Origin of the sequence: Citrobacter sp. Cpo015 (genome assembly GCF_030333035.1) — a bacterium.
Taxonomy (GTDB): Bacteria; Pseudomonadota; Gammaproteobacteria; order Enterobacterales; family Enterobacteriaceae; genus Citrobacter; species Citrobacter portucalensis.
In genome coordinates this window covers 1-57,671 of the sequence record NZ_JAOWGS010000024.1, presented here as the reverse complement: position 1 = coordinate 57,671, position 57,671 = coordinate 1, and the positions used below count along the sequence as shown (strand labels likewise).

Annotated in this window: 49 protein-coding genes and 1 pseudogene (1 of these 50 running past the window's edge); 35 read left to right on the top strand and 15 right to left on the bottom strand. The window is 52.7% G+C overall.

Annotation, left to right across the window (positions count from 1 at the left end):
- The 4 genes from OGY67_RS07875 to queF form a co-directional block, all read right to left on the bottom strand.
- Positions 1 to 1,362, bottom strand: partial view of an L-serine ammonia-lyase gene (locus OGY67_RS07875; RefSeq protein WP_003034070.1) — the 5' portion only. The gene continues 6 nt to the left of window position 1, outside the view; only the first 1,362 of its 1,368 coding nucleotides appear in the window; its start codon is at positions 1,360 to 1,362; its stop codon lies beyond the left edge, outside the window.
- A gap of 53 nt (positions 1,363 to 1,415) precedes the next feature.
- Positions 1,416 to 2,705, bottom strand: coding sequence for an HAAAP family serine/threonine permease (locus OGY67_RS07870; protein ID WP_003034073.1), 1,290 nt, complete (start codon positions 2,703 to 2,705; stop codon positions 1,416 to 1,418).
- 560 nt (positions 2,706 to 3,265) lie between these two features.
- On the bottom strand, positions 3,266 to 4,630 hold the full coding sequence (gene ppnN / locus OGY67_RS07865; protein WP_003840366.1) for a nucleotide 5'-monophosphate nucleosidase PpnN: 1,365 nt from the start codon (positions 4,628 to 4,630) through the stop codon (positions 3,266 to 3,268).
- A gap of 113 nt (positions 4,631 to 4,743) precedes the next feature.
- Positions 4,744 to 5,592, bottom strand: coding sequence for an NADPH-dependent 7-cyano-7-deazaguanine reductase QueF (gene queF, locus OGY67_RS07860; protein ID WP_286573840.1), 849 nt, complete (start codon positions 5,590 to 5,592; stop codon positions 4,744 to 4,746).
- Positions 5,593 to 5,660: 68 nt separating this feature from the next.
- Here queF and syd point away from each other — a divergent pair, with 68 nt between their 5' ends.
- The 8 genes from syd (at position 5,661) to OGY67_RS07820 (ending at position 14,044) form a co-directional block, all read left to right on the top strand.
- On the top strand, positions 5,661 to 6,206 hold the full coding sequence (gene syd, locus OGY67_RS07855) for a SecY-interacting protein (protein ID WP_286573839.1): 546 nt from the start codon (positions 5,661 to 5,663) through the stop codon (positions 6,204 to 6,206).
- Positions 6,207 to 6,838: 632 nt separating this feature from the next.
- On the top strand, positions 6,839 to 7,168 hold the full coding sequence (locus OGY67_RS07850) for a YqcC family protein (RefSeq protein ID WP_003825670.1): 330 nt from the start codon (positions 6,839 to 6,841) through the stop codon (positions 7,166 to 7,168).
- Positions 7,168 to 7,950 (top strand): tRNA pseudouridine(65) synthase TruC, encoded by a 783-nt coding sequence (gene truC, locus OGY67_RS07845; RefSeq protein WP_003825671.1) that lies wholly within the window; start codon positions 7,168 to 7,170, stop codon positions 7,948 to 7,950. The genes OGY67_RS07850 and truC overlap by 1 nt, the downstream gene beginning before the upstream one ends.
- A gap of 19 nt (positions 7,951 to 7,969) precedes the next feature.
- Positions 7,970 to 8,419, top strand: coding sequence for a flavodoxin (locus OGY67_RS07840; RefSeq protein WP_003825676.1), 450 nt, complete (start codon positions 7,970 to 7,972; stop codon positions 8,417 to 8,419).
- A 343-nt stretch (positions 8,420 to 8,762) separates the two neighbouring features.
- Complete coding sequence (gudP, locus tag OGY67_RS07835; protein ID WP_048225345.1) at positions 8,763 to 10,115, top strand: galactarate/glucarate/glycerate transporter GudP; 1,353 nt, start codon at positions 8,763 to 8,765, stop codon at positions 10,113 to 10,115.
- 2 nt (positions 10,116 to 10,117) lie between these two features.
- Positions 10,118 to 11,458: an enolase C-terminal domain-like protein gene (locus OGY67_RS07830; protein ID WP_286573838.1), complete on the top strand. Its 1,341-nt coding sequence runs from the start codon at positions 10,118 to 10,120 to the stop codon at positions 11,456 to 11,458.
- 20 nt (positions 11,459 to 11,478) lie between these two features.
- Complete coding sequence (gudD, locus tag OGY67_RS07825) at positions 11,479 to 12,819, top strand: glucarate dehydratase (protein ID WP_286573837.1); 1,341 nt, start codon at positions 11,479 to 11,481, stop codon at positions 12,817 to 12,819.
- Between the two features lie 82 nt (positions 12,820 to 12,901).
- Entirely contained in the window at positions 12,902 to 14,044 is a 1,143-nt protein-coding gene (locus OGY67_RS07820; protein ID WP_286573836.1) for a glycerate kinase, read from the top strand.
- Positions 14,045 to 14,086: 42 nt separating this feature from the next.
- Here OGY67_RS07820 and barA read toward each other — a convergent pair whose 3' ends face one another.
- The gene (gene barA / locus OGY67_RS07815) at positions 14,087 to 16,843 is read right to left on the bottom strand and encodes a two-component sensor histidine kinase BarA (protein ID WP_008785685.1); all 2,757 of its coding nucleotides are present in this window, start codon (positions 16,841 to 16,843) and stop codon (positions 14,087 to 14,089) included.
- A gap of 57 nt (positions 16,844 to 16,900) precedes the next feature.
- Between barA and rlmD the strand changes: the two genes are divergently transcribed.
- The 5 genes from rlmD to eno all read left to right on the top strand — a co-directional run bounded on the left by rlmD (position 16,901) and on the right by eno (position 24,829).
- Positions 16,901 to 18,199 (top strand): 23S rRNA (uracil(1939)-C(5))-methyltransferase RlmD, encoded by a 1,299-nt coding sequence (gene rlmD / locus OGY67_RS07810; RefSeq protein WP_286573835.1) that lies wholly within the window; start codon positions 16,901 to 16,903, stop codon positions 18,197 to 18,199.
- A gap of 100 nt (positions 18,200 to 18,299) precedes the next feature.
- The gene (gene relA / locus OGY67_RS07805) at positions 18,300 to 20,534 is read left to right on the top strand and encodes a GTP diphosphokinase (protein ID WP_003825690.1); all 2,235 of its coding nucleotides are present in this window, start codon (positions 18,300 to 18,302) and stop codon (positions 20,532 to 20,534) included.
- Positions 20,535 to 20,664: 130 nt separating this feature from the next.
- Entirely contained in the window at positions 20,665 to 21,456 is a 792-nt protein-coding gene (gene mazG / locus OGY67_RS07800; RefSeq protein WP_003825693.1) for a nucleoside triphosphate pyrophosphohydrolase, read from the top strand.
- A 349-nt stretch (positions 21,457 to 21,805) separates the two neighbouring features.
- Positions 21,806 to 23,443 (top strand): glutamine hydrolyzing CTP synthase, encoded by a 1,638-nt coding sequence (gene pyrG / locus OGY67_RS07795; RefSeq protein WP_003034127.1) that lies wholly within the window; start codon positions 21,806 to 21,808, stop codon positions 23,441 to 23,443.
- 87 nt (positions 23,444 to 23,530) lie between these two features.
- Positions 23,531 to 24,829, top strand: a complete 1,299-nt coding sequence (gene eno / locus OGY67_RS07790; protein ID WP_003034129.1) for a phosphopyruvate hydratase — start codon at positions 23,531 to 23,533, stop codon at positions 24,827 to 24,829.
- A 55-nt stretch (positions 24,830 to 24,884) separates the two neighbouring features.
- Here eno and OGY67_RS07785 read toward each other — a convergent pair whose 3' ends face one another.
- The gene (locus OGY67_RS07785) at positions 24,885 to 25,709 is read right to left on the bottom strand and encodes a MurR/RpiR family transcriptional regulator (protein WP_048236682.1); all 825 of its coding nucleotides are present in this window, start codon (positions 25,707 to 25,709) and stop codon (positions 24,885 to 24,887) included.
- A 165-nt stretch (positions 25,710 to 25,874) separates the two neighbouring features.
- Here OGY67_RS07785 and OGY67_RS07780 point away from each other — a divergent pair, with 165 nt between their 5' ends.
- The 3 genes from OGY67_RS07780 (at position 25,875) to queE (ending at position 28,863) form a co-directional block, all read left to right on the top strand.
- Positions 25,875 to 27,431, top strand: coding sequence for a maltose/glucose-specific PTS transporter subunit IIC (locus tag OGY67_RS07780; protein WP_286573834.1), 1,557 nt, complete (start codon positions 25,875 to 25,877; stop codon positions 27,429 to 27,431).
- Positions 27,431 to 28,120 (top strand): N-acetylmannosamine-6-phosphate 2-epimerase, encoded by a 690-nt coding sequence (locus OGY67_RS07775; protein WP_286573833.1) that lies wholly within the window; start codon positions 27,431 to 27,433, stop codon positions 28,118 to 28,120. Before OGY67_RS07780 ends, OGY67_RS07775 begins: the two co-directional genes overlap by 1 nt.
- Positions 28,121 to 28,191: 71 nt before the next feature.
- Positions 28,192 to 28,863, top strand: coding sequence for a 7-carboxy-7-deazaguanine synthase QueE (queE, locus tag OGY67_RS07770; protein ID WP_003034139.1), 672 nt, complete (start codon positions 28,192 to 28,194; stop codon positions 28,861 to 28,863).
- Between the two features lie 91 nt (positions 28,864 to 28,954).
- On the opposite strand, the gene queD is transcribed toward queE, so the two are convergent.
- Positions 28,955 to 29,317: a 6-carboxytetrahydropterin synthase QueD gene (queD, locus tag OGY67_RS07765; RefSeq protein ID WP_003825707.1), complete on the bottom strand. Its 363-nt coding sequence runs from the start codon at positions 29,315 to 29,317 to the stop codon at positions 28,955 to 28,957.
- A gap of 429 nt (positions 29,318 to 29,746) precedes the next feature.
- On the opposite strand from queD, the gene cysJ reads away from it, so the two are divergent.
- The 3 genes from cysJ (at position 29,747) to cysH (ending at position 34,076) form a co-directional block, all read left to right on the top strand.
- A complete protein-coding gene (cysJ, locus tag OGY67_RS07760) occupies positions 29,747 to 31,546 on the top strand; it encodes an NADPH-dependent assimilatory sulfite reductase flavoprotein subunit (protein WP_286573832.1) in 1,800 nt (599 codons plus the stop codon).
- Entirely contained in the window at positions 31,546 to 33,258 is a 1,713-nt protein-coding gene (gene cysI, locus OGY67_RS07755; RefSeq protein ID WP_003034148.1) for an assimilatory sulfite reductase (NADPH) hemoprotein subunit, read from the top strand. Before cysJ ends, cysI begins: the two co-directional genes overlap by 1 nt.
- An 83-nt stretch (positions 33,259 to 33,341) precedes the next feature.
- The gene (cysH, locus tag OGY67_RS07750; RefSeq protein WP_060683316.1) at positions 33,342 to 34,076 is read left to right on the top strand and encodes a phosphoadenosine phosphosulfate reductase; all 735 of its coding nucleotides are present in this window, start codon (positions 33,342 to 33,344) and stop codon (positions 34,074 to 34,076) included.
- Between the two features lie 45 nt (positions 34,077 to 34,121).
- On the opposite strand, the gene OGY67_RS07745 is transcribed toward cysH, so the two are convergent.
- Entirely contained in the window at positions 34,122 to 35,165 is a 1,044-nt protein-coding gene (locus OGY67_RS07745) for an aminopeptidase (protein ID WP_008785678.1), read from the bottom strand.
- A 254-nt stretch (positions 35,166 to 35,419) separates the two neighbouring features.
- Here OGY67_RS07745 and cysD point away from each other — a divergent pair, with 254 nt between their 5' ends.
- The 12 genes from cysD (at position 35,420) to rpoS (ending at position 45,246) form a co-directional block, all read left to right on the top strand.
- The gene (gene cysD / locus OGY67_RS07740) at positions 35,420 to 36,328 is read left to right on the top strand and encodes a sulfate adenylyltransferase subunit CysD (protein WP_003034152.1); all 909 of its coding nucleotides are present in this window, start codon (positions 35,420 to 35,422) and stop codon (positions 36,326 to 36,328) included.
- A 9-nt stretch (positions 36,329 to 36,337) separates the two neighbouring features.
- Complete coding sequence (cysN, locus tag OGY67_RS07735; protein WP_286573831.1) at positions 36,338 to 37,765, top strand: sulfate adenylyltransferase subunit CysN; 1,428 nt, start codon at positions 36,338 to 36,340, stop codon at positions 37,763 to 37,765.
- The gene (gene cysC, locus OGY67_RS07730) at positions 37,765 to 38,370 is read left to right on the top strand and encodes an adenylyl-sulfate kinase (protein WP_060683317.1); all 606 of its coding nucleotides are present in this window, start codon (positions 37,765 to 37,767) and stop codon (positions 38,368 to 38,370) included. The genes cysN and cysC overlap by 1 nt, the downstream gene beginning before the upstream one ends.
- Positions 38,371 to 38,417: 47 nt before the next feature.
- On the top strand, positions 38,418 to 38,741 hold the full coding sequence (locus OGY67_RS07725) for a DUF3561 family protein (RefSeq protein ID WP_020996298.1): 324 nt from the start codon (positions 38,418 to 38,420) through the stop codon (positions 38,739 to 38,741).
- Positions 38,742 to 38,955: 214 nt separating this feature from the next.
- Positions 38,956 to 39,267, top strand: coding sequence for a cell division protein FtsB (ftsB, locus tag OGY67_RS07720; RefSeq protein ID WP_003034163.1), 312 nt, complete (start codon positions 38,956 to 38,958; stop codon positions 39,265 to 39,267).
- An 18-nt stretch (positions 39,268 to 39,285) separates the two neighbouring features.
- On the top strand, positions 39,286 to 39,981 hold the full coding sequence (gene ispD / locus OGY67_RS07715; protein ID WP_003825722.1) for a 2-C-methyl-D-erythritol 4-phosphate cytidylyltransferase: 696 nt from the start codon (positions 39,286 to 39,288) through the stop codon (positions 39,979 to 39,981).
- 55 nt (positions 39,982 to 40,036) lie between these two features.
- Positions 40,037 to 40,516 (top strand): 2-C-methyl-D-erythritol 2,4-cyclodiphosphate synthase, encoded by a 480-nt coding sequence (ispF, locus tag OGY67_RS07710; protein WP_003034167.1) that lies wholly within the window; start codon positions 40,037 to 40,039, stop codon positions 40,514 to 40,516.
- Entirely contained in the window at positions 40,513 to 41,562 is a 1,050-nt protein-coding gene (gene truD / locus OGY67_RS07705) for a tRNA pseudouridine(13) synthase TruD (protein WP_286573830.1), read from the top strand. The genes ispF and truD overlap by 4 nt, the downstream gene beginning before the upstream one ends.
- Positions 41,543 to 42,304 carry a 5'/3'-nucleotidase SurE gene (surE, locus tag OGY67_RS07700; RefSeq protein WP_032944818.1) on the top strand — a complete coding sequence of 254 codons (762 nt, stop codon included), beginning with the start codon at positions 41,543 to 41,545 and terminating at the stop codon, positions 42,302 to 42,304. The genes truD and surE overlap by 20 nt, the downstream gene beginning before the upstream one ends.
- Positions 42,298 to 42,924, top strand: coding sequence for a protein-L-isoaspartate(D-aspartate) O-methyltransferase (locus tag OGY67_RS07695; RefSeq protein ID WP_003034172.1), 627 nt, complete (start codon positions 42,298 to 42,300; stop codon positions 42,922 to 42,924). The genes surE and OGY67_RS07695 overlap by 7 nt, the downstream gene beginning before the upstream one ends.
- A 184-nt stretch (positions 42,925 to 43,108) precedes the next feature.
- Complete coding sequence (gene nlpD, locus OGY67_RS07690; protein WP_286573829.1) at positions 43,109 to 44,191, top strand: murein hydrolase activator NlpD; 1,083 nt, start codon at positions 43,109 to 43,111, stop codon at positions 44,189 to 44,191.
- A gap of 62 nt (positions 44,192 to 44,253) precedes the next feature.
- A complete protein-coding gene (rpoS, locus tag OGY67_RS07685; RefSeq protein ID WP_000081498.1) occupies positions 44,254 to 45,246 on the top strand; it encodes an RNA polymerase sigma factor RpoS in 993 nt (330 codons plus the stop codon).
- A 142-nt stretch (positions 45,247 to 45,388) separates the two neighbouring features.
- On the opposite strand, the gene OGY67_RS07680 is transcribed toward rpoS, so the two are convergent.
- Entirely contained in the window at positions 45,389 to 45,793 is a 405-nt protein-coding gene (locus OGY67_RS07680) for a MarR family winged helix-turn-helix transcriptional regulator (RefSeq protein ID WP_100271962.1), read from the bottom strand.
- Positions 45,794 to 45,953: 160 nt separating this feature from the next.
- Between OGY67_RS07680 and OGY67_RS07675 the strand changes: the two genes are divergently transcribed.
- From OGY67_RS07675 to OGY67_RS07665, 3 genes are read left to right on the top strand one after another with little or no spacing between them, the layout of a single operon-like run.
- A complete protein-coding gene (locus tag OGY67_RS07675; protein ID WP_057068062.1) occupies positions 45,954 to 46,547 on the top strand; it encodes a non-oxidative hydroxyarylic acid decarboxylases subunit B in 594 nt (197 codons plus the stop codon).
- On the top strand, positions 46,547 to 47,974 hold the full coding sequence (locus OGY67_RS07670) for a non-oxidative hydroxyarylic acid decarboxylases subunit C (protein ID WP_003825816.1): 1,428 nt from the start codon (positions 46,547 to 46,549) through the stop codon (positions 47,972 to 47,974). Before OGY67_RS07675 ends, OGY67_RS07670 begins: the two co-directional genes overlap by 1 nt.
- Before the next feature lie 10 nt (positions 47,975 to 47,984).
- Positions 47,985 to 48,221 carry a non-oxidative hydroxyarylic acid decarboxylases subunit D gene (locus OGY67_RS07665; RefSeq protein WP_008785668.1) on the top strand — a complete coding sequence of 79 codons (237 nt, stop codon included), beginning with the start codon at positions 47,985 to 47,987 and terminating at the stop codon, positions 48,219 to 48,221.
- Positions 48,222 to 48,313: 92 nt separating this feature from the next.
- Here OGY67_RS07665 and mutS read toward each other — a convergent pair whose 3' ends face one another.
- The 3 genes from mutS to OGY67_RS07650 form a co-directional block, all read right to left on the bottom strand.
- The gene (gene mutS / locus OGY67_RS07660; RefSeq protein ID WP_048236664.1) at positions 48,314 to 50,881 is read right to left on the bottom strand and encodes a DNA mismatch repair protein MutS; all 2,568 of its coding nucleotides are present in this window, start codon (positions 50,879 to 50,881) and stop codon (positions 48,314 to 48,316) included.
- Between the two features lie 206 nt (positions 50,882 to 51,087).
- Positions 51,088 to 51,600, bottom strand: a complete 513-nt coding sequence (locus OGY67_RS07655; RefSeq protein ID WP_003825820.1) for a YqeJ family protein — start codon at positions 51,598 to 51,600, stop codon at positions 51,088 to 51,090.
- Positions 51,600 to 52,385 carry a winged helix-turn-helix domain-containing protein gene (locus tag OGY67_RS07650; protein ID WP_212024978.1) on the bottom strand — a complete coding sequence of 262 codons (786 nt, stop codon included), beginning with the start codon at positions 52,383 to 52,385 and terminating at the stop codon, positions 51,600 to 51,602. Before OGY67_RS07650 ends, OGY67_RS07655 begins: the two co-directional genes overlap by 1 nt.
- Positions 52,386 to 52,840: 455 nt before the next feature.
- Here OGY67_RS07650 and OGY67_RS07645 point away from each other — a divergent pair, with 455 nt between their 5' ends.
- Complete coding sequence (locus OGY67_RS07645) at positions 52,841 to 53,446, top strand: helix-turn-helix domain-containing protein (RefSeq protein ID WP_008785664.1); 606 nt, start codon at positions 52,841 to 52,843, stop codon at positions 53,444 to 53,446.
- Between the two features lie 41 nt (positions 53,447 to 53,487).
- On the opposite strand, the gene OGY67_RS07640 is transcribed toward OGY67_RS07645, so the two are convergent.
- From OGY67_RS07640 to OGY67_RS07630, 3 genes and pseudogenes are all read right to left on the bottom strand, one after another.
- Positions 53,488 to 54,861: an HlyD family type I secretion periplasmic adaptor subunit gene (locus tag OGY67_RS07640; RefSeq protein WP_008785663.1), complete on the bottom strand. Its 1,374-nt coding sequence runs from the start codon at positions 54,859 to 54,861 to the stop codon at positions 53,488 to 53,490.
- Positions 54,848 to 56,896 (bottom strand): annotated as a pseudogene (locus tag OGY67_RS07635) (type I secretion system permease/ATPase); the annotation flags it as partial. The gene OGY67_RS07640 and the pseudogene OGY67_RS07635, both read right to left, overlap by 14 nt.
- Before the next feature lie 22 nt (positions 56,897 to 56,918).
- A protein-coding gene (locus OGY67_RS07630) for an IS1-like element IS1B family transposase (protein WP_095033700.1) occupies positions 56,919 to 57,616 on the bottom strand; the annotation gives its coding sequence in 2 pieces (ribosomal slippage) (positions 56,919 to 57,367 and positions 57,367 to 57,616; 699 coding nt in all).
- Positions 57,617 to 57,671 lie beyond the last annotated feature (55 nt).

Here is a 57,671-nt window from a genome sequence, read left to right as displayed (position 1 = left end):
GCAGGTGACAATCTTCATCGCCAGACCACCACGAGAGGTTTCGCGGTATTTGGCGTTCATGTCTTTACCGGTTTCGTACATGGTCTCGATAACTTTATCGAGGCACACGCGTGGTTCACTGGTACGGCGCAGCGCCATACGTGCAGCGTTCACCGCTTTAACCGAAGCAATGGCATTACGCTCAATGCACGGTACCTGAACCTGGCCGGCAACCGGGTCGCAGGTCAGACCCAGGTTGTGTTCCATACCGATTTCTGCCGCGATGCACACCTGCATTGGGCTACCACCCAGCAGTTCAGCCAGACCAGCCGCTGCCATGGAGCAGGCGACGCCAACTTCACCCTGACAGCCGACTTCGGCACCAGAGATAGAGGCGTTCATCTTGTACAGTGAACCAATGGCGCTCGCGACCAGCATGTAGCGTGCCAGCGAGTTAGCGTTCACTTCACGGATAAACTTGTCGTAATACGCCAGTACGGCAGGAACAATCCCGCATGCACCGTTGGTTGGTGCAGTCACCACGCGTCCACCGGCTGCGTTTTCTTCGTTCACGGCCAGCGCGAACATGTTGATCCAGTCAACAACCGCCATCGGGTCAGTGGTGGTTTTGTCACTGCTGACCAACATACGACGTAGCGCAGCAGCACGACGCGGAACGCGCAGTTTGCCCGGCAATACACCTTCGGTGGTGATGCCGCGTTCAATCCCGCTACGCATCACTTCCCAGACGTTAGCAAAGTGCTGTTCCAGCTCTTCTTTGCTGTGCAGCGCCAGTTCGTTTTGCATCATCAGACCGGAAAGCGACAGGCCGGTTTCCTGGCAATGACGTTGCAAATCAGCTGCGGATTTATACGGATATGGCACGTTTACCGGAGAGTTGTTCGGTAAACCAAAATGTTCTTCATCAACGATGAACCCACCGCCAATGGAATAGTAAGTCTGGCTGTAAATGGCCTTTTCGCCCGCCAGTGCGGTAATGCGCATCCCGTTTTCGTGCAGGGACAGATTGTCCGCATGGAAATTCATGCACTTGTCGACCGGGAACTCGACCTCATGTTGACCGTCTGCCAGCAGCAAACGCCCATGAGTATTCACATCCTGGATAAAGGACGGAATGGCATCAATGTCTACGGTATCCGGCAGATTACCCGCCAGGCCCATAATAATTGCGATGTCGGTATGGTGACCTTTCCCCGTCAGAGATAAAGAGCCATAGACATCAACCACTACACGGGTTACGTCAGTGAGAATTCCGCGTGCAATCAGGTCATCCGTGAATTGTTTGCCTGCTTTCATCGGGCCAACAGTGTGGGAGCTGGAAGGGCCAATGCCGATTTTGAAAATATCGAATACGCTAATCATGAGGCGTCCATTGTGTATCGAGGTGCGCCGCCCCGAGGAGCGGCGCAGGGGAATTAACTGAACAGAGAGTAGAAAATAGCGGAGATAGCGATCAGGCCCATAATCACAACGAAGACGTTGCTGATATGGCCGCTGTACTTACGCATTGCCGGTACTTTCTGAATGGCATACATCGGCATCAGGAACAGAATCATCGCGATGATTGGGCCACCCAGGGTCTCAATCATGCCGAGGATGCTTGGGTTCAGCGTAGCCACAATCCAGGTGGTTACCAGCATGAACAGCGCAGTGATTTTGTTCAGTTTGTTGATTTCGATGGATTTGCCTTTGCCACGCAGAGACTTAATCACCATACCATTGAAGCCTTCACGTGCGCCCAGGTAGTGGCCCAGGAAGGATTTGGTGATAGCGATAATCGCGATGATCGGTGCCATCCAGGCAATAATCGGCGCGTTAAAGTGGTTCGCCAGGTAAGACAGAATCGAGATGTTCTGCTCTTTCGCTGCTGCCAGGTCTGCCGGAGTCAGGCTGAATACGCAGCTGAATACGAAGAACATAACAGTCAGAACCATCATGATGTGAGCGAATGCCAGAATCTTGGAGCATTTTTTCTCTGCTTCATCACCGTACTCTTCACGCTTCGCCACGGCGAAGGAGGAGATGATCGGGGAGTGGTTGAAGGAGAACACCATTACCGGAATTGCCAGCCACAGGGTCAACAGCAGGCCGTTGCCGGTGGTTGCCGCAGAGTCAAAAGACATGGTTTCCAGAATCGCACCGCTCCACTGAGGGATCAGGTACAGCGCCAGCAGCATCAGAGCCGCAACGAACGGGAATACCAGGATGCTCATCGCCTTAACGATCATCTGCTCACCGAAGCGCACGATGGTCATCATGCCGACAATCAGGATCAGTGACAGGATTGCGCGCGGCGGCGGCGTAATCGCCAGCTGGTGGGTCAGGAAGCTTTCAACCGTGTTGGTGATTGCTACGCTGTAAACCAACAGAATCGGGTAGATAGCGAAGAAGTAGAGCAGGGTAATCAGTTTACCTGCACCAACACCAAAGTGTTCTTCTACTACTTCGGTGATGTCTTCACCCGGATTTTTACCGGACAGCACAAAGCGAGTCAGGCCGCGGTGTGCAAAGAAGGTCATTGGGAAGGCAAGGATCGCCATGATGATCAGCGGGATCATACCGCCTACGCCTGCGTTAATCGGCAGGAACAATACACCCGCCCCAATCGCCGTGCCGTAAAGGCCCAGCATCCACATGGTGTCTGTTTTGCGCCATGCGCTGCGGGTCTGGCCCGTAACGATAGTGCTGGTTTGAGTGTTTTCCATCTATTTCTCCTGGAGGAAGCTTAAAAAGTCGGGTTTGGGGTCAATCCAATGAGAAAGTACCCGACTGTAAATCGAAATTCGTTGAGCGATTTTTATATAATTTTTCGCCGTAATAATTTTCGGGCGGAAAGATACATTTTAGTAATGAATGTATCAGTGATCGGGATCCCAAATGCAATAATCCACCTTTTATGTGGATAAATTTGGGCCATTAATCTGTTAAAAAATAGTCAAAGCGAATTTACGGGCGCGAAGGCTAACATTAACGACATATCTCATGAAAGCGAAGGCGCGAAGATAGGCGTGTTCAGCTGTAAAAACTGTTGTTTTTAGATGATTTCGGCGACTAATAATAATTTTCTAAGATAAATCACGGTTGGTTTTTCAAGGTAATCGTTTGCGTAGTGCGCTTTTTTTTATGAATCATCACTGGTATTTATATGATTGTCGGAGCTATGTGACTGGTATCACTAAAAAAAGCCGGGAGGCAAGTGCGCCAAACCCGGCTTTGATATGGACAAAACTGTCACCGCTATAGCGCTGCTAGCGGGTGTTGAAGGTCAGGCGCAGATCTCGTAGCAAGGGATGTACGCGGAGCCTGGCAACTTCATGCGATGTTGTGCAACAAAGCCCTGCAGGAGATCGTCCATGCGGCGCATCATTTCGCGGTCACCGTGGATTTTGTACGGGCCAAACTCTTCGATGGCGCGAATGCCGACCTCCTTCACGTTACCGGCCACAATACCCGAGAATGCACGCCGTAAATCGGCGGCCAATACTTCAACGGGTTGATCCGGGTACAGCTTCAGGTTGGCCATGTTTTCATGGGACGGCTCGAACGGCATCTGCAGATCGGGCGCGATACGAATCGACCAGTTAAAGCTGTAAGCATCTCCTGTGTCGCGACGGTTTTCTTTCACCAGCGGCATCGCTTTTTTCATCAGACGTGCCACTTCTGCCGCATCGTCAATGATAATGCGATAGTGGCGACGCGCATCTTCCCCCAGCGTGTGCACGATAAATTCGTCCAACACGCGGAAGTAATCCGCACTCTCTTTTGGTCCGGTCAGGATCAGCGGCAGCACTTGATCTTTGTTGGCCGGATTCATCAGGATCCCCAGCAGATACAGCAGCTCTTCTGCTGTCCCTACGCCACCCGGGAAGATGATAATACCGTGGGCGATACGCACGAACGCTTCCAGACGTTTTTCAATGTCCGGCATGATGATCAGTTCGTTTACCAGCGGGTTAGGCGGTTCAGCGGCGATGATTGACGGTTCGGTCATGCCAATAAAGCGGCTGTCTTTGTATCGCTGCTGGGCGTGGCCGACCGCAGCGCCTTTCATTGGCGCTTCCATCGCCCCCGGACCGCAGCCGGTACAGATGTTCAGTTCGCGCAGACCCAGTTGGGTGCCGACGCGACGGGCATACAGGTACTCATTTTCGTTGATTGAGTGACCGCCCCAGCAGACGACCATGTTCGGCGCTTCACCGACGTGCAGCGCCCGGGCATTACGCAGGATCGAGAATACGAGGTTGGTAATATGCACCGAGCTTTCGAGATCCAGATGCTGAAAACGACCGGCGTTATGGATCTGTCCATTGACGAACAGAATGTCGCGCAGCACGGCAAACAGGTTAGCCTGTAGCGCACGAATAATGCGTCCATCAACAAACGCATCTTCAGGTGGGTTGATCAGTTCCAGCTTCACGCCCCGTTCGCGGCGCAGTACGTTAATATCGAAACTTTCAAAGCGGGACAGCAGTTCTTTACTGTTGTCGGTCAAACTGCCGGAGTTCAGAACGGCAAGCGAACAGTTACGAAACAGTTGATACAGGTCGCTGCTGGCCGTGCGTTTAAGCATATCGACTTCCAGCTGCGACAACATGTCCATTGAGCCAAGCGGGCTAATATGTGTAATCAAGTAAACTCCTTATGGGACGCAACACGTCATTCCCTATTGATTACAATAGCCCTGGCTTATGACCTTTCACAACCTTGTGCGCGGAATCCGACACGCAAAATTGAGAAAAAAGATTACTGACGTACCAGACGACCGGTTGCCGGAGTGAAATCGGTGTTGGTGCGCCATGGGTTAATGTCCAGACCGCCACGTCGCGTGTAGCGTGCGTAGACGCTCAGTTTTTCTGGCTGGCAGAAGCGCAGAATGTCATTGAAAATACGTTCCACGCACTGCTCATGAAATTCATTATGGTGGCGGAAGGAGACCAGATAACGCAGCAGCTTCTCTCTGTCGATTTTCCGTCCACGATACTGAATTTGTATGGAGCCCCAGTCGGGCTGGTGGGTGATCAGACAGTTGGATTTCAGCAGGTGGCTGACCAGCGTCTCTTCGACTGCCTTTTCACCGCTCACGGCATTTTCCAGATACGCAGTGCTGAACTGATAGTTGTCGATGACGATATTCTGATTGTCGATACAGGTCCCATTAAAGTGGGCTATCGGCTGCCCTTCCAGTTCGTCAAGGCGGTACAGCGCCACGCTGACATCGCCCTGAGCGCAGGCGCGCAGATCGTTTTCCAGCGTCTGGCGTACCGCGTCCCAGGAATCAAAACGCGTCTGGTTAAAACTGTTCAGGTAAAGCTTAAAGCTTTTCGACTCAATCAGATTTACGCTGGTGTAATCCAGTTCCACGTGACCGACCGCGACCTGCGGTAAGCCGTTGGCATTCAGCCACGACAGTTCATATAGCGTCCAGATATCCGCACCGTGAAAAGGCAAGTTATCGGCCTTTAAATCCAGCGGGTCGCGATTCAGGCTGCGCGGAACGCCCTGCAACAGACTTGCATCGTAATTGTCTCGGTAATCCGTTGATTTACCGAGTGTCAGGCCGTTAAGCGCCTGATGATTTTCATAAGAGGACATGTTTCACCGTCATAAACCAGATACACTATGCGACAAGTGTATCCTGGCTTTTGTGAAGAGAGAAATCAGTGGACGAATTGACAGCGCAGGCGTTGATAACCTTTACGACGCGTTATTGCGACGCATGGCATGAAAAAAACAACAGTTGGCCGCTCAGCGAAGAGCTGTATGGCGTACCTTCTCCGTGTATCATTTCTTCCACAGACGATGCGGTATTTTGGCAGCCTCAACCTTTTGTCGGCGAAAATAACCTCAATGCGGTTGAACGGGCCTTTGATATTGTGGTACAACCTGCCGTTCACGCTTTTTACACCACCCAGTTTGCTGGTGATATGCACGCGCAGTTTGCGGATGAAAAGCTCACGCTGCTGCAAACCTGGAGTGAAGATGACTTCAGGCGCGTTCAGGAAAACCTGATTGGTCATCTGGTAACGCAAAAGCGCCTCAAGCTATCACCTACGCTTTTTATTGCCACACAAGATAATGAGCTTGACGTCATTTCGGTGTGCAATCTGTCCGGTGAAGTGTGCAAAGAAACGCTGGGAACCCGTAAACGAACGGTGCTGGCGGCCTCACTTGCGGAATTCCTCACTCAACTTAAGCCAGTTCTGTAATCCAGTTTGCCCTGAATCTTGTGAGAGATCTCTTACAAACCCTGTAGGACATTGCCAGGTGATAAGTAAAGACTTAATGAATTGATAAAATAATAATTTATTATTATTCAATTGGTTAGTGTTTTATTGTCAACTTTCATACGAAAATAATCGTAAGGGTAAGCCTGTAAGCATCTTGTAAGACAAAGCGAAACAGGCGATTCTATACCTGTCGACAAGGAGTCGCACAACGAAGAGAACATCAGGATGATGGCTCTTCGCCAGGACACACCAGGACGGTGTTGCAAGGACAGGCTTCAGGACGAAGCAAAGAGGAAGACGCTGGATGCGTTAAAGGACACCTCCAGGATGGAGAATGAGAGCCGGTCAGGATGTTCGGCGGGTCTGGATGGCCAGGATACTTCAGGATGAAGTTTTCACATCGGGGTGATGTGAGCAGGATGCAAAAGTTCAGGATGAACACGGTCGCAAGACCACAGGAAAAGTTGTCAAGGATGAGCAGGGAGCACTAAAAGTAGCTGGAATGCTGCGAAACGAACCGGGAGCACTGTTTTTACAGTGCTCCCTTTTTTTATTTCCCTTCACTAGTGCTATTCTTCGCGCCAGATTTTTTCATCATTGAGGTTAATTTCATGACGACTCATGACCGTGTGCGTCAGCAGTTACACGCACTTGAAGCGCTACTGCGTGAACATCATCACTGGCGGATGGATGAGCCAGCAGAGCATCTGTTTACCAGTACGCAGCCTTTTTGTATGGATACCATGGAACCGGTCGAGTGGCTGCAGTGGGTGTTGATTCCCCGCATGCATACGTTGATTGATAACGCGCAGCCGCTTCCGCAGGCTTTTGCCGTCGCACCGTATTACGAAATGGCGCTGGCAGCCGATCACCCGCAACGCGACATTCTTCTGGCGGCATTGCAGGAGCTGGATGCGCTGTTTACAAGTGATAACGCCTGATGCTGGAAATTCTTTATCAGGACGAATGGCTGGTCGCCGTCAATAAACCTTCGGGCTGGTTGGTTCACCGCAGTTGGCTCGACCGGGATGAGAAAGTGGTGGTGATGCAAACGGTGCGCGACCAAATTGGTCAGCACGTATTTACCGCCCATCGACTCGACAGACCAACCTCCGGCGTGCTGCTGATGGGACTGTCCAGCGAAGCCGGGCGTTTGCTGTCCCAGCAGTTTGAACATCATCAAATTCAGAAACGCTATCATGCGATTGTGCGTGGCTGGCTGATGGATGATGCCGTGCTGGATTACCCGCTGGTCGAAGAGCTGGATAAGATTGCCGATAAGTTTGCCCGCGATGATAAAGGCCCGCAGCCTGCTGTCACCCATTATCGTGGCCTGGCAACGGTAGAAATGCCGGTAGCGACCGGGCGTTATCCGACTACCCGTTACGGGCTGGTGGAGCTGGACCCTAAAACCGGTCGCAAGCACCAGCTCAGACGCCATCTGGCGCACTTGCGCCATCCGATTATCGGTGACAGCAAGCACGGTGATTTGCGGCAAAACCGCAGCGCCGCAGAGCATTTCGGTTGCCAGAGATTGATGCTGCATGCCAGCCAGCTTGCGCTGACCCATCCTTTCACCGGCGAACCGCTGGTTATTCGCGCCGGACTGGATGACGTCTGGATGCAGGCGTTATCACAGTTTGGCTGGCGTGGACTTCTCCCTGAGAATGAAAGGGTTGAGTTCAGCGGGCTGTCAGGTCAGGATGAGCAGATAGATTCTTAAGTCCCAGGAGATTACGGTTATGGCGGAAATTGGAATTTTTGTCGGCACGATGTACGGAAACGCGCTGCTGGTTGCCGAAGAGGCCGAAGCTATTTTGACGGCGCAGGGTCATAAAGCTACGGTGTTCGAAGATCCGGAGCTTAGCGACTGGCAGGCATATCAGGATAAATATGTACTGGTGGTGACTTCCACGACCGGGCAGGGCGATCTGCCGGATAGCATCGTGCCGCTGTTTCAAGGGATCAAAGATAATCTCGGTTTCCAGCCAAATCTGCATTACGGGGTAATTGGGCTGGGCGACAGTAGCTACGTTAATTTCTGCAATGGCGGCAAACAGTTCGATGCCTTGTTGCAGGAACAAAGCGCCCACCGTGTAGGAGAAATGCTGCTGATTGATGCCAGCGAGCATCCTGAACCGGAAAGCGAATCCAATCCCTGGGTAGAAAACTGGGGAACCTTGCTTAAATAACTCCCTCGCTCGTACGGGCATGCAACCCCCATTTGAACCGCAAGCCGGGCCAGGCGAAGCCGCCACCCGGCAATAAAACCCCAATTACGTGAACTAACTTCCACTACTTTGGGCTTATGCCCCAAACAACTTCTCACTGCCTCCCTAATGTTGTGTTCATGCACGGTGAGGGTCAGTGGCACTCCTTCATATACTTTTCCCGTCAGTTCCCGGAATGGCAGCGAGTCAGAATAAAACGGCCCTGAGCTGTACCAACACTGCCACACACTAACCTCTCATTCTGATCACCCTACAGGTGCTGTACAGAATGAACTGGCGAAAGCCAGGATTCAGGAGTGCAACAATGAGTTCATTAAGTCAGGCGGCGAGCAGCGCGGAAAAACGCACTAACGCTCGCTACTGGATAGTGGTGATGCTGTTTATCGTCACATCCTTCAACTACGGCGATCGCGCCACCTTATCCATTGCCGGTTCTGAGATGGCCAAAGACATTGGTCTGGATGCGGTAGGGATGGGGTATGTATTCTCCGCTTTCTCATGGGCCTATGTTATCGGCCAGATCCCCGGCGGCTGGTTGCTCGACCGCTTTGGTTCAAAACGCGTTTATTTCTGGTCCATCTTTATTTGGTCCATGTTTACCCTGCTGCAGGGTTTTGTCGATATCTTCAGTGGTTTCGGCATTATCGTTGCGCTGTTTACTTTGCGCTTCCTCGTTGGTTTAGCTGAAGCGCCCTCTTTCCCCGGCAACAGTCGTATTGTGGCGGCGTGGTTCCCGGCACAGGAAAGGGGCACGGCGGTCGCTATCTTTAACTCTGCGCAATACTTTGCCACCGTTATCTTCGCGCCAATCATGGGTTGGCTGACCCACGAAGTGGGTTGGTCGCACGTGTTCTTCTTTATGGGCGGTCTTGGGATTGTTATCAGCTTCGTCTGGCTGAAGGTGATTCATGAACCGAACCAGCACCCGGGCGTAAACCAAAAAGAGCTGGATTACATTGCCGAAGGTGGGGCGCTGATCAACATGGATCAGGCGGCAGCCAAAACCAAAGTGCCGTTTAGCGTGAAGTGGGGGCAAATCAAACAGCTGCTGGGTTCACGGATGATGATCGGGATTTACATCGGCCAATACTGCATTAACGCGCTGACCTACTTCTTTATCACCTGGTTCCCGGTTTATCTGGTGCAGGCTCGCGGTATGTCGATTTTGAAAGCTGGCTTTGTTGCTTCGGTTCCGGCCATTTGCGGATTCGCCGGCGGCGTGCTCGGCGGCATTATTTCCGACTGGCTGATGCGCCGTACCGGTTCGCTGAATATCGCCCGTAAAACGCCAATCGTACTCGGTATGCTGCTGTCGATGGTGATGGTGTTCTGTAACTACGTCAATGTGGAGTGGATGATCATCGGCTTTATGGCGCTGGCCTTCTTCGGCAAAGGTATCGGTGCGCTGGGATGGGCAGTGATGGCTGATACCGCACCTAAAGAGATCAGCGGTCTGAGCGGCGGTTTGTTCAACATGTTTGGCAACATCTCCGGCATCGTCACGCCAATTGCTATCGGCTACATCGTCGGGACTACCGGCTCGTTTAACGGCGCGTTGATTTACGTCGGGGTACATGCGCTGATTGCGGTGGTGAGCTATCTGGTGCTGGTGGGCGATATTAAACGTATCGAACTGAAACCTGTCGCAGGACAATGATGATGACAACACAATCGAGTCCCGTTATTACCGATATGAAGGTCATCCCGGTGGCCGGTCATGACAGCATGCTGCTCAATATTGGCGGCGCGCATAACGCATACTTTACTCGTAATATCGTGGTGCTCACCGATAATGCCGGAAACACCGGTGTCGGTGAAGCGCCTGGTGGCGAAGTGATTTATCAGACGCTGGTGGATGCGATTCCGCAGGTGTTGGGCCAGGAAGTGGCGCGCCTGAATAAGGTGGTGCAGCAGGTGTATAAAGGCAACCAGGCCGCTGATTTTGACACCTTTGGCAAAGGCGCCTGGACCTTTGAACTACGGGTCAATGCGGTAGCGGCGCTGGAAGCCGCATTGCTCGACCTGCTGGGTAAGGCGCTGAACGTGCCGGTTTGTGAACTGTTAGGGCCGGGCAAGCAGCGCGATGCGGTCACCGTACTCGGCTATCTGTTCTACGTGGGCGATCGCACAAAGACCGATTTACCGTATCTGGAAAGTACGCCGGGAAACCATGAGTGGTATCACCTGCGTCATCAGCAAGCGATGAACAGTGAGGCTGTGGTACGTCTGGCTCAGGCTTCGCAGGATCGCTACGGCTTTAAAGATTTCAAACTCAAGGGCGGTGTACTGCCTGGCGAGCAGGAAATCGACACCGCTCGTGCGCTGAAAAAATGCTTCCCGGATGCGCGTATTACGGTTGATCCCAACGGTGCCTGGCTGCTGGATGAAGCCATCTCCCTGTGTAAAGGGCTGAACGATGTTCTGACCTACGCCGAAGATCCATGCGGCGCTGAACAGGGTTTTTCTGGCCGTGAAGTGATGGCCGAGTTCCGCCGTGCAACCGGTCTGCCGGTAGCAACGAACATGATAGCTACCAACTGGCGTGAAATGGGCCATGCGGTGATGCTGAATTCAGTAGATATTCCGCTGGCCGATCCGCACTTCTGGACCCTTTCTGGCGCGGTACGCGTGGCACAGTTATGCGATGACTGGGGCCTGACCTGGGGCTGCCATTCTAACAATCATTTTGATATTTCCCTGGCGATGTTCACCCACGTTGGTGCGGCTGCGCCGGGTAATCCAACGGCTATTGATACCCACTGGATCTGGCAGGAGGGCGATTGCCGCCTGACCAAAAATCCGGTGGAGATTAAAAACGGAAAAATTGCGGTACCCGATGCGCCCGGTCTGGGCGTGGAACTGGACTGGGATCAGGTACAGAAAGCGCATGAAGCCTATAAGGCGCTGCCCGGCGGCGCGCGTAATGACGCAGGCCCAATGCAGTATCTGATCCCCGGATGGACTTTTGACCGTAAACGTCCCGTTTTCGGCCGCCACTAATTTTGAATAAGGACTTAATTATGAGCGCACAATTTTCTACCCCATTGGTTACCTCTATGCAGGTTATTCCGGTTGCGGGTCATGACAGCATGTTGATGAACCTGAGCGGCGCACATGCTCCGTTCTTCACGCGCAATATTGTGATTATTAAAGATAACTCCGGTCATACCGGCGTGGGTGAAATTCCCGGCGGCGAAAAAATCCGCAAAACGCTGGAAGATGCGATCCCGTTGGTGGTAGGCAAAACGTTAGGCGAATATAAAAATGTGCTGAATGCAGTACGCAATACTTTTGCCGATCGTGATGCGGGCGGTCGCGGTTTGCAGACCTTCGATTTACGTACCACTATTCATGTGGTTACTGGGATCGAAGCGGCCATGTTGGATCTGTTAGGTCAGCATTTGGGCGTAAACGTCGCCTCTTTGCTGGGGGATGGCCAGCAGCGTAGTGAAGTTGAAATGTTGGGTTACCTGTTCTTCGTGGGTAACCGTAAGGCAACGCCGCTGCCGTACCAGAGTCAGCCGGATGATAAATGCGACTGGTATCGTCTGCGTCATGAAGAAGCGATGATCCCGGATGCGGTAGTGCGCCTGGCGGAAGCCGCGTATGAGAAGTATGGTTTCAACGACTTTAAACTGAAAGGCGGCGTACTGGCAGGGGAAGAAGAAGCGGAATCTATTGTCGCGCTAGCGAAACGCTTTCCGCAGGCCCGCGTCACGCTGGATCCGAACGGCGCGTGGTCGCTAAATGAAGCGATTAAGATCGGCAAATATCTGAAGGGTTCTCTGGCCTATGCGGAAGATCCGTGCGGTGCCGAGCAGGGCTTCTCTGGTCGTGAAGTGATGGCGGAGTTCCGCCGCGCCACCGGTCTGCCGACCGCCACCAACATGATCGCCACCGACTGGCGTCAGATGGGGCATACGCTGTCGTTGCAGTCTGTGGATATCCCACTGGCGGACCCGCACTTCTGGACCATGCAGGGTTCTGTCCGTGTGGCGCAGATGTGCCATGAGTTCGGGCTGACCTGGGGATCGCACTCTAACAATCACTTTGATATTTCGCTGGCGATGTTTACGCATGTCGCGGCGGCGGCTCCGGGTAAAATAACCGCTATCGACACCCACTGGATCTGGCAGGAAGGCAACCAGCGCTTGACCAAAGAGCCGTTTGAAATCAAAGGCGGCATGGTGCAGGTTCCGGCAAAACCGGGTCTGGGTGTGGAGCTGGATATGGATCAGGTCATGAAAGCGCATGAGCTGTACCAGCAACATGGACTGGGTGCGCGTGATGATGCGATGGGTATGCAGTATCTTATCCCGAACTGGACGTTTGATAATAAGCGTCCGTGCATGGTTCGCTAAGTGATCCAGGACCGCTCCTATAGAGTGAGCGGTTTTGCTCCTGGTGTATGCTTAACATAATCAACATGCGTAAGGATGCTTTATGAAAATAGTAATCGCACCCGATTCCTATAAGGAAAGTTTGAGTGCGCTTGAGGTGGCAACGGCTATAGAGCTGGGGTTTCGTGAGATCTGGCCCGATGCGGATTACATGAAGATCCCGGTTGCAGATGGCGGTGAAGGAACGGTCGAAGCGATGGTTGCCGCAACGCAAGGTCACCTTGTGCATGTTGATGTTACCGGCCCTTTGGGCAACACAATTCAGGCATTTTATGGTTTATCTGGTGATGAGCGCTCGGCGTTTATCGAAATGGCGGCCGCCAGCGGACTGGAACAGGTTCCTGCGAGGCTACGCGATCCGCTGAAAACGACGTCCTGGGGAACCGGGGAGTTAATCCGTCATGCGCTGGACGCTGGCGTTGAGCATATCATCATTGGGATTGGCGGTAGCGCCACCAATGATGGCGGTTCCGGGATGGTGCAAGCGCTGGGAGCAAAATTGCTGGATGCGCAAAATAACGAAATTGCGCAAGGCGGGATCGGTCTGGAATCTCTGTCCCGGATTGATATTTCTCAGTTAGACAGCCGTCTTGCCGGGTGCCGTATTGAAGTGGCTTGCGATGTGACCAACCCGTTGACTGGAAAAGAGGGCGCATCTGCGGTTTTTGGTCCGCAAAAAGGGGCGACGCCGGAGATGATTATTCGCCTGGATCGGGCGCTCACGCACTATGCGCAACTCATTGCCCGCGATCTGGACGTCAACGTGCTGGATCTGGCCGGTGGTGGTGCGGCGGGTGGTATGGGGGCGGCGCTGTATGCGTTTTGCGGCGCACAGTTACGCTGCGGTATTGAGATAGTGACCGATGCGTTACACCTTGATGCCTGCGTTGCGGATGCGGATTTAGTGGTCACAGGTGAAGGGCGCATTGATAGTCAGACCATTCACGGTAAGGTTCCTGTTGGCGTAGCGAAGGTCGCAAAGCGTTACAACAAGCCGGTTATCGGTATCGCAGGTAGCCTGACGGCGGATGTCGGTGTGGTCCACGAGCATGGGCTGGATGCGGTTTTCAGCGTCATCTATACCATCTGTACCCTGGATGAGGCGCTAAAGAACGCGAGCGACAACGTACGAATGACGGCGCGAAACGTAGCCGCAACGCTCAAAGCAGGGCAGCAATTACGCTGAGTTGTAGGTCGGATAAGGCGTTTACGCCGCATCCGGCGAATATCACCCCAATATCCGTTTCGCTTCGCGCGCAACGTTGTCCATTTCATCCAGAAGCTCTAAAAATTCAGGTTCCAGCTCTTCTTCTTTGGTTCCACTGCGTAGCTGTTGTTCAATGAGCTGACACAGGTTTTTCATGCGGGGGACACCACTATAGCCGCAACTGCCGTGCAGCTTGTGAATCATATCCACCAGCCCTTCGGGGTTCTCTCCGACCAGTTGCTCTTCGATTTTGTTACGCACCTCAGGCAGAAAATCGATCAGCATTTGCAGCATATCCCGTGCCAAATCGTTCTTACCCGCGGCTTGCCTTAATGCCAGTTGCCAGTCGAGCGTCGTGTTCGGATTGACGACTGGCTCAAGAGGTTCTGCGGTGAGTGCCCGCAGCGATGTGCTTGCGCCCGGTTTGTAACGTAACAGCAGATTATGCAGCTTATCTTCCTCGATAGGCTTCGCCAGGTAATCGTTCATCCCGGCGCTGAGCAGCTTCTCTTTCTGCCCGGCCATGGCGTGTGCGGTGACCGCAATGACTGGTGTCTGCTGTTGATGAGGAAGCTGGTGGATCAGTTCGCAGGCACGAATGCCGTCCATGTCTGGCATCTGAATATCCATCAGGATCAGGTCAAACGGCATTTGTCTGGCGCGATCCACCGCCTGATGCCCGCTGTCGCAAAGCACGACGTGCTGGACCTTATCTTCCAGCAATGCGCCAATCAGCTTGAGGTTCGCCGGGTTGTCGTCTACCGCCATGACGGTCATCGCAATTTTGCTTTCATCTAACAGCAGCGGATCCGCGCTGTGGTTTAGCTGACAATACTCTGTCAGCGCAGGCAGTAAGCGGGTTGAGGTGAGAGGTTTCAACAGACACGCCGCCGCGCCGCCCTGTTTCAATTTCTCTGCGTTAATTTGTGCATGACAAGGCAAGGCTAGCAACAGGAAGTCGGTCATCGCTGCTGCGCTCGCCAGCCGCTCATGCTGCATGGTGAGTGGTTCGCGCAAAGTGACCGGAATGCCCAGCAACAGAATGTCGTAGTGCTCCGCTGGCAACCCGGAGAACGAAGGGCTGTAAATCACCTCCAGCGGTGTTTCACTCAAGATATCTAACGTGCATTGTGCGGCGGTGGCGTTAGGTTCGACGTAGGCCAGTCGTTTACCGGCAAGACAGAGCGTGGTTGAGCGGTCAACGATAACGTTAGGGTTGAGATCGAGGCTGATATGGAACCAGAACGTGGAACCCCGGTTAGGCTGGCTGTGGAAGGAGATATCTCCACCCATTTCGTTGACCAGTTTTTGCGTAATGACCAGACCTAGCCCGGTTCCGCCATGACGCCGGGAAATACTGGCATCCGCCTGACGGAAAGCCTGGAACAGGCGGGATTGATCGCGCTCAGGAATACCGATCCCGGTATCGCGGATTTGTACTTCAATTTGCACTTTCGTGTTACTAAGGGCTCGCTTCTCGACCAGAATGTCGATGTTGCCGCCCTCGGTAAATTTGATGGCGTTGCCGACCAGATTGGTGATCACCTGCTGTAAACGCAACGGGTCACCGATGACGTTGTCCGGTACGTCATTCTTAATATTCAGCGTCAGCTCAAGCCCTTTATCATGGGATGAATGCGCTAACAGCGTAACGACGTCATCCAGCGTGCTGCGCAGCGGGAACGGAATGCTTTCCAGAATCAGCTTGCCCGCCTCAAGTTTGGAGAAGTCGAGTACATCATTGATGATGGCCAGCAGATTGTTAGCCGAGCGTTCAATGGTATTCAGGTGATCGCGCTGTGTGGTGTTGAGCTCGGTTTTTAGCGTCAGACGGGTGAAGCCAATCACGCCATTCAGCGGTGTTCGCAGCTCGTGGGACATGTTTGCCAGAAACTCAGACTTAATACGTGCCGCTTCCTGGGCGCGTTTCTTCGCCAGATCCAGCTCGACGTTCTGGATTTCCATCTGCTCCAGCGTTTCGCGCAGGTCAGAGGTGGCCTGATCGATGTTGTGCTGCATCTCTTCATGGTAGGCCGCGAGAGACATGGCCATCGAGTTGATGCCATTTTTAAGCATATCCAGCTCGCCCAGCATGAAACCTTCCACGCGGCTGTCGAGCTGTCCTCTACGTATTCGGTCAACGGTATTCACCATATTGCGAATCGGGCCGGTCACGTCGCGCATCAGACGCCAGCCGAAAATTAACGCAATACCAATACAAAACAGCATCATTACGCTGGAGATAAAGATCTCTTTGTACTGCTGCAATCGTACGGACTTAAGGTCCAGCTCAAGCGCCACATACCCCAGCATATTTTTGGTGTTTTTGGCGTCGCTTACGGCGGATTCATCCGGTGAATAGCTTTCCGATATAATAGGGGTTCGCAGGATCATGATATCCCCGTGCCGGGTGACGCTCAGCTTCCGGGGAAACGGTGAACCTGTCGCCAACTGCATTTCAGACGGATCGAGATGAAAATTAGAGGTGACGAACAGTCGGTTATTTTCGTCATAAACAGAAATTGCCCGCACGATATCGGAATGGCGACGATGCAGCACGCTGATAAGCTGGCCGATGGATTCCCTGTTTTGCAGGTTCATGCCATATTCGCTGGAGACCGCGAGTGGTTCAATGATGCTGGCACCAGCATCTTCCAGTTGACGCTGCAAGTCGTTATAGCGATGCACAACAAAAAAGATACTGAGCAACAAACCTATCAGGACGGTCGGGGCCAGGATCAGAATCATCATGCGTGCGCGCAGGCTGTAGTTGGTCATGGAGTTCCGTTATGGGACAATTAGGGTCACACTGTTAAATAGAGAAATATCTCGTCGATGGCGCAATTCTACTCTGCAAAACGACGCGTGACGACGCGTCAGATCATAACCGTTACCGTCAATGACCTTGATCCTTTCGGTCAGGGCGTCGCTCGCCATAACGGAAAGGCGTTGTTTATACCGGAATTGCTACCCCAGGAAAGCGCCGAGGTGGTGATTACCGAAGATAAAAAACAGTTTGCCCGCGCGCAAGTAAAACGACGTTTAAACGACAGCCCACAGCGTGAAGTGCCACGTTGCCCGCATTTTGGCGTGTGCGGCGGTTGCCAGCAGCAGCATGCCAGCATCTCATTGCAGCAGCGTAGCAAAAGCGCAGCGTTGTCGCGTTTAATGAAATGTGAGGTGTCGGATGTTATAGCTGATGCCCCGTGGGGCTATCGTCGTCGCGCACGTTTGAGTCTGAACTATCGGCCAAAAGAACAAAAATTGCAGATGGGGTTTCGCAAATCCGGTTCCAGCGACATTATCGATGTCAAACAATGCCCTATTTTGGTGCCCCAGCTTGAGGCGTTATTGCCCCATCTCAGAGCGTGTCTGGAAAGTCTGCAAGGGTTACGCCATCTTGGCCATGTCGAACTGGTGCAGGCGGGAAGTGGAACCCTGATGATTTTGCGCCACACGGCGCCATTGAGTGCTGCGGATAAAGAAAAACTGGAATGCTTTTCGCATTCTCAGGGGCTGTCTTTGTTTCTGGCCCCGCAAAGCGAGATACTGGAATCAATATCAGAAGAATCGCCCTGGTATGATTCAAATGGACTACGGTTAACCTTCAGCCCGCGCGATTTTATTCAGGTCCATGAAGGGGTAAACCAACAAATGGTCGCCCGTGCGCTGGAATGGCTTGATGTGCAACCTGAAGATCGTGTACTCGATCTGTTCTGTGGCATGGGAAATTTTACCCTACCGCTGGCAGCTCGGGCAGCAAGCGTGGTTGGCGTAGAAGGTGTTCCTGCGTTGGTGGAAAAAGGCCGAGAAAACGCGCTGAATAACGGATTACACAATGTGACATTCTTTCATGAAAACCTTGAGGAAGATGTTACCCGACAGCCGTGGGCGAAAAACGGATTCGACAAAGTATTGCTCGATCCTGCGCGTGCGGGGGCTGCAGGTGTGATGCAACATATTATAAAATTAGAACCTATACGCGTTGTTTATGTATCCTGTAACCCAGCAACGCTGGCTCGTGACAGCGATGCTTTGCTCAACGCTGGATACGCCATACGGCGACTGGCGATGCTCGATATGTTTCCGCACACTGGACACCTGGAATCAATGGTCCTGTTTGAGCGTTTGTAATGAATTTTGTACCCATTGGATTTCGGGTTGTAATGCAGCATGAAAGACAATGGATAGGGCTTGTCGACTTCGACAGGCCTGGCCCCTTAAGGAGAGGACAATGGTTGCGGTAAGAAGTGCACATATAAATAAAGCTGGTGAGTTTGATCCAAAGAAATGGATCGCGAGTCTGGGGATCTCCAGCCAGCAGTCGTGTGAACGCTTAGCCGAAACCTGGGCGTACTGCCTCCAGCAGACACAGGGGCATCCGGATGCGGATCTGCTGCTGTGGCGTGGCGTGGAGATGGTAGAAATTCTCTCCATGTTGAGCATGGATATCGACACGCTGCGTGCAGCAATGCTGTTCCCTCTGGCTGATGCCAACGTGGTCAGTGAAGACATCCTGCGCGAGAGCGTGGGCAAATCCATTGTTCATCTTATCCACGGTGTGCGTGATATGGCGGCAATACGCCAGCTTAAAGCCACGCATACCGATTCAGTTTCTTCCGAGCAGGTCGATAACGTCCGCCGTATGCTGCTGGCAATGGTAGATGACTTCCGCTGTGTGGTCATCAAGCTGGCAGAGCGGATTGCCCATCTGCGTGAAGTGAAAGACGCGCCGGAAGATGAACGCGTTCTGGCGGCAAAAGAGTGCACCAATATCTATGCACCGCTGGCCAACCGTTTGGGAATCGGGCAATTAAAATGGGAGCTGGAAGATTATTGCTTCCGTTATCTGCACCCGGCTGAATACAAACGCATAGCCAAGCTGCTGCATGAACGTCGTATCGACAGGGAACATTACATTGATGAGTTCGTCGGTCATTTGCGCTCAGAGATGAAAACGGAAGGCGTCAAAGCCGAAGTGTATGGACGTCCGAAGCATATCTACAGCATCTGGCGCAAAATGCAGAAAAAGCAGTTGGCCTTCGATGAACTGTTCGATGTACGCGCAGTGCGTATCGTGGCAGAGCGTTTACAGGACTGCTATGCCGCACTCGGGATAGTACACACTCACTATCGCCATCTGCCGGATGAGTTCGATGATTACGTTGCTAATCCGAAACCCAATGGCTACCAGTCAATCCATACGGTTGTACTGGGGCCGGGCGGGAAAACCATCGAAATTCAGATCCGTACCAAACAGATGCACGAAGATGCCGAACTGGGCGTCGCCGCGCACTGGAAGTACAAAGAGGGCACAGCTTCAGGCGCGGCGCGTTCTGGTCATGAAGATCGCATTGCGTGGCTGCGTAAGCTGATTGCCTGGCAGGAAGAGATGGCGGATTCCGGTGAAATGCTGGATGAAGTCCGTAGCCAGGTCTTTGATGACCGCGTGTACGTCTTTACGCCAAAAGGGGACGTTGTAGACTTACCTGCGGGCTCCACGCCGCTCGATTTTGCTTACCACATTCATAGCGATGTGGGGCATCGATGCATTGGCGCGAAAATTGGCGGGCGCATCGTACCGTTTACCTACCAGCTGCAGATGGGCGATCAAATTGAAATTATCACCCAGAAACAGCCAAACCCAAGCCGCGACTGGCTGAATCCTAACCTTGGCTACGTAACCACCAGTCGTGGGCGTTCGAAGATCCACGCCTGGTTCCGTAAACAGGACCGCGACAAAAACATCCTTGCTGGTCGCCAGATCCTCGACGATGAGCTGGCGCATTTAGGTATCAGCCTGAAAGAGGCGGAAAAACACCTGCTGCCGCGCTACAGCTTCAATGAGCTGGACGAGTTGCTGGCGGCGATTGGTGGGGGAGACATCCGCCTCAACCAAATGGTGAACTTCCTGCAGGCGCAGTTTAATAAGCCAAGCGCTGCCGAACAGGATGCCGCCGCGCTGAAACAGCTTCAGCAGAAAACGCAGGCACCGCAGAGCCGTCGTAAAGACGACGGTCGTGTGGTGGTGGAAGGGGTAGGTAACCTGATGCACCACATCGCTCGCTGCTGCCAGCCGATTCCGGGCGATGAGATTGTCGGATTTATTACCCAGGGACGCGGTATTTCCGTGCACCGGGCGGATTGTGAACAGCTGGCTGAGCTGCGCTCCCATGCGCCGGAACGTATTGTTGATGCGGTCTGGGGCGAAAGCTACTCGGCAGGATATTCGCTGGTGGTTCGCGTCCAGGCCAACGATCGCAGCGGCTTGTTACGTGATATCACTACTATTCTCGCCAACGAGAAGGTGAACGTGCTGGGAGTTGCCAGCCGAAGTGATACCAAACAACAGCTGGCCACCATCGATATGACCATCGAAATTTATAACCTGCAGGTGCTCGGGCGCGTGCTCGGCAAGCTGAACCAGGTACCGGATGTGATCGACGCACGTCGCTTGCACGGTAATTAATGATTTTGTAGGCCGGATAACCTTGTAGGCCTGATAAGACGCGTTAGCGTTGCCATCAGGCATTGCTATGTTGCCGGATGTCGGCTATCGCCTTATCCGGTCTACTGTATTGAAATTTCAGGATATCCCAATGAATCAAATCGACCGACTGCTCGGTATTATGCAGCGCCTGCGCGACCCGGAAAACGGCTGTCCGTGGGACAAAGAGCAGACATTCTCCACTATTGCCCCTTACACCCTCGAAGAAACCTATGAAGTGCTGGACGCGATTGCGCGTGAAGACTTTGACGACCTGCGCGGAGAGCTGGGCGACCTGCTGTTCCAGGTGGTGTTTTACGCCCAGATGGCGCAGGAAGAAGGGCGCTTCAACTTCGATGATATTTGTGCTGCGATAAGCGATAAACTTGAACGCCGTCATCCACATGTTTTTGCTGATGTTTCTGCCAGTAACAGTACTGAGGTTTTGACCCGTTGGGAAAAAATCAAAAGTGAAGAACGCGCCCAGAAGGCACAGCATTCCGCACTCGACGATATTCCCCGCAGTTTACCGGCATTAATGCGCGCCCAAAAAATCCAGAAACGCTGCTCAAATGTTGGCTTCGACTGGAAAACGTTAGGACCGGTTGTCGACAAGGTTTACGAAGAGATCGACGAAGTCATGTTTGAGGCTAAGCAGGCTGTTGTCGACCAGGCTAAACTGGAGGAGGAAATGGGCGATCTGCTGTTTGCTACGGTTAATATGGCCCGGCATTTAGGCACTAAAGCAGAGACCGCATTGCAGAAAGCGAACGAGAAGTTTGAGCGGCGTTTTCGTGAAGTTGAGCGAATTGTGGCTTCGCGCGGTTTGGAAATGACTGGTGTTGATCTGGAAACTATGGAAGAAGTCTGGCAACAGGTAAAACGGCAGGAAATTGATCTCTAAGGGATTTCGTCGGTCAAGGGCGATTTGTGTGATTTTTTAAATAACAAGCGCTTGATTTACGTCAAAAACATTTACCCAAAAGAGGCTATTTTCTCTTCCCGTTATGTTGATGAAACACCTTGTATACTGCCTCTTCGAGTTATTCGAGTCGCAACAAGGCGGCGACTGAAAGAATCCCAGGAACATAGAAATGCTATGTGACTGGGGTGAGTGAAGGAAGCCAACACCGGTGCGGCTTGAAGAACGAAGGAGAGGGGATAATGAAAGTTTGTGGCGCTCGTCATGTTCGGGTATACTACTTTCCCGTCTTGGTAATTCCATCGTTTCACCCTAACTTCTCAGGTCCAGCATGACAACGAACTATATTTTTGTGACCGGCGGGGTCGTATCCTCTCTGGGAAAAGGCATTGCCGCAGCCTCCCTGGCAGCCATTCTTGAAGCCCGTGGCCTCAATGTAACCATGATGAAACTGGATCCGTACATCAACGTCGATCCAGGTACTATGAGCCCAATCCAACACGGGGAAGTGTTCGTTACCGAAGACGGCGCTGAAACCGACCTGGACCTGGGTCACTATGAGCGTTTCATTCGTACCAAAATGAGCCGCCGCAACAACTTCACTACGGGTCGTATCTACTCCGACGTTCTGCGTAAAGAGCGCCGTGGCGACTACCTGGGCGCAACAGTTCAGGTTATCCCGCACATCACGAATGCCATTAAAGAGCGCGTTCTGGAAGGCGGTGAAGGTCATGATGTTGTTCTGGTCGAAATCGGCGGAACCGTTGGGGATATCGAATCTCTGCCGTTCCTTGAAGCGATTCGCCAGATGGCCGTAGAAATTGGCCGTGAGCACACGCTGTTTATGCATCTGACGCTGGTTCCGTACATGGCGGCGGCAGGTGAAGTCAAAACTAAACCGACTCAGCACTCTGTAAAAGAGCTGCTTTCTATCGGTATTCAGCCAGATATCCTGATTTGCCGCTCCGATCGCGCAGTTCCGGCTAATGAACGTGCAAAAATTGCATTGTTCTGTAACGTTCCGGAAAAAGCGGTGATTTCTCTGAAAGATGTCGATTCCATCTATAAAATCCCGGGCCTGTTGAAATCTCAGGGCCTTGACGATTATATTTGTAAACGATTCAGCTTGAACTGTCCGGAAGCTAATCTGTCAGAATGGGAACAGGTTATTTACGAAGAAGCGAATCCGGCAGGCGAAGTGACTATCGGTATGGTCGGCAAGTACATTGAACTGCCGGATGCCTATAAGTCAGTTATCGAAGCGCTGAAGCATGGTGGTCTGAAGAATCGTGTCACCGTCAACATCAAGCTGATCGATTCGCAAGATGTCGAAACGCGTGGCGTTGAGATCCTGAAAGGTCTTGATGCAATCCTGATCCCAGGCGGCTTCGGCTACCGTGGTGTTGAAGGTAAAATCGCGACGGCGCGCTTTGCGCGTGAGAACAATATTCCTTATCTGGGCATTTGCCTGGGTATGCAGGTTGCGTTGATTGAGTTTGCACGTAACGTAGTGGGTATGGATAACGCCAACTCCACGGAATTTGTGCCAGACTGTAAGTACCCGGTGGTGGCCCTGATTACCGAATGGCGCGATGAAGACGGCAACGTCGAAGTCCGTACCGAGAAGAGCGATCTGGGCGGCACAATGCGCCTTGGTGCGCAGCAGTGTCAGTTGAGCGACGATAGCCTGGTTCGTCAACTGTACGGCGCGCCGACAATTGTTGAACGCCATCGCCACCGTTACGAAGTCAACAATATGCTGTTGAAACAGATTGAAGCTGCGGGTCTGCGTATTGCAGGCCGTTCCGGTGATGATCAGTTGGTCGAGATCATTGAGGTACCGAATCATCCGTGGTTCGTGGCCTGTCAGTTCCACCCGGAATTTACTTCCACGCCACGTGATGGGCACCCGCTGTTTGCCGGCTTTGTGAAAGCCGCCAGTGAACATCAGAAGCGTCAGGCGAAGTAAGAAGTAAATAAGTTAGAACGGCAATGCACCCATTAGGGTGCATTGTTTGTCTGGAGTTTTAGTTTAACTTGTACTGAGGAAAATCTAATGTCCAAAATCGTTAAAATCATCGGTCGTGAAATCATCGACTCCCGTGGTAACCCGACTGTTGAAGCCGAAGTACACCTGGAAGGTGGTTTCGTTGGTATGGCAGCAGCTCCGTCAGGTGCTTCTACTGGTTCCCGCGAAGCACTGGAACTGCGCGATGGCGACAAATCCCGTTTCATGGGTAAAGGCGTACTGAAAGCTGTTGCAGCTGTTAACGGCCCAATTGCTCAGGCTCTGCTGGGTAAAGATGCTAAAGATCAGGCTGGCATCGACAAGATCATGATCGATCTGGACGGTACTGAAAACAAATCCAACTTCGGTGCAAACGCCATCCTGGCTGTGTCCCTGGCGAACGCCAAAGCAGCAGCTGCTGCTAAAGGCTTGCCGCTGTATGCACACATCGCTGAACTGAACGGTACTCCGGGTAAATACTCCATGCCGGTTCCGATGATGAACATCATCAACGGTGGTGAGCACGCTGACAACAACGTCGACATCCAGGAATTCATGATTCAGCCGGTTGGCGCTAAGACTCTGAAAGAAGCCGTTCGTATGGGTTCTGAAGTGTTCCACAACCTGGCTAAAGTTCTGAAAGCTAAAGGTATGAACACTGCAGTTGGTGACGAAGGTGGCTACGCGCCGAACCTGGGTTCCAACGCTGAAGCTCTGGCTGTAATCGCTGAAGCGGTTAAAGCAGCTGGCTACGAGCTGGGCAAAGACATCACCCTGGCGATGGACTGTGCAGCTTCTGAATTCTACAAAGACGGTAAATACGTTCTGGCTGGCGAAGGCAACAAAGCATTCACCTCCGAAGAATTCACTCACTTCCTGGAAGAACTGACCAAACAGTACCCGATCGTGTCCATCGAAGATGGTCTGGACGAGTCTGACTGGGACGGTTTCGCATACCAGACTAAAGTACTGGGCGACAAAATCCAGCTGGTTGGTGACGATCTGTTCGTAACTAACACCAAGATCCTGAAAGAAGGCATCGAAAAAGGCATCGTTAACTCCATCCTGATCAAATTCAACCAGATCGGTTCTCTGACCGAAACTCTGGCTGCGATCAAAATGGCGAAAGACGCTGGCTACACCGCTGTCATCTCTCACCGCTCTGGCGAAACTGAAGACGCTACCATCGCTGACCTGGCTGTTGGTACCGCTGCAGGCCAGATCAAAACTGGTTCTATGAGCCGTTCTGACCGCGTTGCTAAGTACAACCAGCTGATTCGTATCGAAGAAGCTCTGGGTGAACAAGCACCGTACAACGGTCGTAAAGAGATCAAAGGTCAGGCGTAATCCTGTTCTTTAACTCTTAACGTAAAAACCCGCTGCGGCGGGTTTTTTTATGCTCTTAAAGCAGTAGAGGAAGGGTCGCGCTGGCGGTTTGCTGGCTCACATTACTGTACTTTTCATCCAGAGCAATCAGCGACGTAGTCAGTAGTTCTACCAACAGCATCACTCCCACCTTGGCGTTTAGCGCGCCAGCACTCAACGGACCTTCTGGTTTGGCTGCGACCAGTTGAATATCACTCAGCGAAGCCAACGGGCTGCGCGGCGTATTACTTAACGCCAGTACGCGCACGCCTTGCTTACGCGCCAGTTTAACGACATGCAGTAGATCGCGCGTCGAACCTGAACTGGAAATCGCTACCACCAGCGTGTCTTTGTTAAGCGTTGTGGCGTTCATGGCTGCACGATGCATGTCACTGAACAATTGTGCAGGTTTGCCGAGGCGCAGGAGTTTGTAATGTAAATACTCACCCAGAATAGCGCTGGCCGCTACGCCATAAATCTGTACCGACTGGGCCTGATGCAGCGCCAAAGCGGCGGATTCCAGTAATGTCCTGTCGAGTAATTTTGCTGTGTCCTGCAGCGCTTGTACGGATTCATTGACCACATTGTCAATCTCATCTCCGCTGTGCTCTACCGGCTGTCCTTGCTGGAGATCGAGTGCCAGCGCCATTTTGAATTCGTTATAACCCTTACACCCTAGTGCGCGGCACAGACGTGTGACGCTCGCCTCGCTGGTGTCGCTTTCACGCGCCAGTTCGGTAATCGTCAGGTAGACAACTTTTGCCGGATCGCTGAGCACAAACTCTCCCAGCTTCTGCTGTGTTCGGCTATATCCGTCAACGCCCTGGCGCAATCTCAGCAGCAGGTTTTCATTTTCTGACATGCAAAATCCTTAATGCGTTTCTCTGTTGATAGTGTGGCGGAAAGCAGGGGAGAGATGCCAGTCATTTTAAAAAAGTATGATCGGCTTCCTGGGTTTTGATGATAATTTTCATTTTATAAATTAAATATGGTAAAAATTTTCATCATTAATCGGGGAGATGAAAAAATGATGCAAATGTTTAGCGGCGCTTCATCGGGCGCATGGTTCGAAAAGGCACAGCGGTTCGGCAAATCGTTCATGCTGCCGATTGCGGTACTGCCCGCTGCGGGGCTGTTGTTAGGGATTGGCGGCGCGCTGTCGAATCCAAACACATTGACTGCTTATCCATTTTTGAACGTTGACTGGTTACAGGCAATCTTCACGATCATGACCAGCGCAGGTTCTATTGTGTTTGCCAACCTGTCGGTGCTCTTTGCGGTAGGTGTCGCAGTGGGACTGGCGAAAACGGATAAAGGCACCGCCGGGCTTGCGGCATTGCTGGCATTTCTGGTGATGAACGCCACCATCAACGCTTTATTGACGCTCAACGGAACGCTGGCACACGAGAATCCCGGTGCCGTAGGCCAGGGGATGACGCTGGGTATTCAGACACTGGAAACGGGTGTGTTCGGTGGGGTGGTGATTGGGCTTGTCACCTGCGCGCTGCATAGCCGTTTCAATAAAGTCTCATTACCTCAGTTCCTTGGTTTCTTCAGCGGTTCGCGCTTTGTACCGATTATTAGCTCCCTTGCCGCGATTGTCGTGGGTGCGGTCATGACGGTGGTTTGGCCGCATTTCCAGAAACTCATTTTTGGACTGGGTGGTCTGGTGGATGCGACAGGCTATCTGGGGACGCTGTTGTACGGCTTCATCCTGCGTATGCTTGGCCCACTGGGTTTACACCATATCTTTTATTTGCCGTTCTGGACGACAGCGCTTGGCGGTAGTGAAATCGTCAACGGCCAGTTAGTTGAAGGTACGCAGCGTATTTTCTTCGCGCAACTTGCCGATCCGAATACGCAGCAGTTCTATGCGGGCACCTCGCGCTTTATGTCCGGGCGCTTCATCACCATGATGTTTGGCCTGCTTGGCGCATGTCTGGCGATGTACCATACTGCCAGGCCTGAGAACCGAAAACTTGTCGCTGGTCTGCTGTTGTCAGCGGCCCTGACCTCTTTCCTGACAGGGATCACTGAGCCTATCGAGTTCTCCTTCCTGTTTGTCGCACCCGTGTTATACGTCATTCACGCCTTCTTCGATGGGCTGGCGTTTATGATGGCGCATATTTTACATATCACCATCGGGCAAACCTTTTCGGGTGGGCTTATCGATTTCCTCCTTTTCGGCGTGCTACAGGGGGAAGCTAAAACCAACTGGATGTACGTCCCCATGGTGGGGATCCCGTGGTTCTTCCTTTACTACTTCACCTTCCGCTATTTGATTAACCGCTTTAACTGGTTGACACCAGGTCGTGAAAACGCAGCGCCGACTGAATCCGGCCTGCCGCAGAGTGAGCGAGCAGCGGCAGTGATCGCCGGGCTGGGAGGCAAAGAGAATCTGGAAGAGGTGGATTGTTGCGCCACACGCCTGCGCGTGACGGTGAAAGAGAGCAGCAAGGTCGATGAAGCGGCGCTGAAAGCGACCGGAGCCCGTGGCGTAATTATTCGCGGCAACGGGGTTCAGGTGATTTATGGCCCGCATGTCACCATCATTAAAAACGAAGTCGAAGAGATCTTATCGTAATGAAAACTGTACTGGATTCCCTGAAAGGTAAATTAATTGTCTCCTGTCAGGCGCTGGAAAATGAGCCCCTGCACAGCCCGTTTATTATGTCACGTATGGCGCTGGCGGCAGCGCAGAGCGGTGCGGTAGGTATTCGTGCGAACAGCGTGGTGGACATTCGCGCGATCAAAGAGAGCGTCTCCCTGCCGGTGATTGGGATTATCAAGCGTGATTATCCGGGTAGCGATGTGTTTATCACGGCCACTTTACAGGAAGTCGATGAACTGATGACCGTTGAGCCGGAAATTATTGCTCTGGATGCGACAGCGCGCCCGCGCCCCGGTGGGCAAACGCTGGAAGAACTGGTCACGCAGATCCGTGCTCGCTATCCGTCCGTACTGCTGATGGCGGATATTGCCACCGTAGACGAAGCGGTGACCGCTGAGCGCCTGGGTTTTGACTGTGTGGGCACTACGCTCTACGGCTATACCGCTGATACTGCCGGGCATGTGCTGGCGGAAAACGACTGCGGTTTTTTACGTGATGTGTTGGCTGCGGTCAGTGTACCGGTTGTGGCGGAAGGGAACGTTGATACCCCTGAACGTGCTGCACGATGCCTGGCATTAGGCGCCCATACCGTGGTGGTTGGTGGGGCTATTACCCGTCCGCAGCAGATAACGGCGCGCTTTGTCGCAGCGATCGCCTCGTAAAGCATCGATGGGGCATGATACTTTGGCGGGGATCTGCGATAATTATCGTTTATCCCCATATTGAGAGCGCTATGCAGTACCCGATTAACGAGATGTTCCAGACCCTGCAAGGTGAGGGTTACTTTACCGGCGTCCCCGCCATTTTTATTCGTTTACAGGGATGCCCGGTTGGCTGTGCCTGGTGCGATACCAAACACACCTGGGATAAGCTTGAGGATCGGGAAGTCTCCCTGTACAGCATCCTGGCCAAGACCAAAGAAAGCGATAAATGGGGTGCTGCGAGCAGCGAAGATCTGCTGGCGGTCATTTCGCGTCAGGGCTATACCGCCCGTCACGTGGTGATCACCGGTGGCGAGCCCTGCATTCATGACCTGATGCCGCTGACTGACCTGCTGGAAAAGAACGGCTTTAGCTGCCAGATTGAGACCAGCGGCACGCACGAAGTACGCTGTACGCCGAATACCTGGGTGACCGTATCGCCGAAGGTGAATATGCGCGGTGGCTATGATGTGCTGTCACAGGCGCTGGAGCGCGCGAATGAAATCAAGCATCCGGTTGGCCGCGTCCGCGATATTGAAGCACTGGATGAACTGCTGGCGACGTTGAGTGACGACAAACCGCGAATCATCGCCTTACAGCCAATCAGCCAGAAAGAAGATGCGACGCGTTTGTGCATTGATACCTGTATTGCGCGTAACTGGCGTCTGTCGATGCAGACCCATAAGTATCTGAATATTGCCTGATAACTGTGCCGGGGGCGTTTCGCTTACCCGGCCAGAGTTTGTTGCTCGTTGCAGGCCGGATAAGACGCATTGCCATCCGGCAAGCCTATAATCACTCGCCGCGGTATACGCAGCCCGCTGTGCAGGTCTCTTTCACCATTACGGCACTCAGCAGAGGGACCACAGGTTTAACCTGATCCCAAATCCATTTGGCCAGCACTTCGCTGGTTGGATTTTCTAAGCCAGGAATATCGTTCAAATAGTAGTGATCGAGTCTGTCGTAAGTCGGCTTAAACGCGGCTTTTAACTCAGCAAAATCCATGATCCAACCGGTATGCGGATCGACTTCACCGGTAATTTCAAGACGCACCATAAATGAGTGACCATGCAGGCGGCCACACTTATGCCCTTCCGGTACATGCGGCAGGTGGTGAGCGGCTTCGAAGGTGAAATCTTTAAACAAGGTGGTGGACATTTTTTACTCTCAAGAATGCGAAAAACCGCGGTAGGGTACCGTAAAGAGCAAATTTTATCATTATTTATACACGTCATTCTTTAAGCTGCTTCTTTGTTGGCTGCCTTTGCTCGCCCCAGTCACTTACTCATGTAAGCTCCTGGGACTTGCTCAGTTGCCGCCTCGATGCATCTTAAATTATTTAGTGTATAAAAGGGTGCTGAGTATCAGAACGATTTATTCATGACGTTAATATTTGGTAATTATTTATATATCAAATGTTTATATAATCTGTTTTGCAGTTAATAACTATAACTAAAACAGGTTAGTCCATTTGGTTATTTGTTATTTCCATCCCTTCTTTAATTGTTACTATCCCCGCCGTTAACCTTATCTTCAGTTTGGGTTTTATTGCTGAAATCCGCTTTGCTTACTGGAACATGACAACGCATGACGACACAGGCCCCACCTTCCGCTTTGCTACCGCTAAACCCGGAGCAACTGGCACGCCTTCAGGCGGCCACGACCGATTTCACTCCCGCACAGCTTGCGTGGGTTTCTGGCTATTTTTGGGGCGTGCTGAATCAGCAGCCTGGCAGCAACGCGGTGGCGACTGCGCCTGTCGCTGAAATGCCTGGCATTACGCTTATCTCCGCCTCGCAAACCGGTAATGCGCGCCGTGTGGCGGAAGCCCTGCGCGATGATCTGATCGCCGCGAAGCTCAACGTCACTCTCATCAACGCTGGCGACTATAAATTCAAACAAATCGCCAATGAAAAACTGCTGATCGTGGTGGCGTCGACGCAAGGGGAAGGTGAACCGGCGGAAGAAGCCGTGGCGTTGCATAAATTCCTGTTCTCGAAAAAAGCGCCGAAGCTTGATAACACCGCTTTTGCCGTGTTTGGTCTTGGCGATACCTCTTATGAGTTTTTCTGCCAGGCAGGAAAAGACTTCGATGCGAAATTGGCTGAGCTGGGCGGTGAACGTCTGCTCGACCGCGTCGACGCCGACGTCGAATACCAGGCCGACGCCGCGCAGTGGCGTGCTCGTCTGGTTGATGTCCTGAAAGGGCGTGCGCCTGCGGCACCGTCTGTGCAAGTTGCCGCGAGCGGTGCAGTAAATGAAGTACACACCAGCCCATACACCAAAGAAGCGCCGCTGACGGCGTCGCTTGCGGTGAATCAGAAAATTACCGGCCGCGACTCTGAAAAAGACGTGCGCCATATTGAAATTGATTTAGGCGATTCCGGCCTGCGTTATCAGCCGGGCGATGCGCTGGGCGTCTGGTATCAGAATGACCCGGCTCTGGTTAAAGAACTGGTTGAACTGCTGTGGCTGAAAGGTGATGAGCCGGTCACGGTTGAAGGCAAAACCCTGTTGCTCGCTGAAGCGTTGCAGTGGCATTTCGAGCTGACGGTTAACACCGGCAATATCGTAGAGAACTATGCCACCTTAACCCGCAGCGAAACTTTGCTGCCGTTAGTGGGTGACAAAGCACAGTTGCAGCATTACGCCGCAACCACGCCCATCGTCGATATGGTGCGCTTCTCTCCGGCACAACTGGATGCTCAGGCGTTAGTTGATCTTCTGCGTCCGCTGACGCCGCGTTTGTACTCCATTGCTTCTTCCCAGGCGGAAGTGGAAAGCGAAGTGCACGTCACCGTGGGCGTGGTGCGTTATGAGATAGAAGGTCGCGCCCGTGCTGGTGGTGCTTCCAGTTTCCTCGCCGACCGCGTGGAAGAAGAAGGTGAAGTTCGCGTGTTCATTGAACACAACGACAACTTCCGTCTGCCGGCGAACCCGCAGACGCCGGTAATTATGATTGGACCGGGTACGGGGATTGCGCCGTTCCGTGCATTCATGCAGCAACGTGCGGCTGACGGAGCCGAAGGCAAAAACTGGCTGTTTTTTGGTAACCCACACTTTACCGAAGATTTCCTGTATCAGGTGGAATGGCAGCGTTACGTCAAAGAGGGCGTACTGAGCCGTATCGATCTCGCCTGGTCCCGCGATCAAAAAGAAAAAGTCTACGTACAAGATAAACTGCGCCAACAGGGCGCGGAACTGTGGCGCTGGATTAACGACGGTGCGCACATTTATGTCTGTGGCGACGCCAATCGCATGGCGAAAGACGTTGAGCAGGCGTTGTTGGAAGTGATTGCCGAATTCGGTGGTATGGATATCGAAGCGGCGGATGAATTTTTAAGTGAGCTGCGCATTGAGCGCCGTTATCAGCGAGATGTCTACTAATGAGCGAAAAACATCCAGGACCATTGGTGGTCGAAGGCAAACTGTCCGACGCTGAGCGTATGAAGCTGGAAAGCAACTATCTGCGCGGTACCATTGCCGAAGATTTAAACGACGGCCTGACCGGCGGGTTTAAAGGCGACAACTTCCTGCTGATCCGTTTTCACGGTATGTACCAGCAGGACGACCGCGATATCCGCGCCGAACGTGCCGAGCAAAAGCTGGAGCCGCGTCACGCGATGCTGCTGCGCTGTCGTCTGCCAGGTGGGGTGATCACCACCAAACAGTGGCAGGCGATCGATAAGTTCGCCCATGACAACACCATTTACGGCAGCATTCGTCTGACCAACCGTCAGACCTTCCAGTTTCACGGCATTCTGAAGAAGAACGTTAAGCCGGTACACCAGATGCTGCACTCCGTCGGCCTGGACGCGCTGGCGACAGCCAACGACATGAACCGTAACGTGCTGTGCACCTCCAACCCGTATGAATCTGAGCTGCACGCCGAAGCCTACGAGTGGGCGAAAAAGATCTCCGAACATCTGCTGCCGCGTACCCGCGCCTATGCAGAGATCTGGCTGGATCAGGAAAAAGTCGCGACTACCGACGAAGAGCCGATCCTCGGTCAAACCTATCTGCCGCGTAAGTTTAAAACCACGGTCGTGATCCCACCGCAGAACGACATCGATCTGCACGCCAACGATATGAACTTTGTGGCGATTGCGGAAAACGGCAAGCTGGTGGGCTTCAACCTGCTGGTCGGCGGCGGTTTATCGATTGAGCACGGCAACAAGAAAACCTATGCCCGTACGGCAAGCGAGTTTGGTTATCTGCCGCTTGAGCATACGCTGGCCGTGGCGGAGGCTGTGGTGACCACGCAGCGTGACTGGGGTAACCGTACCGATCGTAAAAACGCCAAAACCAAATACACGCTGGAACGCGTAGGCGTTGAGACCTTTAAAGCTGAAGTTGAGCGCCGGGCGGGGATCAAATTTGAGCCGATCCGTCCGTACGAGTTCACCGGTCGCGGCGATCGTATCGGCTGGGTGAAAGGGATCGACAATAAATGGCATCTGACGTTATTTATTGAAAACGGCCGTATCCTCGATTATCCGGGCCGACCGCTGAAAACCGGTCTGCTTGAGATCGCGAAGATCCACAAAGGTGAGTTCCGCATTACCGCGAACCAGAACCTGATCATTGCCGGTGTTCCTGAGAGTGAAAAGGCGAAGATCGAGAAGATTGCGCAGAAGAGTGGCTTAATGAACGCGGTCACTCCGCAGCGTGAAAACTCGATGGCCTGCGTCTCGTTCCCGACCTGTCCGCTGGCGATGGCGGAAGCCGAGCGCTTCCTGCCAACGTTTATCGACAACATCGACACGCTGATGGCGAAGCACAGCCTGAGTGATGAAAACATTGTCATGCGTGTGACCGGCTGCCCGAACGGCTGCGGCCGCGCGATGCTGGCGGAAGTTGGTCTGGTGGGTAAAGCTCCTGGGCGTTACAACCTCCATTTAGGGGGCAACCGTATCGGAACCCGTATTCCCCGGATGTTTAAAGAGAACATCACCGAGCCGGAAATTCTGGCATCGCTGGATGAACTGATTGGGCGCTGGGCGAAAGAGCGCGAAGCGGGTGAAGGCTTCGGTGACTTTACGGTGCGTGCGGGCATTATTCGCCCGGTGCTCGATCCCGCACGGGATTTCTGGGAATAATGTGAAATTGACTTATCGGGTCTGCTGAATCGGTAGGCCTGATAAGCGCAGCGCCATCAGGCAAGGCAAACAGTGAGGAACTTATGTCCAAACTCGATCTCAACGCGTTGAACGAACTGCCGAAAGTTGAACGCGTTATGGCGTTGGCACAAACCAACGACCAACTGGAAAAATTGAGCGCCGAGGATCGCGTAGCGTGGGCGCTGGAAAACCTGCCTGGTGAATATGTACTGTCATCAAGTTTTGGTATCCAGGCGGCAGTGAGCCTGCATCTGGTAAATCAGGTTCGCCCGGATATCCCGGTGATCCTCACCGATACTGGCTACCTGTTCCCGGAAACCTATCAGTTTATTGATGAGTTAACGGACAAGCTTAAGCTTAATCTGCAAGTCTACCGGGCAAAGGAAAGTGCGGCCTGGCAAGAAGCGCGCTACGGCAAACTGTGGGAGCAGGGCGTTGAAGGCATTGAAAAATACAATGACATCAACAAAGTCGAGCCGATGAACCGGGCGCTGCAGGAGCTGAACGCGCAAACCTGGTTTGCCGGTCTGCGTCGAGAGCAATCGGGCAGTCGTGCGCATTTGCCGGTGCTGGCTATCCAGCGCGGCGTGTTTAAAGTTCTCCCAATCATCGACTGGGATAACCGTACGGTTTACCAGTATCTGCAAAAATACGGTTTGAAATACCATCCGTTGTGGGATCAGGGCTATCTGTCGGTAGGTGATACCCACACCACCCGCAAATGGGAGCCGGGTATGGCGGAAGAAGAGACGCGTTTCTTCGGATTGAAGCGTGAGTGCGGACTGCACGAAGGGTAACAGGAAAGTGGTCCGGTAAGATTTACATCCTACCGGACCACATCTTCAGGATTTACCCGCTTTTGCCAGTTCCTTTACCAGCGGCAGCATAATGCGTACCACGTCGCGGCTACGGTGTTCTATCCTGCCCGGTAACGCTTTATCGATATGCTGCTGGTTATCCAGTCGCACATCGTGCCAGCTGTTGCCTGCCGGGAATGAGGCGCTTTTGGCGCGCTGTTGATAGCCATCTTTCTTGCCCAGGTTCCAGTTGGTCGCTTCAACTGAAAGAACGGCAATCCCCGCGTTGTCGAAGACCTCTGCATCGTTACAACATCCAGTGCCTTTCGGATAGTCTTTGTTCAGACCTGGATTGGTGCTGGCAACGATACCGCGGCTGTGCGCGATAGCCAGTGCCCGGTCGCGCGTCAGTTTTCGCACCGCTTCCGGGGTTTTCTTACCGCTATTGAAATAGAGCTTATCGCCGACGATCAGGTTATCGAGGTTGATAACCAGCAGCGTGTTTTTCTTCTCGGCGGCGCTCATTCGCTTCAGGATGTTCTCCGCGCCCAGTTTGCCTTCTTCCTCGCCGCTGGTGGCGATAAAGCGAATACCGTACTGCGTCGGCACGTTCTTGAGTTTTTCCGCCAGTTCCAGCATTACGCCAACACCTGCGGCGTTGTCATCGATACCTTGCAGGGTTAATCCACCCAGATTGGCATCAGAATCGGCGTCGCTTTGTGCGGCGTAGGTGTCGAGGTGCGCCATAATAATAATCTGCTGCGGCGCTTTGCCTTCATGTGCAGCAATAACGGTGCTTCCCGTTACGTTATGCCAGTTTTTACGGTTATCTTTGGCGGTATAAACATAACGGCTATTAAACGTCCGAATATCGCTGCTATAGCCCATCTGCTGAAATTGTTGACGTATATAATCAGCAGACAACATTTCTGCCGGAGATCCCGTCACGCGGCCTGGGAAAAACGTTGCGATATATCGAGCCTGGGTATTTGCGATATCTCCGGGCTTCGAAGATGTTGCCTGTGCGGGAAGGATGAAGCACGCGCCGAGCGCCAGGGCGGTAGTCAGGTGGCGCAATGCGGAAAACATAGTGAGTCCTTAAATACCAAGCAGAAATTTTCAGCCGCTAGTATGAAACCGTGATCGAGGTAAAACAATTTCATTTGCTCTTAAATGCCCGAATTCCGGTAGCTTAAGCACTTTTTGATATTTGCTTTTCCGGATCGTTATTCCTTTGAGGAACTACTCATTCCAATTCGTAATTTCATTCGCCCCCTTGCCCTCCCTATAGTCAGGTTATCTGAGCATCGTTAGCAAAATAACGGCATTACATAGGAACGGTTATGGATCAAAAACGACTTACCCACCTGCGGCAACTGGAAGCGGAAAGCATCCATATCATTCGTGAGGTGGCCGCCGAGTTTTCTAATCCGGTGATGATGTATTCCATCGGCAAAGATTCCAGCGTAATGCTGCATCTGGCGCGTAAAGCGTTTTATCCGGGCACGCTGCCGTTCCCATTGCTGCACGTTGATACCGGCTGGAAATTCAGCGAAATGTACGAGTTTCGTGACCGCACGGCGAAAGCCTACGGCTGCGAACTGCTGGTGCATAAAAACCCGGAAGGGGTGGCGATGGGCATCAACCCGTTTGTCCACGGTAGCGCCAAGCATACCGACATTATGAAAACTGAAGGGCTGAAGCAGGCACTGAATAAATACGGTTTCGATGCCGCGTTTGGCGGTGCTCGTCGTGACGAAGAGAAATCGCGTGCCAAAGAGCGTATTTACTCTTTCCGCGATCGTTTTCATCGCTGGGATCCTAAAAATCAGCGCCCGGAGCTGTGGCACAACTACAACGGGCAGATTAACAAAGGCGAAAGCATTCGCGTCTTCCCGCTTTCTAACTGGACTGAACAGGATATCTGGCAGTACATCTGGCTGGAAAATATCGACATCGTACCGCTGTATCTGGCGGCGGAGCGTCCGGTGCTGGAACGCGACGGCATGCTGATGATGATTGATGACGATAGAATCGATCTGCAACCTGGTGAAGTGATTAAAAAACGCATGGTGCGTTTCCGTACGCTCGGTTGCTGGCCGCTGACAGGCGCGGTGGAGTCGAATGCGCAGACGCTGCCGGAAATTATCGAAGAGATGCTGGTCTCAACCACCAGTGAACGTCAGGGCCGCGTGATTGACCGCGACCAGGCGGGCTCCATGGAGCTGAAGAAACGTCAGGGGTATTTCTAAGGAGCCGCCATGAACACGACACTTGCACAACAAATTGCTAATGAAGGCGGCGTTGAAGCCTGGATGGTTGCCCAGCAACACAAAAGTCTGCTGCGCTTTTTAACCTGCGGTAGCGTGGATGATGGGAAAAGTACCCTGATTGGCCGCCTGCTGCACGACACGCGTCAGATTTATGAAGACCAGCTTTCATCGCTGCACAATGACAGTAAACGTCACGGCACTCAGGGCGAAAAGCTTGATCTGGCGTTATTGGTTGACGGCTTGCAGGCCGAGCGCGAGCAGGGCATCACCATCGACGTGGCGTATCGTTATTTCTCTACCGAGAAGCGTAAATTTATTATTGCGGACACTCCCGGGCATGAGCAGTACACCCGTAACATGGCGACCGGTGCGTCGACCTGCGACCTGGCGATCCTACTGATCGATGCGCGTAAAGGCGTGCTGGATCAGACTCGTCGTCATAGCTTTATCTCCACGCTGCTTGGGATCAAACACCTGGTAGTGGCGATCAACAAAATGGATCTGGTGGACTTTAGCGAAGAGACATTTAACCGCATTCGCGAAGACTATCTTACTTTTGCTGAACAACTGCCGGGCAACCTGGATATCCGGTTTGTGCCGCTCTCTGCGCTGGAAGGCGACAACGTGGCTTCGCAAAGCGCCAGTATGCCGTGGTACAGCGGTCCGACGCTGCTGGAAGTGCTGGAAACCGTTGAGATTCAGCGCATTGTTGATACTCAGCCGATGCGCTTCCCGGTGCAGTATGTGAACCGACCGAATCTGGATTTCCGTGGTTATGCCGGAACGCTGGCCTCCGGTAGCGTGAAGGTCGGACAGCGCGTCAAAGTGCTGCCGTCCGGCGTTGAGTCGAGCGTGGCGCGGATCGTAACCTTTGATGGCGATTTACAGGAAGCGCATGCGGGTGAAGCGATCACCCTGGTGCTGAAAGATGAGATCGATATTAGCCGGGGTGACCTGTTACTTGATGCCGGTGAAACGCTGCCGACAGTACAAAGCGCAGCTGTTGATGTGGTGTGGATGGCGGAACAACCGTTGTCGCCAGGGCAGAGCTACGACATAAAAGTCGCAGGTAAGAAGACCCGCGCACGTGTTGATAGCGTGCAGTATCAGGTCGATATTAATAACCTGACCCAACGTGACGTTGAAGCGCTACCGCTGAACGGTATCGGTCTGGTTAATCTGACTTTTGATGAGCCGCTGGTGCTGGACACCTATCAGCAGAATCCGGTTACGGGCGGGTTGATTATCATTGACCGCCTGACTAACGTTACCGTTGGCGCGGGACTGGTGCGTGAGCCAATCGTCCAGGAGCTTGCCACAGCTTCTCAGTTCAGCTCGTTTGAGCTGGAGCTTAATGCGCTGGTGCGTCGCCACTTCCCACACTGGGGTGCGCGCGATCTGCTGGGAGGAAAATAATGGCGCTGCATGACGAAAACGTCGTCTGGCATGCCCATCCTGTTACACCGCAACAGCGGGAACAACGCCACGGTCATCGTGGTGTTGTGCTGTGGTTTACCGGGCTGTCAGGTTCCGGTAAATCCACGGTAGCAGGGGCGCTGGAAGAAGCGCTGCATAAGCTAGGGGTGAGCACCTATCTGCTGGATGGCGATAACGTGCGTCACGGTCTGTGCAGCGATCTTGGGTTTAGCGATGCCGATCGCAAGGAGAATATTCGTCGGGTTGGTGAAGTGGCTAACCTGATGGTAGACGCCGGCCTGGTGGTGTTGACTGCGTTTATCTCTCCACATCGCGCCGAGCGAAAAATGGTTCGCGAGCGCGTGGGCCAAGGGCGTTTTATTGAGGTTTTTGTCGATACGCCATTAGCAACGTGCGAAGCTCGCGATCCAAAAGGGCTGTATAAAAAAGCGCGAGCGGGGGAGTTGCGCAATTTCACCGGAATTGACTCGGTTTACGAAGCGCCTGAATCGCCAGAGATTCATCTTGATGGTGAACAATTGGTAACAAATTTGGTTCCTCAATTATTAGACCTGCTGAGGCAGGAAGATATTATCAGATCCTGAGACACCCGAGCTTGCATGCCCGGTCAGTCACGGTCACAGGATTAGATATGCGTAACAGCCATAACATTACTATTACAGAGTCAGATACCTTCGCTGCCGACGACGAAACTACCTGGTCACTCCCAGGAGCCGTGGTCGGTTTTGTCGCGTGGTTGCTGGCGCTGGGATTCCCGTGTCTGATGTATGGCCCTAACACACTGTTTTTCTTCCTCTATACCTGGCCCTTTTTCCTCGCGTTGTTGCCCGTGGCGATTGTCGCGGGTATTGCCCTGCATTCGCTATTGAAGGGGAGATTGCTGCTGAGTATTGCCTGTACCCTGCTGGTGGTTGGCGCAATGTTTGGCGCACTGTTCCTGTGGCTACTGGGTTAGGCATACGTCCTTTCACGCGATCGCCGCTGTTGTTCACTGTCTGGCCATAATTCAAACCGTAACCAACAATGAGATTATGTTCTCCTTACACGGGGTATACGTAACAACGAGCAAATGTGGTACATTTGCCCGCGTTGTCGCGGCATTCCCGTCCGTTGATGTAAAGTTGCCAGCGGAGTTTATGGGATGTTGATGCCGTTTTTCAGGGGGCAGGATGGGTAAACTTACGTTGCTGTTGCTGGCTTTATTAGTCTGGCTACAGTATTCGCTGTGGTTCGGTAAGAACGGCATACATGACTATAGTCGCGTCAACGATGATGTTGCGGCGCAGCAAGCTACAAACGCGAAACTGAAAGCGCGTAACGATCAGCTTTTTGCCGAAATTGACGATCTCAATGGCGGGCAAGAGGCTATCGAAGAGCGCGCGCGTAACGAACTCAGTATGACTAAGCCAGGCGAAACCTTTTATCGTCTGGTGCCTGACGCGTCTAAACGCGCTCAGACTGCAGGGCAAAACAATCGATAAACCGTCCAGGGATTTAACATGGCAGCCACTTTAATGGACGTTTGCGCCGTGGTGCCGGCTGCCGGGTTTGGCCGCCGAATGCAAACAGAGTGTCCTAAGCAGTACCTCTCTATTGGCAATAAAACCATTCTCGAACACTCGGTTGATGCGCTGCTGGCTCATCCCCGGGTGACGCGAGTCGTCATCGCTATTAGCCCAGGCGACAGTCGCTTTGCCCAACTTCCACTCGCAGCGCACCCGCAAATTACCGTGGTGGATGGTGGCAACGAGCGTGCCGATTCTGTCCTTGCTGGTTTGCAAGCCGCAGGTGAGGCCAGTTGGGTACTGGTGCATGATGCCGCGCGTCCGTGCCTGCATCAGGAAGATTTATCTCGTTTGCTGGCAATAAGTGAAACCAGCCGCATCGGTGGGATCCTTGCCGCGCCGGTGCGCGACACGATGAAACGCGCGGAGCCGGGCCGAACAGACATCGCCCATACGGTCGATCGCACCGATTTATGGCATGCGTTGACGCCGCAGTTTTTCCCTCGCGAGCTGTTGCATGACTGTCTGACCCGTGCGCTAAACGAAGGCGCAACCATTACGGACGAAGCCTCGGCGCTTGAATATTGCGGTTTTCATCCGCTGCTGGTCGAAGGACGCGCTGACAACATCAAAGTCACCCGCCCGGAAGATCTGGCGCTGGCGGAATTTTATCTGACCCGAACTATCTAGATACATCATTCTTCAGGCTGCCTGGAGGATGTTGTGTATATCAGGAGAAGGCATAATGCGAATTGGACACGGTTTCGACGTACACGCTTTTGGCGGAGTTGGCCCAATTATCATTGGTGGTGTGCGCATCCCGTATGAAAAAGGATTGCTGGCGCATTCTGATGGCGACGTGGCGTTACACGCGTTAACCGATGCACTGCTGGGCGCGGCTGCGCTGGGGGATATCGGTAAACTCTTCCCGGACACCGACCCGGCCTTTAAAGGTGCAGATAGTCGTGAATTATTGCGAGAAGCCTGGCGGCGTATTCAGGCCAAAGGCTATACGCTTGGTAATGTGGATGTGACGATTATTGCTCAGGCGCCGAAGATGCTGCCGCACATTCCGCAAATGCGCGTGTTTATTGCCGAAGATCTCGGCTGCCATATGGATGATGTTAACGTGAAAGCGACCACCACGGAAAAACTCGGTTTTACCGGGCGTGGGGAAGGGATTGCCTGTGAAGCGGTGGCGTTACTCATTAAGGCAACGAAATGACTGCGTTTGAAGATCTGACGTATCTCCATGGCAAACCACAAGGCCATGGCGTTCTGAAAGCGAATCCGGAAGACTTTGTCGTCGTCGAAGATTTAGGCTTCGAACCGGATGGCGAAGGCGAGCACATTTTGGTGCGTATCCTGAAAAACGGCTGTAATACCCGTTTTGTGGCTGACGCGCTGGCGAAGTTCCTGAAAATTCACGCCCGTGAAGTGAGCTTTGCTGGCCAGAAAGACAAGCATGCAGTCACGGAACAGTGGCTGTGCGCGCGCGTGCCGGGCAATGCAATGCCTGATTTAAGCAAATTTGAACTCGAAGGCTGTAAAGTGCTGGAGTACGCGCGCCACAAGCGTAAGCTGCGTTTAGGGGCGCTGAAAGGTAACGAATTTACGCTGGTGCTGCGTGAAGTGAGCCAGCGAAATGACGTTGAAGCGCGTTTGCAGGCGATTAGCGAGAGCGGCGTACCGAACTATTTTGGCGCTCAGCGTTTTGGTATTGGCGGCAGCAACCTGCAAGGGGCGCTGCGCTGGGCGCAAAGCGATGCGCCGGTGCGCGATCGCAATAAGCGCAGTTTTTGGTTGTCGGCGGCCCGTAGCGCGTTGTTTAATCAGATAGTCAGTGAACGCTTGAAAAAAACAGACTTTAATCAAGTTGTTGACGGCGATGCGCTACAATTGTCGGGACGCGGAAGTTGGTTTGTCGCCACGCAGGAAGAACAGACCGAATTACAGCGTCGCGTCGATGATAAAGAATTGATGATTACAGCGGCATTACCGGGCAGCGGTGAGTGGGGAACTCAGCGCGACGCGCTGGCGTTTGAAGAAGCCGCTATTGCTGATGAAACCGCGCTGCAATCGCTGTTGTTGCGCGAGAAAGTCGACGCATCGCGTCGTGCTATGTTGCTGTATCCACAACAATTAAGCTGGAACTGGTGGGATGACGTAACCGTTGAGTTACGTTTCTGGCTACCGGCAGGTAGCTTCGCCACCAGTGTTGTAAGGGAACTTATTAACACAATGGGTGATTATGCGTATATTGCTGAGTAACGATGATGGGGTCCACGCACCCGGTATACAAACGCTGGCGAAAGCGCTGCGTGAGTTTGCTGACGTACAGGTGGTTGCCCCGGATCGTAACCGCAGTGGCGCGTCTAACTCGCTGACGCTGGAATCCTCACTTCGCACGTTCACCTATGAAAACGGTGATATCGCCGTACAAATGGGTACACCTACCGATTGCGTCTATCTGGGCGTGAACGCATTAATGCGTCCGCGTCCGGACATTGTCGTGTCTGGTATTAACGCAGGTCCTAATCTGGGCGATGATGTTATCTATTCCGGTACCGTTGCGGCGGCGATGGAAGGTCGTCACCTGGGCTTTCCTGCGCTGGCGGTCTCACTTGATGGGCATAAACACTACGATACTGCTGCCGCAGTAACTTGCCGTATCTTACGGGCGCTGAGTCGCGAACCGCTGCGCACCGGGCGAATTTTGAATATCAACGTGCCGGATTTACCGCTGGATCAGATTAAAGGTATCCGCGTCACCCGCTGCGGTAGCCGCCATCCTGCGGATCAGGTGATCCCACAGCAGGACCCGCGCGGTAATACGCTGTACTGGATCGGGCCGCCGGGCGAAAAGTGCGACGCCGGACCGGATACAGATTTTGCCGCCGTCGATGAAGGCTATGTTTCCATTACGCCGCTGCATGTCGATTTAACCGCATATGGCGCGCATGAAGTTGTTTCTGACTGGTTAGACAGCGTGGGAGCCGACACGCAATGGTAAGCAGACGCGTACACACTCTTCTTGAACAATTACGTGCGCAGGGCATCAGAGATGAGCTTGTTCTCGATGCACTTGCCGCCGTGCCGCGTGAAAAATTCATTGATGAGGCGTTTGAACATAAGGCCTGGGACAATATTGCTCTGCCGATTGGTCAGGGGCAGACGATTTCGCAGCCCTATATGGTTGCGCGGATGACCGAGCTGCTTGAGTTAACGCCGCAGTCCCGGGTGCTGGAAATTGGTACCGGCTCTGGCTACCAAACGGCGATTCTGGCACACCTGGTGCACCATGTGTGCTCTGTTGAGCGCATTAAAGGTTTGCAGTGGCAGGCGCGTCGTCGACTTAAACAGCTTGATTTACATAATGTTTCTACCCGTCATGGTGATGGATGGCAGGGCTGGCAAGCGCGAGCCCCGTTTGACGCTATCATTGTTACGGCAGCGCCGCCTGAGATTCCAACTGCGCTAATGATGCAGTTGGATGAAGGCGGTATTCTCGTCTTACCCGTGGGCGACGAGCACCAGTTTCTGAAACGGGTGCGTCGTCGGGGAGGCGAATTTATTATCGATACCGTAGAGGCCGTACGTTTCGTTCCCTTAGTAAAAGGGGAGCTTGCGTAGATACTGGCTCTGAATACCTGGAGTTTTCCTGGATATTCTGGAATTAGTAAGCGTATCGTGGTCACGTTTCCAGTGCCCAGTCCGATGCCTTGCACGGTGATTACGTCACTGGTTTTAACCAAATTTTCCTGGGGGATAAATGAGCGCGGGAAGCCACAAATTTACCGTTCGCCGCATTGCGGCATTGTCACTGGTTTCATTATGGCTGGCAGGTTGTTCAAATACCTCGAATCCACCTGCACCGGTCAGTTCCGTTGATGGCGGTGCATCAACGAACACCAATTCCGGCATGCTGATTACGCCTCCACCAAAAATGGGCTCGACGTCGACAGTACAGCAAACGCCACAGATCCAGCCGGTGCAGCGTCCGACCACACAGTCAACACAGATCCAGCCTGTTGCGGAACAGCCTGTGCAGATGGAAAACGGTCGTATTGTGTACAACCGTAAGTATGGGAACATTCCGAAAGGTAGCTATACGGGCGGCAGTACCTATACTGTTAAGAAAGGCGATACCCTTTTCTATATCGCCTGGATTACCGGGAACGATTTCCGTGATCTCGCACAACGCAATAACGTTCCGGCCCCGTATGGCCTGAATGTCGGTCAAACTCTGCAAGTGGGCAACGCGTCGGGTACACCGATTACTGGTGGTAATGCTATTACCCAGGCGGATGCAGCACAGCAAGGAGTTGTGACCAACCCTGCACAAAATTCCACCGTTGCTGTTGCTTCGAAACCAACAATTACGTATTCTGAGGATTCAGGTGAACAAAGTGCTAATAAAATGTTGCCGAACAACAAGCCTGCTGGGACCGTTGTCACAGCGGCTGTAACGGCTCCAGCAGTTAGCGCAACCGAATCAACTGCAAGCTCAACGTCAACCAGCTCGCCAATCTCTACCTGGCGCTGGCCGACTGACGGCAAAGTAATCGAAAACTTCGCGGCTACTGAAGGTGGCAATAAAGGGATCGATATTGCAGGCAGTAAAGGACAGGCTATTGTCGCGACCGCAGATGGACGCGTCGTATATGCCGGTAACGCACTGCGCGGTTACGGTAATCTTATTATCATCAAACATAACGATGATTACCTGAGTGCCTACGCCCATAACGATACAATGCTGGTCCGGGAACAACAAGAAATCAAGGCGGGGCAGAAAATAGCTACCATGGGTAGCACCGGAACCAGTTCAACACGCTTGCATTTTGAAATTCGTTACAAGGGGAAATCCGTAAACCCGCTGCGCTATTTACCGCAGCGATAATTCGGCGGAACCAGGCTTTCACGTGCTAGTTCCGTTAGGGATCACGGGTAGGAGCCACCTTTATGAGTCAGAATACGCTGAAAGTTCATGATTTAAATGAAGATGCGGAATTTGATGAGAACGGAGTAGAGGCTTTTGATGAAAAAGCCTTGAGTGAAGAGGAACCCAGTGATAACGACCTGGCTGAAGAAGAGCTGTTATCGCAGGGGGCCACACAGCGTGTGTTGGACGCGACTCAGCTTTACCTTGGTGAGATTGGTTATTCACCACTGTTAACAGCCGAAGAAGAAGTTTATTTTGCGCGTCGCGCACTGCGTGGGGATGTCGCTTCTCGCCGTCGCATGATTGAAAGTAACCTGCGTCTGGTGGTGAAAATTGCTCGTCGTTATGGCAATCGTGGTCTGGCATTGCTGGACCTGATTGAAGAGGGCAATCTGGGACTGATCCGTGCAGTCGAGAAGTTTGACCCGGAACGCGGGTTCCGCTTCTCAACATACGCAACCTGGTGGATCCGCCAGACGATCGAACGGGCGATTATGAACCAAACCCGTACGATCCGACTGCCGATTCATATTGTAAAAGAGCTGAACGTCTATCTGCGTACCGCGCGTGAGTTGTCGCATAAACTGGACCACGAACCGAGCGCAGAAGAGATTGCTGAACAACTGGATAAACCGGTTGATGACGTCAGCCGTATGCTCCGACTCAACGAGCGTATTACCTCGGTAGACACCCCGCTGGGTGGCGATTCCGAAAAAGCGTTGCTGGATATTCTGGCCGATGAAAAGGAAAACGGCCCGGAAGACACCACGCAAGACGATGATATGAAACAGAGCATCGTCAAATGGCTGTTCGAACTGAACGCCAAACAGCGTGAAGTGCTGGCACGTCGTTTTGGTCTGCTGGGGTACGAAGCTGCGACACTGGAAGATGTGGGCCGTGAAATTGGTCTCACCCGTGAACGTGTTCGCCAGATTCAGGTTGAAGGTCTGCGTCGTCTGCGTGAAATCCTGCAGACTCAGGGACTGAATATCGAAGCGCTATTCCGCGAGTAAGCACAAGTTCTATCAAGAAAGGCCAGTCTCATTGGGACTGGCCTTTTTCTATGTTTGTTGCCTGATGGCACTGCGTTTATCAGGCCTACGGGGAGCAGGACTTTGTAGGCCGGATAAGACATTTATGTCGCCATCCGGCAGATTAGTTCATCATCTTACGCACCAGACGTGTGAACTGCTCGCGTTCTTCTTCGCTAAGTCTGCCCAGAAACTCATCATCCACGCTATCGCCTAACGGAGTTGCGCTGGCCAGTAATGCTTCTCCTTGCGCGGTCAAATAAACAAACCGTCGACGCTTATCTGCCGGGTCATGTTCACGCCTGACCAGCTCCCGTTTTTCCATTCGGCTCAGCATTTCCGCAAGGGTTGCCTTGGTACAGACTGCGGCTTCGGTCAGGGCGACCTGCTCAATGCCGGGACGTTCAGCAATGGCGCGCATCACCGCATACTGTGGTTTGGTCAGGTCCGGTAATTCATGTTGCCAGCGGGACGTATGCTGCTGGAAGAGCTGACGTAAAAGGTGAAATGCTTTATTTCGTAACGGCATGAGCGCTCCGGAATTCCTGTCAGTCTCTATCATAGCGGGTTACGCATCTTTTTTTAACAATTGCGGCTTTAGCGATCTGTGCTCGATGGCCTTGCCCGAAATGTTATGTGAGAGTATTTTAATCAAAATGTTCGTACACGAACAAAAATCGAGAGACTAAATGAGACTGATTGTCGGAATGACCGGGGCAACCGGTGCGCCCCTTGGTGTGTCGCTATTGCAGGCGCTGCGGGAAATGCCCGAGGTGGAAACCCATCTGGTGCTGTCAAAGTGGGCCAAAACCACTATTGAACTGGAAACACCGTACAGCGTCCGTGATGTGTCTGCGTTGGCCGATTATTGCCACAACCCGGCGGATCAGGCAGCGACCATCTCCTCTGGATCGTTTCGTACTGACGGCATGATCATTATCCCCTGCAGTATGAAAACCCTGGCCGGTATTCGTGCAGGCTACGCGGAAGGGCTGGTGGGGCGCGCTGCTGATGTGGTGCTGAAAGAAGGGCGCAAGCTGGTTCTGGTTCCGCGTGAAATGCCGCTTAGCACGATTCATCTGGAAAACATGCTCGCACTTTCCCGCATGGGCGTGGCGATGGTCCCGCCGATGCCCGCGTATTACAACCACCCGCAAACGGTCGATGACATCACTCAGCATATCGTTGCGCGTGTGCTCGATCAGTTTGGTCTGGAACACCCCAACGCCCGTCGCTGGCAGGGTTTACGGCAGGCGCAGAATTTTTCACAGGAGAATGAATAATGGCATTTGATGATTTGCGCAGCTTTTTACAGGCGCTGGATGACCAGGGGCAATTGCTGAAAATCAGTGAAGAAGTTAACGCTGAGCCGGATCTGGCTGCGGCAGCCAATGCGACCGGGCGCATTGGTGACGGTGCGCCAGCGCTGTGGTTTGACAATATTCGTGGTTTTACCGATGCCCGCGTGGCGATGAACACTATTGGTTCGTGGCAGAATCACGCCATCTCTTTAGGCCTGCCGCCAAATACCCCAGTGAAAAAACAGATTGATGAGTTTATTCGCCGTTGGGATAAATTTCCGGTTACGCCGGAGCGTCGCGCCAATCCGGCGTGGGCTGAAAACTGTGTTGATGGTGATGAGATCAACCTGTTTGATATTCTGCCGCTGTTTCGCCTGAACGATGGCGACGGCGGTTTCTATCTTGATAAAGCCTGCGTGGTGTCGCGCGATCCGCTGGATCCGGACAACTTTGGCAAACAGAACGTCGGCATTTATCGTATGGAGGTGAAGGGCAAACGCAAGCTTGGCCTGCAGCCGGTGCCGATGCACGATATCGCGCTGCACCTGCATAAAGCCGAAGAGCGCGGTGAAGATCTGCCGATTGCCATCACGCTGGGTAACGATCCGATCATTACCCTGATGGGGGCCACGCCGCTGAAGTACGATCAGTCGGAATACGAAATGGCGGGAGCGCTGCGTGAAAGCCCGTATCCGATCGCTACCGCGCCGCTCACCGGCTTTGACGTGCCATGGGGTTCAGAAGTGATCCTCGAAGGGGTAATTGAAAGCCGTAAGCGTGAAATCGAAGGGCCGTTTGGCGAGTTTACCGGACACTATTCCGGTGGACGTAATATGACGGTCGTGCGTATCGATAAAGTCTCTTATCGTACCAAACCTATTTTTGAATCGCTGTATCTGGGGATGCCGTGGACGGAGATTGACTACCTGATGGGGCCAGCAACCTGCGTACCGCTGTATCAACAGTTGAAAGCCGAATTCCCGGAGGTGCAGGCGGTGAATGCCATGTATACCCACGGTTTGCTGGCAATTATCTCCACCAAAAAACGCTACGGCGGCTTTGCCCGCGCGGTGGGGCTGCGCGCAATGACGACGCCGCATGGCCTGGGTTACGTGAAAATGGTGATTATGGTTGATGAGGATGTTGATCCGTTCAACCTGCCGCAGGTGATGTGGGCGCTGTCTTCGAAGGTCAATCCGGCGGGCGATCTGGTGCAATTGCCGAATATGTCGGTGCTGGAGCTTGATCCGGGTTCCAGTCCGGCGGGGATTACCGACAAGTTAATTATTGATGCGACCACGCCGGTTGCGCCGGATAACCGTGGGCACTATAGCCAGCCGGTATGCGATTTACCGGAAACGAAAGCCTGGGCAGAAAAACTGACCGCCATGCTGGCCAACCGTAAATAAGGAGTAGCAGATGATTTGTCCACGTTGTGCCGATGAACATATTGAAATGATGGCAAACTCGCCGGTAAAAGGTATCTGGACGGTATATCAGTGCCAGCATTGTCTATACACCTGGCGTGATACTGAGCCGCTACGCCGTACCAGCCGCGAGCACTACCCGCAAGCGTTTCGCATGACGCAGAAGGATATTGATGACGCACCGATGGTGCCGAGTATTCCACCGCTACTGGCAGAAGATAAGCGCTAATCAACACGCCGGGTGCGGCTTTGCCTTACCCGGCCTACATATAGTGATATTTTATAGGCCCGATAAGCGTATCACTATCGGGCATTACGGCGTTACACCAGACTCTTCAACCGGTAGATCCACTCCAGCGCCTGGCGAGGCGTTAGCGAATCCGGGTCGAGATTTTCCAGTGCTTCAACGGCGGGCGACGTTTCTTCCGGAGCTGACAGGAGCGACATCTGTGTGCCGTCGACCTGGGTCGCAGCAACATTCGGCGCGATGCTTTCCAGTTCGCGCAGTTTTTGCCGCGCGCGTTTAATAACCTCTTTCGGCACGCCTGCCAGGGCTGCTACTGCCAGACCATAGCTCTTGCTCGCCGCACCATCCTGTACGCTGTGCATGAAGGCGATGGTATCGCCGTGCTCTAACGCATCAAGATGCACATTTGCTACGCCTTCCATTTTCTCCGGTAACTGAGTCAGTTCGAAGTAGTGGGTGGCAAACAACGTTAATGCTTTGATTTTATTGGCCAGATTTTCCGCGCACGCCCACGCCAGCGACAGGCCGTCGTAGGTGGAGGTGCCGCGTCCAATCTCATCCATCAGCACCAGGCTGTTCTCGGTGGCGTTATGCAGAATGTTGGCGGTTTCGGTCATTTCTACCATGAAGGTGGAACGACCGGAGGCCAGATCATCCGCCGCGCCCACGCGGGTAAAGATGCGGTCGATAGGCCCGATCTCCACTTTTTGCGCCGGAACGTAGCTGCCGATGTAGGCCAGCAGCGCAATTAACGCAGTCTGGCGCATATAGGTACTTTTACCCCCCATGTTCGGGCCGGTGATAATCAGCATCCGTCGCTGAGGCGAGAGGTTAAGTGGGTTGGCGATAAACGGCTCGGTCAGCACCTGTTCAACCACCGGATGACGTCCCTCGGTAATACGAATACCAGGCTTGTCGGTGAAGGTCGGGCAGGTGTAATTCAGGGTATAAGCGCGTTCCGCAAGGTTGACCAGTACGTCCAGTTCTGCCAGCGCGCTGGCGCTTTGTTGCAAATCAGCCAGGTGCGGCAACAGCATGTCGAACAGCTCATCGTACAGCTGTTTTTCCAGCGCCAGCGCTTTGCCTTTTGATGTCAGAACTTTGTCTTCGTACTCTTTCAGCTCCGGAATAATGTAGCGTTCGGCGTTTTTCAGCGTCTGGCGACGCACATAGTTAATCGGCGCCAGATGACTTTGCCCGCGACTGATCTGAATGTAGTAGCCGTGAACGGCGTTAAACCCAACCTTCAGCGTATCAAGGCCGGTGCGCTCGCGCTCACGGATTTCCAGTCTGTCCAGATAGTCAGTTGCGCCATCAGCCAGCGCTCGCCACTCGTCCAGTTCTTCGTTATAGCCGGGGGCGATGACGCCACCGTCGCGAACCAGCACAGGTGGAGCTTCCACTACGGCACGTTCCAGCAGTTCACGCAGCTCAGCAAACTCACCCATTTTCTCGCGCAGCATCTGTACGGGGGCACTGTCTACGCTTTCCAGTTGTGCGCGCAGTTCCGGTAATTGCTGGAATGCATGACGCATACGGGCCAGATCGCGCGGACGCGCGGTACGCAGGGCCAGACGTGCAAGGATACGTTCAAGATCGCCGACCTGACGCAGCACGGGTTGCAATTCACCGGTGGAATCCTGTAGCGCGCCGATGGTCTGTTGGCGTTCAGTGAGGACTCTGGTGTCGCGGACCGGCATATGCAGCCAGCGCTTGAGCATACGGCTGCCCATCGGCGTCACGGTGCAGTCGAGTACTGAAGCCAGCGTGTTTTCAACGCCGCCCGCCAGGTTCTGGGTAATTTCCAGATTGCGGCGCGTGGCGGCATCCATAATGATACTGTCCTGCTGACGTTCCATGGTGATGGAACGAATATGCGGCAGCGAGGTACGCTGGGTATCTTTTACGTATTGCAGCAGGCAGCCAGCCGCGCATAATCCGCGCGGGGCGTTTTCTACGCCAAAGCCAATCAGATCCCGTGTGCCAAACTGCAGGTTTAGCTGCTGGCGAGCGGTATCGATTTCAAATTCCCATAGTGGACGACGACGTAATCCGCGACGTCCCTCAATCAGTGAAGTTTCAGCGAAATCTTCGGCATACAACAGTTCAGCGGGATTGGTGCGCTGCAATTCTGCGGCCATGGTCTCGCGGTCGGCGGGTTCGCTAACACGAAAACGCCCGGAGCTGATATCCAGCGTGGCGTAACCATAACCTTTACTGTCCTGCCAGATAGCGGCCAGCAGGTTGTCCTGGCGTTCCTGTAACAGTGCTTCATCACTGATGGTGCCTGGCGTGACGATACGCACCACTTTGCGCTCGACCGGACCTTTGCTGGTCGCCGGATCGCCAATCTGTTCACAAATAGCGACGGATTCACCCTGGTTGACCAGCTTGGCGAGGTAGTTTTCTACCGCATGGTGAGGAATGCCCGCCATCGGGATTGGCTCGCCCGCAGACGCGCCGCGTTTGGTCAGGGAGATATCAAGCAGCTGAGACGCACGTTTCGCATCGTCATAAAACAGTTCGTAAAAGTCGCCCATGCGGTAAAACAACAGTATCTCCGGGTGCTGGGCTTTCAGCTTGAGATACTGCTGCATCATTGGGGTGTGGTTCGTGAAGTCCGTATCAAGTGACTCTTTCATATCGCTTTTGCTCTTTTTTTAATCTTTTTGGGTACCAGGGGAGTCTCATGTGAGCCCCTGGAAACTCACATAAACCCACAAATTTGTCATTCGAAAGCCGCCTGAAGGGCAGTAACGACGAGCGTTGGCTCGGCCTGAATGGTCTATCTTATCACCGACAACGACTGAGATTCATCCGTAGGTTTTGCCGCCAGAACGCTTATTGATTATTCATTTTCCGGCAAAGCATAATTCTGGCAGTACAGATAGGGGATCCCCTCTTTGGTAATCAGGTATGTCGCGCTGTTCAGCGCAAAAAAATCGACGTTGGATACGCTGGTGTTGGTCAGGAAAAAGTCGGGGAGGAGTTCCTGAATAAGGCTGGCGGGAGCCGTTTCTCGATTGGAAATTTGGATTTTCTGTGAAATCCAGACCGGGCTTGAGCCGTAGCTGGATTGTGTAAAAAGTACCATGCGTTGCACGGTTTGCTCATTATTTTCGGCATCTTTGATAATACCATCAATATTCACAATACCTTTACTGCCCCCGGTTTTAATATCAATAATCCCTCGGAACGAGCTTGTATTGCGTACAATTTCGATGGCAGAGCGGCAGGTGAGATCATGTAACTCGCCATTGTTCTTACTGTACCGATAGACGACAGTAAGAATAAGCGCAGCAAAACAAAGCAGCAGGATAATGCCTGTCTGGATGCGGGACGTTCGGGGATATAAGTTCATTAGCTATCATACCGTGGGTAATATACCGACTGACAGGCATTTTCTTGCCTGGCTTTTATCGGTGAGCGACACACCAGTACGGACAGTTTCTTAGACTCAGGATAGGTCGTGATATAGATAAATTTATGGCTCTGACACAGTCCTGGGTTTTTGTCGATAAACGCGGTATGCCGGGAGAAATTACTGGCATCGTTATTGAAATAATACTGACAGTCAGTGGGTGCTTTATCCGTAGTGATATAGCCGGAGAAATAATCATCGCTGGCTTGCCACGGATATAATATCAGCACACAAATTATCAGGGTAAGTGCCAACATTACTGTTTCTGCAGCCGTTATCAAAGGTTGACGCGGTCTGTCAGCCAAAAATTCCTCAATGGTGGCATCTGGCGCTAAGGATTCTTCAGCAGAAGCTGAGTTCTCCTCCGGTGTTTCAATGACCTGAATATCAAACTCTTCTTGAATGATCAGCCCTTTGCGGGGGATCGTTGTGATCAGCGGTTGTTCAAGCTCCAGCTGCAGTAAGCTTTTACGCAACGAGAGAATGCTTTGATAAAAGGCGTTGAAACTCACCTGCCGGTGATTTTTACCCCAACCGAATTCCAGTAATTCGTTTTGAGAAACCACTTGCCCGCGATGTTGAATAAGTAATAAAAGACATAACGACGCTGAGTGTTTGAGTTTTATCCGCTGATTGGGGTGATCTACCCGCGCCAGACATTGTGTGGCTGGCGTAAATATTATTCTATTTTCAATCAGATAACTGACATTGCCAGTCTCAGACATATTGTCTCTACTCTTGATGATGCGTCTGGTGGTTGTTTAGTCATGATACCACTGAGCCTATAAAGACCACCAGCATGGACCTGATCCCACAGCGAGAACCGCGAAGTGTTGCAAATTGGTATCATGATATAACAAGAATGATAACTTTTTAATGAAAATAAAACCCATTAAAATCAATTGATTGTGTCTTTTTGGCTACTTTGTAAAGAACAGAAAGATGAAAAAATGTCGACAAAGATGATTGCCATTAATTCTTTATGGACAGCGCCATATACTGCATGGCACCACCACGCGAAAACAGCATGAACCTTAACGCGTCAATGGCACCAGGGAATGCCGGTGGTAGATGTAGATGGGAATAAATGTCAGCTTGTTTGCGAGCTGACATTTATTTTTAGTGCCGAGTAAATTTAACCATCTTTTTGACTAAGCCATAATTTGCGGTAGAGAGTCCCATGTTCCAGAAAGAAATTGAAAATGCTGTAGTGCTCGTTGGCGATGAAATGAAGAAGTCGGATAATGCCTGGCTGTCGTTACGTAAAAAACGTCAGCGTATTGATTTGAAGACCGATGGACAAATCTTATTTCTGGAGAAAGGGACTGTCTCTGTTTATCGTGTGGAAAACGATTTAGTCACCGTGAGTATTTCTGCACCTGCTATTCTCGGCCTGCCACAAATGCGTACGGAAGTGGCTGGTCACTATTTACGTTGTGATACCGATTGTGAAATGTGGGCGATGAGCGTCCAAAATGCCGATCACCTGTTTACGACCAAAAACTTATGGAAGCAGGCGTTTGATATCTTAACGCATCATCTTCAACGTTATTTTCAGCGTGAGGCGTTGCAGTCGCACCGCACTATACGTGAGCAGATTATTGAACACGTGAAATATATCTGGTCGATGGAGCCAGAGGTTCGCGAGAAAACATCCGTGTATACTTTTATTTTGACCCGTAACCATATTTCACGTAGTGCCATCCATAAGGTGTTACAGGAGCTGGTTAATGACGGGAAAATCACCCTGAATCGTGGAAAGCTCTCTTTTTGCACGCCGTTATAAATTCATGCGCTCCCCGGCAAAATGTAAGGGAGCGCAACCGATCAACGTTCTCTGAGTGCTTCCGCGCGTGCGCGAATAATCGGTTTTAACAGGTAGCTCAGAATCGTTTTCTTGCCGGTGAGAATATCGACGCTCGCCACCATGCCGGGAATGATCAGCATCGGATGCTCTTTTGTTCCCAGGTAATTTTTATCCGTCTGCAAACGCACAATATAAAAGCTTCGCCCCTGCTTATCGGTAACGGTGTCCGGGCTTATCTGCACTACTTCGCCTTGCAGACCGCCATAGATGGTGTAATCGTAAGCGGTAAATTTCACCATCGCATGTTGACCCGGATGGAGGAAGGCGATATCGCGCGGCTGGATTTTGGCTTCGATTAACAGTTTGTCATCCAGCGGAACGATTTCCACCAGATCGCTGCCCGGTTGAATGACGCCGCCGATAGTATTCACCATCACCTGCTGGACGATACCCCGCACCGGTGAGGTGACCATGGTACGGTTCACCCGATCCTCCAGTGCTTTAACGCTTGCCTGGGTTTTACTCAGATTGGTGCGAGCTTCATTGAGTTGGGCCAGCGCATCGCTCTGGAAACGGCCACGGCTTTCACCGATTTTATTCTCAATCTCTTTAATTTCTGACGTAGCCTTGGGCAGCGACAGGCTAATAGAATTGAGCTGCCCGGCGGTTTCCACTTCGGTACGACGCAGTCGCAGCAGTTCGACTTTTGAAATGGCGCCTGAAGCGAGCAGCGGCTCGGACATTTTGATTTCCTGACGGATTAACCCGAGGCTGTGCTTAAACTGATCCTCCTTTGACTCAAAGTCGCGCAGTTCCTGTTTTTTCTGCACCAGCTGTTCTTCGAGCCCGGAAATTTCGTTGTGAAATTGTTCCCGGCGGCTGTTGTACAGCTCGGTTTCTCCCCGGGCGACTTCCGGCGCCTGGCTGGCTATCTCGGGTGAAATCACAAAGTCCCGGTTTTCAACTTCCGCCGTCAGGCGTTCTACCTTGGCGCGCAGACCGAGTTTGTCGGCTTCAGTTTCACCCACGTTGGAGGCGAAGCGCGTGTCATCGAGGTGCAGTAGTGGAGTTCCGGCGTTAACGATTTGCCCTTCATGCACGTACAGCTCGGTGACAATGCCCCCTTCCAGGTTCTGGATTTTTTGCAGTTTTGATGAAGGGATCGCTTTGCCTTCACCGCGTGTCACTTCATCAATTTTTGCAAAACCAGCCCAGATGAAGGACAGCGCCACCAGCGCGAGGATCACCCACAACGTCAGTCGTATCACTCTTGGGGCGTCATCAATTATGGCCTGACTGACCTCATTAATACTGTCGGTTTGATTTTCATCACGACCGCGAAAATAGTGCTGCATATAGCTGCGGGCACGAGTCAGGAGATCAGCGAGACGCATTAATTTGCCCCTTTTTCAACGCATCCATCACTACCCCTTTCGGACCGTCTGCGATGATGCGACCTTTATCAACAATAATCAGACGGTCAACCAGCGACAGCATGGAAGCGCGGTGCGTGACCAGTAATAACGTTTTTCCCGCAATACAGGGGGCCAGCGCGTGTTTGATCTTCTCTTCGCTGGTGTTGTCCATCGAACTGGTGGGTTCATCCAGTAGCAGGAGAGGGGGATCAAGCAACAGTGCGCGCGCGAGCGCCACCGCCTGCCGTTGCCCACCGGAAAGCTGGGAGCCGCGTTCGCCTACCTGCAGGTTATAGCCGTCGGGATGCAGGCGTGCGAATTCGTTGACGCCAGCCAGTTCTGCCGCTCGCAGCATGGTTTCGTCATCGACATAGCGCGCTCCGCACAGCAGGTTATCGCGCAGCGTGCCGTTGAATAGCTGGATGTCCTGTGGCACGTAGCCGATGCTGTGGCGCAGATCGTTCACATCCAGTTGACGAGAGTCGATACCATCGATCAGCAGGTTCCCGGCGCTCGGCTGGTATAAATTGACGATTAGTTTACTCAACGAACTTTTACCGGAACCGCTGCGCCCGATAATGCCGATGCGCTCACCGGGCTGAATGGTCAGGTTAATTTTGTGCAGCGACAGGTTTTGTTGCTCCGGATAGCTGAAATCCACATCGCGAAATTCAATACTGCCCTGTAACTGTTCACGCTTGAGTGGGTTTTCATCCGCACGGCGCTCCTGCGTCAGCGACATCATTTTCTCAGTGTTTTTGATGGTCAGTTTCGCCTGCTGATAGCGGGCGATAAGGCCAGTGAGCTGACCCAGCGGCATGAGTGCCCGGCCGTTAAGCATGTAGCAGGCGATCAAGCCACCCATACTCAGTTTGCCGTCGATAATCATGTACACCCCGACGATGATCATCACCACGCCTGAAATTTGCTGGAACCAGCCGGTAAGGTTGCTGGCCAGGCTGGACAAGGTTTTCACCCGCAGTTCGAGACGGCTCAGGCTGCCCAGCGTTTGTTCCCACTGGAACTGGCGTTCGCTTTGGGCATTATTCACTTTGATGGCATCCAGACTGCTCAGGGTTTCAATCAGTAGCGCCTGACGTTCGCTGGCGAGGCTCATGGTTTTTGCCACAGCAGCGTTGACCGGCTTTTGTAGTGCCCAACTGCACAATAGGGCAATCGGTAATGTCAGTACCGGGATCCATGCCAGCGCGCCGCCGATAATGCCAATAACAATCAGCAGTAACAGGGTGAAGGGCAAATCGATAATCGTCGTCAAAGTGAGGGATGAGAGGAAATCACGCAGTGACTGAAACTCGTGAATGTTTTGTGCAAAGCTGCCCACGCGTGCCGGGCGCTCTTTCATCTCCATACCGACAATGCGCTCAAACAGGGTCGAAGAGATGATGAGATCGCTTTTCTTACCTGCAATATCAAGGCAGATACCGCGCAGCATTTTTAAAATCAGATCAAAGACAAAAGCCAGGCAGATGCCGACTGCCAGCACCCATAATGTGACCGTTGCCTGGTTTGGCACGACGCGGTCATACACATTCATGGTAAAGAGCGGTGTGCCGAGCGCAATCAGGTTGATTAACAGACTGGCCAATACCGCATCCATATACAGAAAACGCGACAGCTTCAGCGTGTCTTTAAACCAGGATTTGGTACGCGGCAGAAAGGCCTCTGCCTGCAAATCGAATTCGTGGCGCGGATGCGCAAAAATGACTTTGCCCGCATAGTTTTGCTCAAGCGTGGCGGCATCAACGCTAATTTCCCCACCTTCGCTTTCGCTGGGCATAAAGCGGGCGCTGCCGTCATCGTTCCATGCCAACAACACCCCGGTTCCCCCTGCGTTCAATAACAAGACAGCAGGCAGAGACATTGCCGGAATTTTATCGAGCGTGCGTGTGACGACTCGCGCCTTTAAACCGGCCCTTGCCGCTGCGCGTGGAAATATATTCAGCGTGAGCCGATCGTTTTCTAATGGCAGGCCACTGCTTAATGTTGAACGACTCGCCGGTGGTAATGACTCCAACTTATTGATAGTGTTTTATGTTCAGATAATGCCCGATGACTTTGTCATGCAGCTCCACCGATTTTGAGAACGACAGCGACTTCCGTCCCAGCCGTGCCAGGTGCTGCCTCAGATTCAGGTTATGCCGCTCAATTCGCTGCGTATATCGCTTGCTGATTACGTGCAGCTTTCCCTTCAGGCGGGATTCATACAGCGGCCAGCCATCCGTCATCCATATCACCACGTCAAAGGGTGACAGCAGGCTCATAAGACGCCCCAGCGTCGCCATAGTGCGTTCACCGAATACGTGCGCAACAACCGTCTTCCGGAGCCTGTCATACGCGTAAAACAGCCAGCGCTGGCGCGATTTAGCCCCGACGTATCCCCACTGTTCGTCCATTTCCGCGCAGACGATGACGTCACTGCCCGGCTGTATGCGCGAGGTTACCGACTGCGGCCTGAGTTTTTTAAATGGCGGAAAATCGTGTTGAGGCCAACGCCCATAATGCGGGCGGTTGCCCGGCATCCAACGCCATTCATGGCCATATCAATGATTTTCTGGTGCGTACCGGGTTGAGAAGCGGTGTAAGTGAACTGCAGTTGCCATGTTTTACGGCAGTGAGAGCAGAGATAGCGCTGATGTCCGGCGGTGCTTTTGCCGTTACGCACCACCCCGTCAGTAGCTGAACAGGAGGGACAGCTGATAGAAACAGAAGCCACTGGAGCACCTCAAAAACACCATCATACACTAAATCAGTAAGTTGGCAGCATCACC

Bases quoted from the DNA above. Each gene is read 5' to 3' on its own strand.
- OGY67_RS07870 (WP_003034073.1), bottom strand. From the start codon at position 2,705: ATGGAAAACACTCAAACCAGCACTATCGTTACGGGCCAGACCCGCAGC.
- queF (WP_286573840.1), bottom strand. From the start codon at position 5,592: ATGTCCTCTTATGAAAATCATCAGGCGCTTAACGGCCTGACACTCGGT.
- OGY67_RS07850 (WP_003825670.1), top strand. From the start codon at position 6,839: ATGACGACTCATGACCGTGTGCGTCAGCAGTTACACGCACTTGAAGCG.
- truC (WP_003825671.1), top strand. From the start codon at position 7,168: ATGCTGGAAATTCTTTATCAGGACGAATGGCTGGTCGCCGTCAATAAA.
- OGY67_RS07840 (WP_003825676.1), top strand. From the start codon at position 7,970: ATGGCGGAAATTGGAATTTTTGTCGGCACGATGTACGGAAACGCGCTG.
- gudP (WP_048225345.1), top strand. From the start codon at position 8,763: ATGAGTTCATTAAGTCAGGCGGCGAGCAGCGCGGAAAAACGCACTAAC.
- OGY67_RS07830 (WP_286573838.1), top strand. From the start codon at position 10,118: ATGACAACACAATCGAGTCCCGTTATTACCGATATGAAGGTCATCCCG.
- gudD (WP_286573837.1), top strand. From the start codon at position 11,479: ATGAGCGCACAATTTTCTACCCCATTGGTTACCTCTATGCAGGTTATT.
- OGY67_RS07820 (WP_286573836.1), top strand. From the start codon at position 12,902: ATGAAAATAGTAATCGCACCCGATTCCTATAAGGAAAGTTTGAGTGCG.
- barA (WP_008785685.1), bottom strand. From the start codon at position 16,843: ATGACCAACTACAGCCTGCGCGCACGCATGATGATTCTGATCCTGGCC.
- rlmD (WP_286573835.1), top strand. From the start codon at position 16,901: ATGGCGCAATTCTACTCTGCAAAACGACGCGTGACGACGCGTCAGATC.
- relA (WP_003825690.1), top strand. From the start codon at position 18,300: ATGGTTGCGGTAAGAAGTGCACATATAAATAAAGCTGGTGAGTTTGAT.
- mazG (WP_003825693.1), top strand. From the start codon at position 20,665: ATGAATCAAATCGACCGACTGCTCGGTATTATGCAGCGCCTGCGCGAC.
- pyrG (WP_003034127.1), top strand. From the start codon at position 21,806: ATGACAACGAACTATATTTTTGTGACCGGCGGGGTCGTATCCTCTCTG.
- eno (WP_003034129.1), top strand. From the start codon at position 23,531: ATGTCCAAAATCGTTAAAATCATCGGTCGTGAAATCATCGACTCCCGT.
- OGY67_RS07785 (WP_048236682.1), bottom strand. From the start codon at position 25,709: ATGTCAGAAAATGAAAACCTGCTGCTGAGATTGCGCCAGGGCGTTGAC.
- OGY67_RS07780 (WP_286573834.1), top strand. From the start codon at position 25,875: ATGATGCAAATGTTTAGCGGCGCTTCATCGGGCGCATGGTTCGAAAAG.
- OGY67_RS07775 (WP_286573833.1), top strand. From the start codon at position 27,431: ATGAAAACTGTACTGGATTCCCTGAAAGGTAAATTAATTGTCTCCTGT.
- queE (WP_003034139.1), top strand. From the start codon at position 28,192: ATGCAGTACCCGATTAACGAGATGTTCCAGACCCTGCAAGGTGAGGGT.
- queD (WP_003825707.1), bottom strand. From the start codon at position 29,317: ATGTCCACCACCTTGTTTAAAGATTTCACCTTCGAAGCCGCTCACCAC.
- cysJ (WP_286573832.1), top strand. From the start codon at position 29,747: ATGACGACACAGGCCCCACCTTCCGCTTTGCTACCGCTAAACCCGGAG.
- cysI (WP_003034148.1), top strand. From the start codon at position 31,546: ATGAGCGAAAAACATCCAGGACCATTGGTGGTCGAAGGCAAACTGTCC.
- cysH (WP_060683316.1), top strand. From the start codon at position 33,342: ATGTCCAAACTCGATCTCAACGCGTTGAACGAACTGCCGAAAGTTGAA.
- OGY67_RS07745 (WP_008785678.1), bottom strand. From the start codon at position 35,165: ATGTTTTCCGCATTGCGCCACCTGACTACCGCCCTGGCGCTCGGCGCG.
- cysD (WP_003034152.1), top strand. From the start codon at position 35,420: ATGGATCAAAAACGACTTACCCACCTGCGGCAACTGGAAGCGGAAAGC.
- cysN (WP_286573831.1), top strand. From the start codon at position 36,338: ATGAACACGACACTTGCACAACAAATTGCTAATGAAGGCGGCGTTGAA.
- cysC (WP_060683317.1), top strand. From the start codon at position 37,765: ATGGCGCTGCATGACGAAAACGTCGTCTGGCATGCCCATCCTGTTACA.
- OGY67_RS07725 (WP_020996298.1), top strand. From the start codon at position 38,418: ATGCGTAACAGCCATAACATTACTATTACAGAGTCAGATACCTTCGCT.
- ftsB (WP_003034163.1), top strand. From the start codon at position 38,956: ATGGGTAAACTTACGTTGCTGTTGCTGGCTTTATTAGTCTGGCTACAG.
- ispD (WP_003825722.1), top strand. From the start codon at position 39,286: ATGGCAGCCACTTTAATGGACGTTTGCGCCGTGGTGCCGGCTGCCGGG.
- ispF (WP_003034167.1), top strand. From the start codon at position 40,037: ATGCGAATTGGACACGGTTTCGACGTACACGCTTTTGGCGGAGTTGGC.
- truD (WP_286573830.1), top strand. From the start codon at position 40,513: ATGACTGCGTTTGAAGATCTGACGTATCTCCATGGCAAACCACAAGGC.
- surE (WP_032944818.1), top strand. From the start codon at position 41,543: ATGCGTATATTGCTGAGTAACGATGATGGGGTCCACGCACCCGGTATA.
- OGY67_RS07695 (WP_003034172.1), top strand. From the start codon at position 42,298: ATGGTAAGCAGACGCGTACACACTCTTCTTGAACAATTACGTGCGCAG.
- rpoS (WP_000081498.1), top strand. From the start codon at position 44,254: ATGAGTCAGAATACGCTGAAAGTTCATGATTTAAATGAAGATGCGGAA.
- OGY67_RS07680 (WP_100271962.1), bottom strand. From the start codon at position 45,793: ATGCCGTTACGAAATAAAGCATTTCACCTTTTACGTCAGCTCTTCCAG.
- OGY67_RS07675 (WP_057068062.1), top strand. From the start codon at position 45,954: ATGAGACTGATTGTCGGAATGACCGGGGCAACCGGTGCGCCCCTTGGT.
- OGY67_RS07670 (WP_003825816.1), top strand. From the start codon at position 46,547: ATGGCATTTGATGATTTGCGCAGCTTTTTACAGGCGCTGGATGACCAG.
- OGY67_RS07665 (WP_008785668.1), top strand. From the start codon at position 47,985: ATGATTTGTCCACGTTGTGCCGATGAACATATTGAAATGATGGCAAAC.
- mutS (WP_048236664.1), bottom strand. From the start codon at position 50,881: ATGAAAGAGTCACTTGATACGGACTTCACGAACCACACCCCAATGATG.
- OGY67_RS07655 (WP_003825820.1), bottom strand. From the start codon at position 51,600: ATGAACTTATATCCCCGAACGTCCCGCATCCAGACAGGCATTATCCTG.
- OGY67_RS07650 (WP_212024978.1), bottom strand. From the start codon at position 52,385: ATGTCTGAGACTGGCAATGTCAGTTATCTGATTGAAAATAGAATAATA.
- OGY67_RS07645 (WP_008785664.1), top strand. From the start codon at position 52,841: ATGTTCCAGAAAGAAATTGAAAATGCTGTAGTGCTCGTTGGCGATGAA.
- OGY67_RS07640 (WP_008785663.1), bottom strand. From the start codon at position 54,861: ATGCGTCTCGCTGATCTCCTGACTCGTGCCCGCAGCTATATGCAGCAC.